The organism is Nitrospirota bacterium (assembly GCA_040757595.1).
GTDB lineage: Bacteria > Nitrospirota > Nitrospiria > Nitrospirales > Nitrospiraceae > JBFLWP01.
The window spans coordinates 146,351-200,876 of sequence record JBFLWP010000004.1; the positions used below are offsets into that span (position 1 = coordinate 146,351).

General features: G+C 65.6%; 63 protein-coding genes (1 of these 63 only partly in view). 45 read left to right on the plus strand and 18 right to left on the minus strand.

What is annotated here, in order from left to right:
• From AB1411_05645 to meaB, 5 genes are all read left to right on the plus strand, one after another.
• The coding region (locus AB1411_05645) for an MBL fold metallo-hydrolase (GenBank protein MEW6543076.1) at window positions 1-852 on the plus strand (852 nt) is incomplete at its 5' end.
• Window positions 853-941: 89 nt separating this feature from the next.
• Window positions 942-1,343: a cobalamin B12-binding domain-containing protein gene (locus AB1411_05650; GenBank protein ID MEW6543077.1), complete on the plus strand. Its 402-nt coding sequence runs from the start codon at window positions 942-944 to the stop codon at window positions 1,341-1,343.
• Window positions 1,340-2,623: a thiolase domain-containing protein gene (locus AB1411_05655; protein MEW6543078.1), complete on the plus strand. Its 1,284-nt coding sequence runs from the start codon at window positions 1,340-1,342 to the stop codon at window positions 2,621-2,623. Before AB1411_05650 ends, AB1411_05655 begins: the two co-directional genes overlap by 4 nt.
• 1 nt (window position 2,624) lies before the next feature.
• Window positions 2,625-3,098, plus strand: coding sequence for a Zn-ribbon domain-containing OB-fold protein (locus AB1411_05660; protein ID MEW6543079.1), 474 nt, complete (start codon window positions 2,625-2,627; stop codon window positions 3,096-3,098).
• Window positions 3,088-3,819, plus strand: a complete 732-nt coding sequence (meaB, locus tag AB1411_05665) for a methylmalonyl Co-A mutase-associated GTPase MeaB (protein ID MEW6543080.1) — start codon at window positions 3,088-3,090, stop codon at window positions 3,817-3,819. Before AB1411_05660 ends, meaB begins: the two co-directional genes overlap by 11 nt.
• On the opposite strand, the gene AB1411_05670 is transcribed toward meaB, so the two are convergent.
• Window positions 3,816-5,006: a class I SAM-dependent rRNA methyltransferase gene (locus AB1411_05670; GenBank protein ID MEW6543081.1), complete on the minus strand. Its 1,191-nt coding sequence runs from the start codon at window positions 5,004-5,006 to the stop codon at window positions 3,816-3,818. The genes meaB and AB1411_05670 overlap by 4 nt on opposite strands.
• A gap of 23 nt (window positions 5,007-5,029) precedes the next feature.
• Window positions 5,030-5,809 (minus strand): enoyl-CoA hydratase, encoded by a 780-nt coding sequence (locus AB1411_05675; protein ID MEW6543082.1) that lies wholly within the window; start codon window positions 5,807-5,809, stop codon window positions 5,030-5,032.
• 86 nt (window positions 5,810-5,895) lie between these two features.
• Here AB1411_05675 and AB1411_05680 point away from each other — a divergent pair, with 86 nt between their 5' ends.
• The 5 genes from AB1411_05680 (at window position 5,896) to AB1411_05700 (ending at window position 11,526) form a co-directional block, all read left to right on the plus strand.
• Entirely contained in the window at window positions 5,896-7,299 is a 1,404-nt protein-coding gene (locus AB1411_05680) for an MmgE/PrpD family protein (GenBank protein ID MEW6543083.1), read from the plus strand.
• 62 nt (window positions 7,300-7,361) lie between these two features.
• Window positions 7,362-8,267 (plus strand): methylisocitrate lyase, encoded by a 906-nt coding sequence (gene prpB, locus AB1411_05685; protein MEW6543084.1) that lies wholly within the window; start codon window positions 7,362-7,364, stop codon window positions 8,265-8,267.
• Window positions 8,254-9,429, plus strand: coding sequence for a citrate/2-methylcitrate synthase (locus AB1411_05690; GenBank protein ID MEW6543085.1), 1,176 nt, complete (start codon window positions 8,254-8,256; stop codon window positions 9,427-9,429). Before prpB ends, AB1411_05690 begins: the two co-directional genes overlap by 14 nt.
• Window positions 9,404-11,128, plus strand: a complete 1,725-nt coding sequence (locus AB1411_05695; GenBank protein MEW6543086.1) for a class I adenylate-forming enzyme family protein — start codon at window positions 9,404-9,406, stop codon at window positions 11,126-11,128. Before AB1411_05690 ends, AB1411_05695 begins: the two co-directional genes overlap by 26 nt.
• A 113-nt stretch (window positions 11,129-11,241) precedes the next feature.
• Window positions 11,242-11,526, plus strand: a complete 285-nt coding sequence (locus tag AB1411_05700; protein MEW6543087.1) for a hypothetical protein — start codon at window positions 11,242-11,244, stop codon at window positions 11,524-11,526.
• Window positions 11,527-11,538: 12 nt separating this feature from the next.
• On the opposite strand, the gene AB1411_05705 is transcribed toward AB1411_05700, so the two are convergent.
• Complete coding sequence (locus AB1411_05705; GenBank protein ID MEW6543088.1) at window positions 11,539-12,426, minus strand: transporter; 888 nt, start codon at window positions 12,424-12,426, stop codon at window positions 11,539-11,541.
• Window positions 12,427-12,486: 60 nt separating this feature from the next.
• A complete protein-coding gene (locus AB1411_05710) occupies window positions 12,487-12,831 on the minus strand; it encodes a hypothetical protein (GenBank protein MEW6543089.1) in 345 nt (114 codons plus the stop codon).
• A gap of 130 nt (window positions 12,832-12,961) precedes the next feature.
• Between AB1411_05710 and AB1411_05715 the strand changes: the two genes are divergently transcribed.
• The 21 genes from AB1411_05715 to AB1411_05815 all read left to right on the plus strand — a co-directional run bounded on the left by AB1411_05715 (window position 12,962) and on the right by AB1411_05815 (window position 29,454).
• Window positions 12,962-15,322, plus strand: coding sequence for an energy-coupling factor transporter ATPase (locus tag AB1411_05715; protein ID MEW6543090.1), 2,361 nt, complete (start codon window positions 12,962-12,964; stop codon window positions 15,320-15,322).
• Window positions 15,323-15,329: 7 nt separating this feature from the next.
• Window positions 15,330-16,121, plus strand: a complete 792-nt coding sequence (locus AB1411_05720; GenBank protein ID MEW6543091.1) for an energy-coupling factor transporter transmembrane component T — start codon at window positions 15,330-15,332, stop codon at window positions 16,119-16,121.
• 25 nt (window positions 16,122-16,146) lie between these two features.
• Window positions 16,147-17,415, plus strand: a complete 1,269-nt coding sequence (soxC, locus tag AB1411_05725) for a sulfite dehydrogenase (GenBank protein MEW6543092.1) — start codon at window positions 16,147-16,149, stop codon at window positions 17,413-17,415.
• 67 nt (window positions 17,416-17,482) lie between these two features.
• Window positions 17,483-17,971, plus strand: a complete 489-nt coding sequence (locus AB1411_05730; GenBank protein MEW6543093.1) for a cytochrome c — start codon at window positions 17,483-17,485, stop codon at window positions 17,969-17,971.
• Window positions 17,972-18,018: 47 nt separating this feature from the next.
• On the plus strand, window positions 18,019-18,345 hold the full coding sequence (locus AB1411_05735) for a PilZ domain-containing protein (GenBank protein MEW6543094.1): 327 nt from the start codon (window positions 18,019-18,021) through the stop codon (window positions 18,343-18,345).
• Window positions 18,342-19,148 (plus strand): carbon-nitrogen hydrolase family protein, encoded by an 807-nt coding sequence (locus tag AB1411_05740; protein MEW6543095.1) that lies wholly within the window; start codon window positions 18,342-18,344, stop codon window positions 19,146-19,148. The genes AB1411_05735 and AB1411_05740 overlap by 4 nt, the downstream gene beginning before the upstream one ends.
• 15 nt (window positions 19,149-19,163) lie before the next feature.
• The gene (locus AB1411_05745) at window positions 19,164-20,108 is read left to right on the plus strand and encodes a glutathione S-transferase family protein (protein MEW6543096.1); all 945 of its coding nucleotides are present in this window, start codon (window positions 19,164-19,166) and stop codon (window positions 20,106-20,108) included.
• Window positions 20,109-20,327: 219 nt separating this feature from the next.
• Window positions 20,328-20,522, plus strand: a complete 195-nt coding sequence (locus tag AB1411_05750) for a hypothetical protein (GenBank protein ID MEW6543097.1) — start codon at window positions 20,328-20,330, stop codon at window positions 20,520-20,522.
• Between the two features lie 196 nt (window positions 20,523-20,718).
• Window positions 20,719-20,859, plus strand: a complete 141-nt coding sequence (locus AB1411_05755; GenBank protein ID MEW6543098.1) for a hypothetical protein — start codon at window positions 20,719-20,721, stop codon at window positions 20,857-20,859.
• Window positions 20,860-21,164: 305 nt separating this feature from the next.
• Window positions 21,165-21,770: a TetR/AcrR family transcriptional regulator gene (locus AB1411_05760; GenBank protein MEW6543099.1), complete on the plus strand. Its 606-nt coding sequence runs from the start codon at window positions 21,165-21,167 to the stop codon at window positions 21,768-21,770.
• A gap of 93 nt (window positions 21,771-21,863) precedes the next feature.
• Window positions 21,864-22,304 (plus strand): hypothetical protein, encoded by a 441-nt coding sequence (locus tag AB1411_05765; protein ID MEW6543100.1) that lies wholly within the window; start codon window positions 21,864-21,866, stop codon window positions 22,302-22,304.
• Window positions 22,305-22,342: 38 nt separating this feature from the next.
• Window positions 22,343-22,768, plus strand: coding sequence for a DUF1761 domain-containing protein (locus tag AB1411_05770; GenBank protein ID MEW6543101.1), 426 nt, complete (start codon window positions 22,343-22,345; stop codon window positions 22,766-22,768).
• The gene (locus AB1411_05775) at window positions 22,755-23,123 is read left to right on the plus strand and encodes a TfoX/Sxy family protein (protein ID MEW6543102.1); all 369 of its coding nucleotides are present in this window, start codon (window positions 22,755-22,757) and stop codon (window positions 23,121-23,123) included. The genes AB1411_05770 and AB1411_05775 overlap by 14 nt, the downstream gene beginning before the upstream one ends.
• Window positions 23,124-23,169: 46 nt before the next feature.
• The gene (locus AB1411_05780; protein ID MEW6543103.1) at window positions 23,170-23,799 is read left to right on the plus strand and encodes a methyltransferase domain-containing protein; all 630 of its coding nucleotides are present in this window, start codon (window positions 23,170-23,172) and stop codon (window positions 23,797-23,799) included.
• A 246-nt stretch (window positions 23,800-24,045) separates the two neighbouring features.
• A complete protein-coding gene (locus tag AB1411_05785; protein MEW6543104.1) occupies window positions 24,046-24,543 on the plus strand; it encodes a VOC family protein in 498 nt (165 codons plus the stop codon).
• Window positions 24,544-24,612: 69 nt separating this feature from the next.
• On the plus strand, window positions 24,613-25,758 hold the full coding sequence (locus AB1411_05790) for a glycosyl hydrolase (GenBank protein MEW6543105.1): 1,146 nt from the start codon (window positions 24,613-24,615) through the stop codon (window positions 25,756-25,758).
• The gene (locus tag AB1411_05795; protein ID MEW6543106.1) at window positions 25,755-26,015 is read left to right on the plus strand and encodes a MoaD/ThiS family protein; all 261 of its coding nucleotides are present in this window, start codon (window positions 25,755-25,757) and stop codon (window positions 26,013-26,015) included. Before AB1411_05790 ends, AB1411_05795 begins: the two co-directional genes overlap by 4 nt.
• 54 nt (window positions 26,016-26,069) lie before the next feature.
• Entirely contained in the window at window positions 26,070-27,428 is a 1,359-nt protein-coding gene (locus AB1411_05800; GenBank protein ID MEW6543107.1) for a cytochrome ubiquinol oxidase subunit I, read from the plus strand.
• A gap of 30 nt (window positions 27,429-27,458) precedes the next feature.
• Window positions 27,459-28,499, plus strand: coding sequence for a cytochrome d ubiquinol oxidase subunit II (cydB, locus tag AB1411_05805; GenBank protein ID MEW6543108.1), 1,041 nt, complete (start codon window positions 27,459-27,461; stop codon window positions 28,497-28,499).
• A 15-nt stretch (window positions 28,500-28,514) separates the two neighbouring features.
• Window positions 28,515-28,868 carry a TfoX/Sxy family protein gene (locus tag AB1411_05810; GenBank protein ID MEW6543109.1) on the plus strand — a complete coding sequence of 118 codons (354 nt, stop codon included), beginning with the start codon at window positions 28,515-28,517 and terminating at the stop codon, window positions 28,866-28,868.
• A 1-nt stretch (window position 28,869) separates the two neighbouring features.
• Window positions 28,870-29,454 carry a DUF488 domain-containing protein gene (locus tag AB1411_05815; GenBank protein ID MEW6543110.1) on the plus strand — a complete coding sequence of 195 codons (585 nt, stop codon included), beginning with the start codon at window positions 28,870-28,872 and terminating at the stop codon, window positions 29,452-29,454.
• Window positions 29,455-29,472: 18 nt separating this feature from the next.
• Here AB1411_05815 and AB1411_05820 read toward each other — a convergent pair whose 3' ends face one another.
• Entirely contained in the window at window positions 29,473-29,937 is a 465-nt protein-coding gene (locus tag AB1411_05820; GenBank protein ID MEW6543111.1) for a CBS domain-containing protein, read from the minus strand.
• A gap of 389 nt (window positions 29,938-30,326) precedes the next feature.
• Here AB1411_05820 and AB1411_05825 point away from each other — a divergent pair, with 389 nt between their 5' ends.
• Window positions 30,327-30,701: a DUF2784 domain-containing protein gene (locus AB1411_05825; GenBank protein MEW6543112.1), complete on the plus strand. Its 375-nt coding sequence runs from the start codon at window positions 30,327-30,329 to the stop codon at window positions 30,699-30,701.
• 356 nt (window positions 30,702-31,057) lie between these two features.
• Here AB1411_05825 and AB1411_05830 read toward each other — a convergent pair whose 3' ends face one another.
• Window positions 31,058-31,579: a heme-binding protein gene (locus AB1411_05830; GenBank protein MEW6543113.1), complete on the minus strand. Its 522-nt coding sequence runs from the start codon at window positions 31,577-31,579 to the stop codon at window positions 31,058-31,060.
• Between the two features lie 158 nt (window positions 31,580-31,737).
• On the opposite strand from AB1411_05830, the gene AB1411_05835 reads away from it, so the two are divergent.
• Window positions 31,738-32,799: an aldo/keto reductase gene (locus tag AB1411_05835; GenBank protein ID MEW6543114.1), complete on the plus strand. Its 1,062-nt coding sequence runs from the start codon at window positions 31,738-31,740 to the stop codon at window positions 32,797-32,799.
• Window positions 32,759-33,202: a CoA-binding protein gene (locus AB1411_05840; GenBank protein MEW6543115.1), complete on the plus strand. Its 444-nt coding sequence runs from the start codon at window positions 32,759-32,761 to the stop codon at window positions 33,200-33,202. The genes AB1411_05835 and AB1411_05840 overlap by 41 nt, the downstream gene beginning before the upstream one ends.
• A gap of 14 nt (window positions 33,203-33,216) precedes the next feature.
• Here AB1411_05840 and AB1411_05845 read toward each other — a convergent pair whose 3' ends face one another.
• The gene (locus AB1411_05845; protein MEW6543116.1) at window positions 33,217-33,543 is read right to left on the minus strand and encodes a multidrug efflux SMR transporter; all 327 of its coding nucleotides are present in this window, start codon (window positions 33,541-33,543) and stop codon (window positions 33,217-33,219) included.
• A gap of 50 nt (window positions 33,544-33,593) precedes the next feature.
• On the opposite strand from AB1411_05845, the gene AB1411_05850 reads away from it, so the two are divergent.
• Both AB1411_05850 and AB1411_05855 read left to right on the plus strand, forming a co-directional pair.
• On the plus strand, window positions 33,594-34,001 hold the full coding sequence (locus AB1411_05850) for a VOC family protein (protein MEW6543117.1): 408 nt from the start codon (window positions 33,594-33,596) through the stop codon (window positions 33,999-34,001).
• 53 nt (window positions 34,002-34,054) lie between these two features.
• The gene (locus AB1411_05855; protein MEW6543118.1) at window positions 34,055-34,303 is read left to right on the plus strand and encodes a hypothetical protein; all 249 of its coding nucleotides are present in this window, start codon (window positions 34,055-34,057) and stop codon (window positions 34,301-34,303) included.
• A gap of 14 nt (window positions 34,304-34,317) precedes the next feature.
• Here the strand turns inward: AB1411_05855 and AB1411_05860 are convergent, their stop codons facing one another.
• Entirely contained in the window at window positions 34,318-35,016 is a 699-nt protein-coding gene (locus AB1411_05860; protein ID MEW6543119.1) for a Crp/Fnr family transcriptional regulator, read from the minus strand.
• 359 nt (window positions 35,017-35,375) lie between these two features.
• Between AB1411_05860 and AB1411_05865 the strand changes: the two genes are divergently transcribed.
• Entirely contained in the window at window positions 35,376-36,539 is a 1,164-nt protein-coding gene (locus AB1411_05865; GenBank protein MEW6543120.1) for a hypothetical protein, read from the plus strand.
• Window positions 36,540-37,049: 510 nt separating this feature from the next.
• On the opposite strand, the gene AB1411_05870 is transcribed toward AB1411_05865, so the two are convergent.
• The 5 genes from AB1411_05870 to AB1411_05890 are packed head-to-tail and all read right to left on the minus strand — an operon-like array spanning window position 37,050 to window position 38,998.
• On the minus strand, window positions 37,050-37,592 hold the full coding sequence (locus tag AB1411_05870) for a hypothetical protein (GenBank protein MEW6543121.1): 543 nt from the start codon (window positions 37,590-37,592) through the stop codon (window positions 37,050-37,052).
• The gene (locus AB1411_05875) at window positions 37,589-37,987 is read right to left on the minus strand and encodes a carboxymuconolactone decarboxylase family protein (protein ID MEW6543122.1); all 399 of its coding nucleotides are present in this window, start codon (window positions 37,985-37,987) and stop codon (window positions 37,589-37,591) included. Before AB1411_05875 ends, AB1411_05870 begins: the two co-directional genes overlap by 4 nt.
• A 27-nt stretch (window positions 37,988-38,014) precedes the next feature.
• A complete protein-coding gene (merF, locus tag AB1411_05880; GenBank protein MEW6543123.1) occupies window positions 38,015-38,269 on the minus strand; it encodes a mercury resistance system transport protein MerF in 255 nt (84 codons plus the stop codon).
• A 32-nt stretch (window positions 38,270-38,301) separates the two neighbouring features.
• The gene (locus tag AB1411_05885; protein MEW6543124.1) at window positions 38,302-38,517 is read right to left on the minus strand and encodes a glutaredoxin; all 216 of its coding nucleotides are present in this window, start codon (window positions 38,515-38,517) and stop codon (window positions 38,302-38,304) included.
• A gap of 37 nt (window positions 38,518-38,554) precedes the next feature.
• Complete coding sequence (locus AB1411_05890; GenBank protein ID MEW6543125.1) at window positions 38,555-38,998, minus strand: heavy metal-responsive transcriptional regulator; 444 nt, start codon at window positions 38,996-38,998, stop codon at window positions 38,555-38,557.
• A gap of 267 nt (window positions 38,999-39,265) precedes the next feature.
• Between AB1411_05890 and AB1411_05895 the strand changes: the two genes are divergently transcribed.
• The 5 genes from AB1411_05895 (at window position 39,266) to AB1411_05915 (ending at window position 44,219) form a co-directional block, all read left to right on the plus strand.
• A complete protein-coding gene (locus AB1411_05895; GenBank protein ID MEW6543126.1) occupies window positions 39,266-40,471 on the plus strand; it encodes a methyltransferase domain-containing protein in 1,206 nt (401 codons plus the stop codon).
• A 7-nt stretch (window positions 40,472-40,478) separates the two neighbouring features.
• Complete coding sequence (locus AB1411_05900; GenBank protein MEW6543127.1) at window positions 40,479-40,832, plus strand: metalloregulator ArsR/SmtB family transcription factor; 354 nt, start codon at window positions 40,479-40,481, stop codon at window positions 40,830-40,832.
• A gap of 11 nt (window positions 40,833-40,843) precedes the next feature.
• Window positions 40,844-41,881 carry an arsenosugar biosynthesis radical SAM (seleno)protein ArsS gene (gene arsS / locus AB1411_05905; GenBank protein ID MEW6543128.1) on the plus strand — a complete coding sequence of 346 codons (1,038 nt, stop codon included), beginning with the start codon at window positions 40,844-40,846 and terminating at the stop codon, window positions 41,879-41,881.
• An 11-nt stretch (window positions 41,882-41,892) separates the two neighbouring features.
• Window positions 41,893-43,026: an inorganic phosphate transporter gene (locus AB1411_05910; protein ID MEW6543129.1), complete on the plus strand. Its 1,134-nt coding sequence runs from the start codon at window positions 41,893-41,895 to the stop codon at window positions 43,024-43,026.
• 98 nt (window positions 43,027-43,124) lie between these two features.
• Entirely contained in the window at window positions 43,125-44,219 is a 1,095-nt protein-coding gene (locus tag AB1411_05915; protein MEW6543130.1) for a hypothetical protein, read from the plus strand.
• A gap of 148 nt (window positions 44,220-44,367) precedes the next feature.
• Here AB1411_05915 and AB1411_05920 read toward each other — a convergent pair whose 3' ends face one another.
• From AB1411_05920 to AB1411_05930, 3 genes are all read right to left on the minus strand, one after another.
• Window positions 44,368-44,604: a DUF4926 domain-containing protein gene (locus tag AB1411_05920; GenBank protein ID MEW6543131.1), complete on the minus strand. Its 237-nt coding sequence runs from the start codon at window positions 44,602-44,604 to the stop codon at window positions 44,368-44,370.
• Entirely contained in the window at window positions 44,601-44,948 is a 348-nt protein-coding gene (locus AB1411_05925) for a DUF6883 domain-containing protein (GenBank protein MEW6543132.1), read from the minus strand. The genes AB1411_05920 and AB1411_05925 overlap by 4 nt, the downstream gene beginning before the upstream one ends.
• Before the next feature lie 207 nt (window positions 44,949-45,155).
• A complete protein-coding gene (locus AB1411_05930) occupies window positions 45,156-49,094 on the minus strand; it encodes an N-6 DNA methylase (GenBank protein MEW6543133.1) in 3,939 nt (1,312 codons plus the stop codon).
• A 127-nt stretch (window positions 49,095-49,221) separates the two neighbouring features.
• On the opposite strand from AB1411_05930, the gene AB1411_05935 reads away from it, so the two are divergent.
• From AB1411_05935 to hflC, 3 genes are all read left to right on the plus strand, one after another.
• Window positions 49,222-49,830 carry a VOC family protein gene (locus AB1411_05935; GenBank protein ID MEW6543134.1) on the plus strand — a complete coding sequence of 203 codons (609 nt, stop codon included), beginning with the start codon at window positions 49,222-49,224 and terminating at the stop codon, window positions 49,828-49,830.
• Between the two features lie 248 nt (window positions 49,831-50,078).
• Window positions 50,079-51,128, plus strand: a complete 1,050-nt coding sequence (gene hflK, locus AB1411_05940) for an FtsH protease activity modulator HflK (protein MEW6543135.1) — start codon at window positions 50,079-50,081, stop codon at window positions 51,126-51,128.
• Complete coding sequence (gene hflC, locus AB1411_05945) at window positions 51,125-51,982, plus strand: protease modulator HflC (GenBank protein MEW6543136.1); 858 nt, start codon at window positions 51,125-51,127, stop codon at window positions 51,980-51,982. Before hflK ends, hflC begins: the two co-directional genes overlap by 4 nt.
• Before the next feature lie 66 nt (window positions 51,983-52,048).
• On the opposite strand, the gene AB1411_05950 is transcribed toward hflC, so the two are convergent.
• On the minus strand, window positions 52,049-53,737 hold the full coding sequence (locus tag AB1411_05950; GenBank protein MEW6543137.1) for a formate--tetrahydrofolate ligase: 1,689 nt from the start codon (window positions 53,735-53,737) through the stop codon (window positions 52,049-52,051).
• 190 nt (window positions 53,738-53,927) lie between these two features.
• Window positions 53,928-54,526, minus strand: the 3' portion of a protein-coding gene (locus AB1411_05955) for a M23 family metallopeptidase (protein ID MEW6543138.1). The gene runs 379 nt beyond the window's last position; only the last 599 of its 978 coding nucleotides appear in the window; the start codon falls outside the window, past its right edge — the gene reads right to left on this strand; its stop codon occupies window positions 53,928-53,930.

Sequence of the window (54,526 nt, forward strand, 5' to 3'; positions counted from 1 at the left end):
ATGAAGCTCGGAGCGTTTGACATATTCCCGGTGACGGACGGGCGGTTCCGGCTGGACGGGGGCGCCATGTTCGGGGTGGTGCCGCGCGTCCTGTGGGAGCAGTGCTGCCCGGCCGACGAGCGGAACCGCGTCCAGCTCGCGCTGACCTGCCTGCTGATCCGCGCCCACGGCAAGAACGTGCTCGTGGACACGGGCATCGGGGACAAGTGGGACGGGAAGGGCCGCGACATCTACGCGATCGAGCGCACCACCCCGCTCGCCGGCTCGTTGAAGGCCCTCGGGCTCCGTCCCGGCGACATTGACCTCGTCGTCAACACGCACCTCCACTTCGACCATGCGGGCGGCAACACCGTCCGGACGGACGACGGGACGCTCACCCCGTCGTTCCCCAAGGCCGCGTACGTCGTCCAGCGCGGGGAGTACGAAGCAGCGGTGCTGGCCAACGAACGGACGAGGGCCAGCTACAAAACCGACAACATCGCCCCGATCGCGCGCCGCCACCGGTGGGAGTTCCTGGACGGGGATACAGAGCTGCTGCCCGGTCTCTCGGTCATGGTGACGCACGGGCACACGGCCCACCACCAGGCAGTGAAGGTCGAGTCGGACGGCCAGGTCGCCTTCTACCTGGGCGACCTGATCCCGACTGCGGCCCACCTCCCGCTCCCCTACATCATGGGCTACGACCTCTATCCGCTCCAGACCCTGGAGGCCAAGCGCAAGGTCCTCGAACAGGCCTCCGAGGAGCGTTGGCTGCTGGTCTTCGAGCACGATCCGCTCGTCTCGATGGGCTACGTCCGAAAGGATGGAGAAGGGAAATACTGCTTGGAAGAAGCCGTCGCTCGTCAATCGTGAAGCGTATCTCGTCCGCTAATTCAGGCGCTCCTCGACCCGAGCTTCACGAGACACGAACGACGCTTCACGAGAATCTGTGAGGATAGACGATGACCGTGGCAGCCAAGCCAATCCGAGTGTTGGTGGGCAAAGTCGGGCTGGACGGGCACGACCGGGGGATCAAGCTCGTGGCGCGATCGCTCCGCGACGCGGGCGTGGAAGTGATCTATACCGGCCTCCACCAGACCCCGGAGCAGATCGTCGCTACCGCCATCCAGGAGGACGTGGACGCGATCGGGCTGAGCCTGCTCTCCGGCGCCCACAACTACCTCTTCCCCCGCGTGCTGGAGCTGCTCAAGGAGCAGGGAGCCGGGGACATCGCGGTCTTCGGCGGCGGGATCATCCCGGACGAGGACGTGCCCAAGCTCAAGGCCGCGGGGGTGAAGGCCCTGTTCCGGCCCGGCACCCCGATGAGCGAGATCGTGGACTTCGTGAAGGGGCTGCGCCGATGAGACCGGTCTACATGGTCAGCGGGGGGATCACGAAATTCGCCAAGGCGCATCCCGACAAGGACTTCCGCCTGATGGTCAAGGAGGCCTACGATTACGCGCTCCGGGACGTGCCGCGCCTCTCGAAGGATCGGATCGACGGGGCCGTCGGCTCCTACTTCTCCGATCACTTCACCAGACAGTTGAAGGCCGCCAGCATGGTCCAGGACTATCTGGGCCTTTGCCCCAAGCCCTCCAAGCGCGTCGAGGGTGGCGGCGCGACCGGCGGCCTCTGCTTCCAGTCGGCCTGGGAAGCCGTGGCCTCGGGCCGCATGGACTGCTGCGTCGCCTTCGGCTTCGAGACCATGTCGCGGGTCAACACCTGGAAGGGCAACGAGTTCATCGCCCTCGCCTCGGACACGAACTTCGACTTTCCGGTCGGCGGCTTCTACACCGGCTACTACGCGATGATGGTCCGCCGGCACATGCACGAGTTCGGCACGACGGTCGAGCAGATGGCGATGGTCTCGGTCAAGAACCACCTGAACGCCCTCTCCAACCCCTACGCCCAGAAGGCCAAGCGCCTCACGATCAAGCAGGTGCGCGAGTCCCCGATGGTCGCGACGCCGCTCACGATGGAGGACATCTGCACCATGTCGGACGGGGCCGCCGTCTGCGTCCTGGCCTCGGAGGAGGTGGCCGGCCAAGTCTGCGACCGGCCGGTCAGGATCACCGGCCTGGGCTCCGGCTCCGACGCCATGCGCATGGCCGACCGGCCGCACGGGAAGGTCATCCTGCTGCCGCACGAACGGGAGTCGGACTACGCCCGCCTCCAATATCCCGGCGTGCACTCGTTCCGCGGCGGGCGGATGGCGGCCAAGCTGGCCTACGAGATGGCCGGCGTCCGCAACCCGCTCGAAGACCTGAGCTTCGTCGAGCTGCACGACGCCTATACCTCTTCGGAGATCCAGACCTATGAGGATCTGGGCCTCTGCCGGTACGGCGAGGGCGGACATTTCGTGGAGAGCGGCGTCCCCTTCATGCCGGGAATAGACTACGGGCTGGAGCTGCCCAAGCAGGGCCGCTTGCCGGTCAACCCCTCCGGCGGCCTGCTGGCCTGCGGCCATCCGGTCGGGGCCACTGGGCTGATGCAGGCCGTCTTCGCCTTCTGGCAATTGCAGGGCACGATCGGCAAGCACCTGGGCAACGACCGGCTCCAGGTCGGGAACGCAAAGCGCGGCCTCATCCACAGCCACGCGGGCACCGGCACGTACATTACCGTGTCAATCCTGGAAGGGACGTAGGATGGTTTCCAGAGATACGATCCTTGTCCAGAACGATCCGCTTGTCATCCGCGACCACTACGAGATTGACTACCGTCACAGCTACGCCCAGGATTCCCCGTTCTTCGCCGGGTTGAGCAAGGGCCAACTGCTCGGCTCCCGCTGCACGGCCTGCGGCTACACCTACGCCACCCCTCGATCCCACTGCATGGAATGCGGCGCGCCGACGAGCTGGCACGAGTTACCGCTGACGGGCCGAGTGCACACGTTCACGACCTGCTATTACGGAGGCGAAGCCTTCCTCAAGGAAACCCCGTTCACGCTGATTTTGGTGGAGTTCGATGGGGCCGACACTCTGTTCCTGTCCCGCCTCAAGGGCGTGGAGCCGGACGCCGTGCAGATCGGCCTGCCGGTGAAGGCCCGTTTCGCCAAGACCCCCACCTTCAAAGTCACCGACGTCTGGTTCGAGCCCCTCGGACGTGCCGATGCCCGTTGATCCCGCAACGCTGGCCGCCGGAGTCAAGGCCGGCGACGTTCGCGCCCTGTCCCGCCTGGTCACCCTGCTCGAAAACCGGGACCCGGTGGGCCTGGCGGCGCTCGAACGGCTGGACGGGTCGTTGCAACGGGCGACCGTCATCGGGGTCACCGGTTATCCGGGCGCGGGCAAGAGCACGGTGATTGACCAACTCATCACTGCCCACCGGCGTCAGGGCAAGAGGGTCGGCATCCTCGCGGTGGACGTGACCAGCCCGGTCACCGGCGGGGCGATCCTGGGCGACCGGATCAGGATGCAGGACCATGCGGAGGATCCGGACGTGTTCATCCGCAGCATGGCGACGCGCGGGCAGCACGGAGGGCTGGCGCGGGCCACGCGCGACGCCGCGCTCGCGCTGGCGGCGGCCGGCTACGACGTGATCCTCATCGAGACCGTCGGCGTCGGTCAGGAGGAAGGGGACGTCGCTTCGGTCGCGCAGACCGTGGTCGCGGTCGTCGCGCCGGGATTGGGAGACGAAGTCCAGGCCATGAAGGCGGGGCTGCTGGAGGTGGCCCACGTCGTGGTGGTCAACAAGGGGGACCGCGAAAGCGCGGAGAGCACGGTCCGCGACTTACAGGAATGGCTCCCGACGGTGATCCGCACCGTCGCGATCAAGGGAGAGGGAATCTCGGAGTTGCTCGCCGCCATCGCCGCGCACCAACTGTCCCTCAAGCCTGCCTAGAGCGCCTGCAGGATAAAGCATTTGAGATACCGCGTTTCCGGCATGGAAGCCAGCACCGGATGGTCGCGCGCCTGCGACCGGGCTTCCAACAGGCGAAGCCGGCGCCGCGCGTCCCGGGCCGCCTCCAGGATCGTCTTCCACAGGGCCGGCTCGCTCACATGGTGGGAGCAGGAGCAGGTGACGAGAAAGCCCTCGGGACGCACGAGCCGGAGGGCCAGCCGGTTGATCTCCTTGTAGCCGGCCAGCGCCTGGGCGACCGTCTGCCGGCTCCGCGCGAAGGCCGGCGGATCCAGAACGACCAGGCCGTAGCGCCGGCCGGTCCGCTCCAGCTTCCGAAGCTCCTGGAAGGCGTCCGCCTCCCGATACTGGCAGCGGCCCTCCACCTTGTTGAGGGCCGCATGCTCGCGCGCCATCGCCAGGGCCTGCGCGCTGACGTCCAGCCCGAGCACCGATTCGGCCCCGTGCAACGCCGCCTGGATGCCGAACGCGCCCGTGTGGCAGAAGGCCTCCAGCACCGAGGAACCGGGGGCCAGCGCGGCGGCGGCCAGCCGGTTCTCCCGCTGGTCGCAGAACCAGCCGGTTTTCTGCCCCTGCTCGATGTCCGCGAAAAACCGCGCCCGGCCTTCGTGGATCTCCAGCTTCGTCGGCCCCTCCCCCATCAGAAAGCCCTGGCCCAGCGGCAGGCCTTCCTGCGCGCGGGCATGGGCGTCGTTCCGGAGATAGACGGCGCTTGCCCCGGTGAGGCCCTTCAACAATTCGGCCAGCAGGTCCTTCCGACGCTCCATCCCGAACGACAGCACCTGCATGACCAGGACCTCCCCGTACCGGTCCACGATGAGCCCCGGCAGCAGGTCGGACTCGCCGTGCACCAGCCGGTAGGCGTTCGTGCCGGACACGACCAGGGCGCGGAGCGCCGCCGCGCCCTCCAGCCGCCTGGTCCAGAAGCTCTCGGTGATCGGCTCGTCCCGGAAGGTCAGAAACCGGACGCGAATCTTGGAGTGGGGATTGTAGAAGCCCCGGCCGCAGAACCGGTCGGCGCGGCTGTAGAGGTCAACGAGGTCGCCAGGCCCCGGCTCCCCCTCGACCTTCGCGACGTCGCTTTCATAGACCCAGAGGGACCCAAAAGCAATCTGCTGCGCCCGCTCGGAGGACAGCAGGACGCGGCCCGTTGCTCTCTCGCCGCCCATCTCTCAATCGGGTCCAAGATCGGTTAACGGTCCGTGAACCTCGGCTGCCGCTTCTCCAGGAACGCCGAGATCCCTTCCTTCTTGTCCGCCGTCTCGCAGAGCCTTCCGAAGAGATCGGCTTCCCGCCTCAGCCCTTCGGCCAAGGGTCCGTCCAGCCCGGCACGGACGGCCTGGAGCGCGGCCTTCACAGCCAACCGGCCCTTGACCGCGATCAAGCCGGCCACCATCCTCGCCTCCTGGATCACTTCCTTGGCCGGCGCCACCCGGTTGACCAGGCCCAAGGCCAGGGCCTCCTCCGCCGTCACGCTTTCGCCGGTCAGGATCAGCTCCGCAGCCTTGGACGGGCCGAGGATGCGCGGGAGCCGCTGGGTCCCGCCGAACCCGGGGATGAGGCCGAGCCTCGTTTCCGGCAGGCCCAGCGTCGCGCCGGCCGCGGCAACTCTGATGTGGCAGGCCATCGCCAACTCGAGCCCGCCGCCCAGGCAGGCGCCGTTGACCGCGGCGATCACGGGCTTGTGGAGCTGTTCGATCCGGTTCAGCAGGCCCTGGCCGAGCGCAGCGAATTCCGCCCCCTGCTGCGCGGACCCGATCTGCGCCAGCTCCTTGATGTCGGCCCCGGCGCAAAAGAACCGCCCCGCGCCGGTAAGGACGACCACGTGCACCGCGTCGTCAGCCTCCAGCTCGAGGAACAGGCGATCCAGCTCCTCGAGGACGGCTCGACCCAGGAGATTCGCCGGCGGATGGTCCAGCGTGACGGTGGCGATGCGGTCGGCAACGGCGGCGGTCGCAAGTCGGTTCGGCATGGGAGCACCCGTGCCGTCATGGTAGCAAAGTCGGGGGCCACGTGCCATCGCCTATGGTACAATCGTCAACGGGTGAGGCTGTTCCCATGATCGCCGATCGTCTTGCGGACTACAGCCGGTCGCTCTCCTTCACGACGCTCCCTCCCGACGCGATCCACGAGGCGAAGCGCCGCCTCCTCGACAGTCTGGGCTGCGCGTTCGGTTCCTGGTCCGCCGAGCCCTGCCGGATCGCCCGCCGCATCGCCCAGTCGGTCAAGGTCCCAGGCGGCGCGACCCTCTGGGGGACCGGCTGGAAGACCCTGCCGGACCTGGCTGCCTTCGCGAACGGCGCGCTGGTCCGCTACCTGGATTTCAACGACACCTACCTGTCCAAGGAGCCGGCCCATCCTTCGGACAACCTCTCCGCGGCCCTGGCGGTGGGCGAGACGGTCCGCGCCTCGGGCAAGCAGGTCGTCGAAGCGATCGTGTTGGCCTACGAGGTCCAGTGCCGCCTCTGCGACGCGGCGGCCCTGCGGCCCCGCGGATGGGACCACGTGACCTACGGGCCCTTCTCCTCGACCCTGGCCGCCGCCAAGCTCTTGAAGCTGTCCGAGGAGCAAACGGTCCAGGCCGTCAACCTGGCCGGCGTGGCCAACGTCGCCCTGCGGCAGACGCGGGTCGGCGCCCTCTCGATGTGGAAGGCCTGCGCCTTTTCCAACGCGGCCAGGAACGGGGTCTTCGCCGCCTTGCTCGCTCAAGCCGGCATGACCGGCCCTTCCCCGATCTTCGAGGGAGCCAAGGGCTTCACGAGCCTGGTCTCCGGCCCGCTGGATCTCCCGCCCCTGGGAGGCCAGCGGCAGACCGACGGCCAGCCGGCCCCGTTCAAGATCCTGGAGACGTACATCAAGCACTACCCGGTGGAGTACCATGCGCAGACCGCGGTGGAGGCCGCGCTCGTCGTACGCGACCAGTTGCTCAAGGCGGAGGGACCGTCGGCGCTGGCCGGGATCACGGAGGTGGAGATCGGCAGCTACGACGTGGCCATCGAGATCATCGGGCGGGACGAGGAGAAGTGGCGTCCCCGCACGAGGGAGACAGCCGACCACAGTTTCCCCTACTGCGTGGCCGTCGCCCTGCTGGACGGGACCGTGACATTGAAATCCTTCGGACCCAGGAGGCTCGCCGATCCGACCCTGCACCGGCTCATGCAGAAGGTCCGCGTGGTCCGGTTAGAGGACTTCGCCGACTGGTACCCCCAGGCCATGCCCACAAGGGTGACCGTCAGGACCGAGGCGGGCAAGGAGTACGTGAAGCAGGTGGACTTTCCGCTCGGCCATCCCCGGAATCCCATGTCGGACCGGGAGGTGGAGGAGAAGTTCCGGGCTCTGGCCGGCGGCAGGCTGGACCGGGGGCGGGCGGGCAAGGTGATCGAGGCTGTCTGGCGGCTGGACCGGCTCAAGGACACCGGCGAGCTGATGCCGCTCTTAAAAATCGTGACGCGTGACAGGTGATGGGTGACGAGCGCACAGCAAGAAGGATACGCCGGAAGACAACCGACGCGGGCGGGTGACGCGTGACCAGCGGCGAACAACCGAGCAAAGCCAAGAAGTTGCGGGAGCTCATCGCACGGGGCACGGTGATCATGCCCGGCGCCTTCAACGCGCTCACGGCGCTCCAGATCGAGCGGGCCGGGTTCGAGGCCCTCTACGTGTCGGGAGCCGGCCTCTCGGCGGCGCGAGGCCTGCCCGACATCGGGCTCCTGTCCATGACCGAAGTGGTCACGGAGGCCGCCGCCATCGCCCAGGCCGTGGCGATCCCGGCCATGGCCGACGCGGACACGGGCTACGGCCCTCCCCTGACCGTCACGCGGACGGTGCGGGAGTTCGAAGGGGCGGGGCTGGCGGGCATCCAACTGGAGGACCAGGAATCCCCCAAAAAGTGCGGCCACCTGCCGGGCAAGCGGCTGGTGTCGGCCTACGAAATGGCCGAGAAGATCGGCGCGGCCGCCCAGGCCCGGCGGGACCCGGATTTCCTCGTCGTCGCGCGGACCGACGCGCGGGCCGTCGAGGGGCTGGAGGCGGCGGTCCGCCGGGCCGCCACCTACGTGGAGGCGGGGGCGGACGTCATCTTCCCCGAGGCGCTCGAAACGGCGGAGGAGTTCCGGACCTTCGCGCAGGCCCTCTCGAAGCGGGGAATCAAGGCGCCGCTCCTCGCGAACATGACGGAGTTCGGCAAGACCCCCTATCTGAGCGTCACGGAATTCGAGGAACTGGGCTACCGGATCGTTTTGTTCCCGGTCACCGCGCTGCGCGTCGCCATGAAGGCGGTCGAGGAGCTGCTGGCGGAGCTGAAGGCCCTCGGCACCCAGAAGGGATCGCTGGGCAAGATGCTCACGCGGCAGCAACTGTACGAGCTGCTCCGGTACGACGAGTACGAGAAGCGGGACAAGGAGTTGCGGGAACGGTATGGGCGAGGCTGAGAAAACCGTCACGCGCCACGCGTCACCCATCACGGCCTATAGCCCCGGCCTGGAGGGCGTGCCGGCCGGAGAGACGGAGCTCTGCCTCGTGGACGAGGGCGAGATCGGCCTTCGCTACCGGGGCTATGCGATCGGCGATCTGGCCGAGCAGGCCTCCTTCGAAGAGGTCGCCTACCTGCTGCTGCTCGGCAAACTCCCGACCAGGAAAGAGCTGGACGACTTCTCCGCCCAGCTCCGGCAGGCCTGGCCGCTTCCCGGGCCGGTCGAGGCCTTCATCGGCGTCGTGCCCCCGGACGCGCACCCGATGGACGTTCTACGGACCGGCGTGTCGCTGCTCGGCATGACCGACCCGGACCGGGCCGACGGCTCCCACGAGGCCAACGTCCGCAAGTCCATCCGTTTGCTGGCCCAGACGCCGATGATCGTCGCCACCGCCCACCGGCTCGCGCAGGGGAAGAAGCCGGCCCAGCCTCGGAGCGACCTCGGTTTCGCGGAAAACCTCCTCTACCTGTTGACCGATCGCCGTGACGAGGACCACGACCGGGCCATGGCGCGCGTCCTGGACGTCTCGCTCATCCTCTACGCCGAGCACGAGTTCAACGCCTCGACCTTCGCCGCGCGCGTCACGGCCTCGACCCTCACCGACCTGCACGCGGCGGTCACCGCGGCCGTCGGCACGCTCAAGGGGCCGCTCCACGGGGGCGCCAACGAAGCCGTGGCGGCCATGCTGCTGGAGATCAAGTCGCGGGACCGGGTGGAGCGCTGGCTCAAGGAGACGCTGGCCGCCAAACGGCGGGTGATGGGGTTCGGGCACCGCGTGCTCAAGAAGGGCGACCCGCGCTCGCTCATCATCCGGCGCCACGCGGAGGCGCTCAGCCGGACCTGCGGCGACACCCGCTGGTACGAGATCGCCGCGATCCTGGACCGGCTCGTGCAGCAGGAGAAGGGCCTCTATCCCAACCTGGACTTCTACACGGCCGTGGCCTACCTGCTCATGGGCATCCCGCGCGACCTCTACACGCCGGTCTTCGTCTGCTCCCGCATGGCCGGCTGGTGCGCCCACGTCGTCGAGCAGCAGGACCACAACCGGCTGATCCGGCCCAGGGCCCTCTACACGGGGCCGCCGCCGCAAGCCTATGTCCCCCTCGACCGACGCGCGTGAGCCCATCCGGCTGGCCCGCTGCATGGGCGGCGCGCCGTTCAGCCTGCCCTGGCCGTCCTTCGCGGAGTTCTTCCTCTCCCGCGTCCGGGACCCGCTGCTGCGCGACCGGCCGTTCCTGACCTATTGCGACGACGACCGTTCCGTCACCCGCCGCTACGGCTACGCGGAGTTCGGAGAGCGCGTGACGAGGGCCGCCTCGTTCCTCCGCGACGAGCTGGGACTCAGGCGCGGCGACCGGCTCGCGACGGTCCTCTTCAACCACGACCAGACCGTTCTCCTCTACTTCGCCGCCTGGACGATCGGGGTCGCCGTCGTGCCGATCAACGTGGAGGAGCCCACAGAGAAGAAACGCTACATCCTGGAACATTCCGAGGCCAAGGCGGCCTTCTGCTGGCGGGACTATCGCGACGAAGTGGCCGGCCTCGCGTCGCAAATCCCGAGCCTGCGCACCGTGGTGGCCGTGGACGACGAGGGGTTGGCTCACCCCGCGTCGCCGCGTCCGCGCGTCGCCGCGTCCGACAGGGGGACAGGGGGACTGGGGGACGCGGGGGCCGGCGCCTCGCGCCTAGAGGACGAGGCGTTGATCGTCTACACCTCGGGCACGACCGGCCCGCCCAAGGGCGTGATCCTCACCGCCGAGAACCTCCTGGTCGACGCCGACGGCATCGCGGACTGGCACGGCTTCGGCCGGGAGGACCGGCTCATGTGCGTGCTGCCGATCCACCACGTGAACGGCACCGTGGTCACGCTGGTGACGCCTTTCTACTGTCGGGGCGGCGTGGTGCTCACCCGCCGGTTCAAGACCGGCCTCTTCTGGCGGAGGCTGCACGAGGAGCGGGTCACCTGCGTGAGCGTCGTGCCGACGTTGCTGGAATTCCTGCTGGAAGCCGGCGAGGATCTGGCCCCCTACCGGCTCGACCGGTTCCGGGGCTTCATCTGCGGCGCCGGCCCCCTGCTGAAGGACACGGCGACGCGCTTCGAGGACCGGTTCCCTTTCCCGATCCGGCACGGGTACGGGCTCTCGGAAACGACTTGCTACTCCTGTTTCCTGCCCAACGACCTGACGCCGGAGGAGCACCGGCGTTGGCTCGCCGATTACGAATTCCCCTCCATCGGGGTCCCGATCAAGCACAACGAGATGGCGATCCTGGACGACCAGGGCAAGGAGGCGCCGGAGGGCACGCGCGGCGAGATCTGCATCAGGGGCCGGACGGTCTGCGCCGGCTATTTCAAACGGCCGGACGCGAACGAGGCGGCCTTCCGATGGGGCTGGTTCCGCTCGGGCGACGAAGGGTTCTCCGTCCGGGACCGGTTGGGCCGGCCGTTCTTCTTCATCACCGGCCGGATCAAGGAGCTGATCATCCGCGGCGGGGTGAACATTTCCCCGCTGGAGATCGACGACGTGCTCAAGGGTCATCCGGCCGTCCAGTTCGCCATGGCCGTGCCGTTCGAGAACCGGTTCTACGGAGAGGAGGTGGCCGCCTACGTGGTTCCCCGCGAGGGCCGCACCGCCACCGAAGCGGACCTGCTCGCCTACTGCCGGGACCGTCTCCCCTTTGCCAAACGTCCCAAGGTCATCCTGTTCGGATGGGACGTACCCTACACGGCCACCGGCAAGCCCAAGCGGCTGGAGCTCAAGGCCCGTCTGGCCGAGCCGCTGGCCCGCTACCGCGACGTCCAATTCAAGGAGCAGAAATAACGCCAGTGGGCCAGCCTGACGACGATATCAGTTTCCCCAAGAAATGTCGTGACTCCGCGACCGCGCTTCTGCTACAGTGCGCGCCGTTTGTCTTCTGACCGGGAGGCGGATGGATGGTGGAATGGAACTGGGACAAGTTCTGGCGATGGAACATGGGCCTAGTCCTGCCCGTGACGATCGGCTCGGCCTGTCTGGACCGGCAAGTGATCGAGACCCTCGCGGGCCTGTGGGAGGACCCCACTCCGTGGCGCGTGCTCTTCTTCGTTTCCTCGGCCTTTTTGCTGATCGGATTCGCCCGCAACACCGCCAGACTGCGGAAGCTGACCGAAGCGCAAGCGGACGCCGCTCACCGGCGGCAAGACGCGGAGGTTTCGATCCTGGAGCCGTGCAACGACTGACCGGACAGATGCCTAAAAACCATAGCCGATGCCGAACCCCAGGGCATAGGCCGGCGACCCGTCCGAGAGGCCGATCTGCGTGGACAGGTTGACCTGCCACGACGCCGTGAGCGAATAGCTCACGGCGAACAGGAAGTCCTGCGGGTCCTGGAAGCCCTGCAGCAGCGCCCGGTACCACTCGTAGTAGGCGCTGACCATCAGCCCCTTCACCACGTAATAGCCCAGCCCCACGTCGTAGTACCACTGGTTCCGCAGCGGGATCCCCTGGGGCTTGCCGATCATCGTGTAGCCCGTGTCGCCGAACGCGACCCACTTCTCCCCCAGCGTCTTCGTCAGCTCCAGGCCGAACCCCTCGTCGAACTCGCCGGTGCCGAGCCCCTTGTCCGCATCGGCCGTCGGGAACTTGATCCGCGCGGTCACGGCGATCGTGGGAACCCAGTCCTGCCCGTCCACGAGGTAGTAGCGCCCGCGCAGCACCACGTCGCCCAAGCCGCTGTTCGTGACGACCGGGTCCGGGACGTGGGGGCTCTTGCGGTGCCGGCCCCGGACGGGATCGGGTGCGCCGCACCGCTGGTTGGTCCGGTTGGGCACGCCGCTCAGGAGGACGACGGAGCAGTCCCCTTTCACAATGATGTAGGGCACGACCACCGTGATGTCGCCGTCGCGGAAGAGCCGCTGGACGCTGAGGGGCAAGTAGTAGATCGTGGTGTTGGAGCCCTGGCCGTAGTCGCCGATCGAATAGTTGGGGCTGAAGCTGACCTGCCAGGTCTGGTCCTGTTCCTGGTTCTGCTCCTTCTCCTCGACGTGCTCCCGCGCCGGCTCCTGGGCGGACAGGGGTTCCGCCCCCAGCGGCAAGAGAGGGGAAAGAGACAGGAGGAGGAACGGAAGCCGGCGTGCCAACCGCGGGAGAGGGAAAAGGCGAAGCAGGAAGCTGGAACGCGACCGGCTGGCCAAGCGAGGCTACCGATGGGGCCGCTCAACCCGCGGCGGCCGCTCGGGCCGGTGAGGCCGGTCCGGCCGGTTGTTGCGCGCGTCGTTCCGCACGCCGTTCTGCTGGGAGTCGGCCTCCTGCCCGCTCTCCTTCGCGCCGCTCGTCTGGCTCCTGGCTCCCCCGCCCTGCTGGTTCAGCGACTGGCCGAGCTGCGCGCTCTCGCCCGAGCTGGACGAGTCCCGGTCGCCCGCCTGCTCCCGCTCGCCCCCGGCCGATTCCGGCACGCCGGCTTGGCCCTGCGCCGTCACCACCCCTTGCATCAGGACCAGGACGAAGACCGAGACGACGCCGGCCATTCCGAGCCGCTTCGACATTCCGTCTCCCCCCGTCGGAGACTGTACCCTAGCAGACGGGACGGGCGCTGACAACTGGGCGGACGGGTTTGACCGGGGCAATCGGGCCGGACGATAATGCCTCTCCTCCACGAACATCGCGAGATCCAGGATGCCTCTGACTCGACAACCGGTGCGCGATCTGCTCGACGTCTGGCGGGACACGCGGCTCATCGTCCTGGCCGGGCAGACTGCGGCCGTCTACGCCGCGATCCTGATCCCCTTCAAGATGGGCATCCCGCTCATCCCCGGCTTCACGGAGCTGCGCCCGGCCAACGCCTTTCCGGTCGCCGCCTCCCTGCTGTTCGGCCCGGCGGCCGCCTGGGGCTCCGGCCTCGGCAACCTGATCGGCGACTGCTTCGGCACCCTGGGGCCGGGCAGCTTCTTCGGCTTCCTCGGGAACTTCTGCTACGGCTACGTGCCGTATCTCCTGTGGGGCCGGCTGGGTCCCTTCTCGTCGGGCCTGGAGCCGGAGCCCCGGTCCTGGCACCAGACGCTGGAGCTCGCGATCGTCTGCACGGCGGCCGCCCTGACCTGCGCCCTGGTGGTGGCCTGGGGCGTGGACCTGCTCGGTCTGTTCCCCTTTCACCTCCTGGCCCCGGCCATTTTCCTCAACAACCTGGTGATGGGCCTGGCGCTGGCTCCGCCCCTGCTGCTCTTCCTGCACCCCCGCGTCAAACGCTGGCGCCTGCGGTACGAAGACGTCCGTGAGACGTTGGACGTGAGACGTGAGAGGTTCAACGCAGGGCGTGAGCCGCTTCGCCCCACGCCTGCGACGCCCCCCGCCGCGTTCGTCGCCCTTCAGCAGGTCCGCTTCACCTACGAGGGAAGCCCCGCGCCGGCGCTGGACGGCCTCTCGCTGGAGTTCCATCGCGGCGAGTCGGTCGCGCTGCTGGGGCGGAGCGGGGCCGGCAAGTCCACCCTCTGCCACGTCCTGGCCGGGTTGGTCCCCAACCTGATCGCCGGCCACTGGTCCGGACGGGCGAGCGTCGGCGGGCAGGACACGACCACCCTGCCGGTCTGGAAGCAGGCGGAAACGGTCGGCCTGGTCTTTCAGGACTTCGAGGCGCAACTGGTCTCGACCAACGTCGAGATGGAGCTCGCGTTTCCGCTCGAATGTCTGGACGAGCAACGCACGCTGCCGCCGGCGGCGATGCGCGAACGGGTCGCGCGGACGCTGGACCTCGTCGGCCTCGCCGGCCTGGAGCGGCGCCCGCCCTCGTCGCTCTCCGGCGGACAACGGCAGCGGCTGGCCATCGCGGCGACGCTCATCAAGGAGCCGGCGCTGATCGCCCTGGACGAGCCCCTGACCGACCTGGACCCGGCCGGGCGGCGCACCCTCCTCTCGCTCCTCGACCGGATGAAGGCGGGCGGCGCCGCCGTCGTGCTCGCCGAACAGGACCCGGAGGCCGTCGTGCGGACCGACCGTCTCTGCGTCCTCGAGCGGGGCGCCCTCGCCTGGGACGGGCCGCCGCGCCGGCTCTTCAGCCGGCCGGACCTGCTCGCACGGTACGGTCTTGCGCCGCTCCCCATCGCGCGCTGCTTCGAGGGGCTGGGCCTCGCGGAACTGCCACTGTCGGTCGAAGAAGCCTGGGAGCTGGCCGACGAGCTGGGCCTGTCGGTCGTCCCGGCCGGACCGGCGCCGCGTCCCAAGGCCGGTCCCCCGGTCGTCGAGGTTCAGAAGACTTCCTTCGCCTATCAACCGGGCGCGCAAGCCCTCTCGGACCTGAGCCTCACGATCGGGGAAGGAGAATTCGTCGCGATCATCGGCCAGAACGGGTCCGGGAAAAGCACCCTGGCGAGGTTGCTGAACGGGCTGCTCCATCCGACCGCCGGCCGCGTCCTCGTCTACGGGGAGGACACGAGGGCGCTCGGCGTCGGCCGGCTCGCCGCCACGGTCGGCTACGTGTTTCAGAATCCGGACCAGCAGATCTTCGCCGAAACGGTGGAGGCCGAGGTGGCCTTCGGCGCCCACAATCTGGGCGTGCCGGCGGCGGAGCGGGCGGCGCGCGTGGCCGACGCGCTCAAGGCGGTGGGGCTCGACGGTCCGGAGATTCTGGACCAGGACCCCTTCTCCCTCACGAAGGGGGACCGGCAGCGGGTCGCGGTGGCCTCGGTCCTGGCCGCCCGGCCCCGCATCCTGATTTTCGACGAGCCGACCACCGGGCTGGACGCGGAGGAGACCGGCCGCATGATGGAGATGATCCGGCGCCTCAACCGGGCCGGGCACACGATCGTCATGATCACCCACGCCCTCTCGCTCGTGGCGGCTTACGCGCACCGGTGTGTCGTCCTGCACCGGGGCCGGACCGTCGCGGACGGGCCCACCGGGGAGGTGTTCGGCTCGCTGCTCGCGGAGGATCGGGCCGCGCGGCTCGGCCTGGAGGTCCCGGCCCCGACCCGGTTCGCCGCCCGCTGGGGGCACCAGCTCCTGACCCCCGAGGAGGTCCGCGCCGCCCTGCGGAGAAGGTGACGCGACGATGAGCCAATTCTTCCTCTACGTGGACCGCGACTCCTGGCTGCACCGGCTGGACCCGCGGACGAAGGTCCTCTCGCTGCTCGGCCTCTTCACGGTCGCGCTGCTCTTCACGGATCCCCGGTACCTGGCCGTCGCCGCCGGCCCGGCCCTGCTGACCCTCGCCGCGGCCGGCGCCCTCGGCCCTCTCCGGAAGCTGACCCCCCTGCTCCTCCTGCTGTTCCTCTACTGCTCGCTCCTGTGGCCCTTCTTCGTCGCGGGCCGGACGCCGCTCGTCTCCCTGGCCGGCCATCCGTTCACGCGCGAAGCCCTGGCCTTCGGCGTCGGGATGGGCCTGCGGCTGGACCTGATGCTGCTCGGCGGGCTCCTGCTCCTCGCCACCACGACGATCGAGGAATTCACCCTGGCCTTGCAGCGGCTGGGCCTGCCGGGTCCGATGGGCTTCGCCCTCTCGCTGGCCTTCCGCTGGGCGCCCAGCCTGATCGGCTCGGCCAGCCAGACCGTCCAGGCCCAGCGGTCGCGCGGGCTGGACCTGTCGGCCGGGCACCTCCTGGCCCGGATCAGGCACTACGTGCCGCTGCTGATCCCGATGATCGGCCACAGTCTGCGGCAGACCGGGCTCCTGGCCATGGCGCTGGAATCCAAGGGCTACGGCCCGGCCGCCTACCAGCGGACCTATCTGGAGCTGCGTCTGCGAGCCGCCGACTACCTGGCCTTGACGGTGGTGGGGATCGTCGTCGCCGTTTGCCTCTGGCTCCGTTGGACCGGCCATGGCATGATTGAGGTCCGTTTCTAGCCGGAGGATTGCGAAGGAGGGCTCCATGTCGCCGACCGAGTCACCTGCCAACCCGGACAGACCCGAACGGAAGCCAGGCCTCAAGCGCCGGACGTTCCTGACCGGTGCCGCCTCCCTGGCCGGACTGGCCGCCGCGAAACTGTGGCTCACGCCCCAATCCGCTGAGGCGGCCAAGCCGAAATCGCCGACCGTGCCGGACGACCCCACGAAGGTGCCCGGCTCCCCTCCCACCCCCTACGGACAGAGGTCGGCCTTCGAGCGGACCGTGCGCCTGGTCGTCCCCTCCCACTCCCTCACGCCGCTCCAGGACCTGCACGGCGTCGTGACGCCCTCGTCGCTGCACTTCGAGCGTCACCACAACGGCGTCCCGCTGATCGATCCGGCCCGCCACAGGCTGCTGGTCCATGGCCTGGTCGAACGGCCCACGGTCTTCACCGTGGAGGACTTGCAACGCTTCCCCTCCGTCTCGCGCCTGGCCTTCATCGAATGTTCGGGAAACTCCGGGAGCGAATGGGAAGGTCAGGGAGGAGCCAGCGCGCAGGAGATCCACGGCCTGTTCAGCACCAGCGAATGGACCGGGGTGCCGCTGGCGCTCGTGCTGCGCGAGGTGGGCACCAGGCCGGAGGCGGCCTGGATGCTCGCGGAGGGGAGCGACGCGGGGGCCATGACCCGCAGCATTCCGCTGGCGGCGGCCCTAGACGAGGCGCTCCTCTGCTACGCGCAAAACGGCGAGCCGCTGCGGCCCGAGCAGGGGTATCCGCTGCGGCTGCTGATCCCCGGCTGGGAGGGGAACGCCTGCATCAAATGGCTCAGACGGCTCAAGCTCGGCGCCGAGCCGTTCATGACCAGGGACGAGACCGCCCGCTACACGGACCTCATGCCGGACGGGAAGGCCCGGCAGTTCACCCTGGTCATGGAGGCCAAGTCCCTGATCACCAGCCCGTCCGGCGGACAGAGGATCAGGCCCGGCTTCGTGGAGATCCGCGGGCTGGCCTGGAGCGGACGCGGCCGCGTCACGTCAGTCGAAGTCAGCACGGACGGGGGCCGGACCTGGCAGCCTGCCTCCCTCCTGGAGCCGGTCCTGCCGAAATGCACGACGGCCTTCCGACTCCCCTGGCGGTGGGACGGACGGGAAACGATTCTCCAGTCCCGGTGCACGGACGAGACCGGCTATGTACAGCCGACCAGACGGGCCCTGGTGGCCGTGCGCGGGGTCCATTCCGGCTACCACTACAACGGGATTCAGAGCTGGAAGGTAGGGGCGGACGGGAGGCTGTCCAATGTGCACCTCTAGCAGAATGTTGCAACTCGCCTCCTGGTTTCTGCTCTGGCTCGCCTGGAGCGCACCGGCTGGGGCCACCATGCCCGATCCTCGGCCGGCGCCAGAATACGGCTTCGGCCGGCCGGCGACGGAGGCGGAGATCAAGGCCTGGAACGTGGAGGTGGCACCGAACGGCGAGGGGCTCCCGCCCGGACGGGGAACGGTCAAGGCCGGCGCGACGGTCTTCGCCAAGAAATGCGCGTCCTGCCACGGAGCCACGGGCAAGGAAGGGCCGATGCCGCAACTGGTTGGCGGCCAGGGAACCCTCGCGACCGACCGGCCGGTCAGGACCGTGGGGAGCTACTGGCCCTACGCCACGACCCTCTACGACTACGTCGCCCGGGCCATGCCCTACCAGGCGCCCGGGTCCTTGCAGCCGGACGAAGTCTATGCGCTGGTCGCCTGGATTCTCTTCCAGAACGGGATCGTCACGGAAGATACGGTCATGGACGCGCGGACGCTGCCGACGGTCCGCATGCCGAACCGACACGGCTTTGTGTCGGACCCGAGGCCGGACGTGGCAAAATAGCCGCCGCGCCGGACGGGCAGGCTGAAGAGTGCCCCAAGGAGAGAGCGATGGAGCGACGCACGCGCCGACGGATTCCCGTGGACCTGACCGTCCTGTTCGTCACGCCCGACATGGAAGGCGTCGGGCTCAAGAAAGGCAGCCTCCGCAACCTCTCGTCGGCAGGCTGTGCGGTGGAAAGCGGCGTCCCGGTGGAAGTCGGAGCCGACCTCGCCCTGTTCATTCAGGTGCCCCGGCAGGTCAACACGATCAAGGTGGATCAGGCCACCGTGCGATGGGTGACGGACGGCGAGTTCGGGCTGACGTTCCGCAACCAGCGTCCTGAGGAGCAGGAGCGCCTCCGCCTCTGGCTCGCGACGGAGCAGGGAGTCGCGTGAACCGCCGTCAACTCCAGACCGGCCCCGCGTGCACGTTGCGCATCGCCCTGCTGCACCTCGCCCCTCGTCCCGGCGACCTGGCGCACAACCGCCGGCTCATCGAGACGGCGGTCACCGCCGCGGCGGGATTGGGAGCCTTCTGGATTCTCACGCCCGAGCTCTGCATCACCGGCTACACCTTCGCCGACCGGATCGGCACCGACTGGATCCTGCCGCAGCCGGACCGGTGGATGACGGGCTTCTGCCGGCTCGTCGCCCGGCTTCGGGTGACGGTGTTCCTGTCCCATCCCGAACGGGATCGGGCATCCGGCAAGCTCCACAACAGCCTGTTCGTGATCGCGGCCGACGGAACCATCCTCGGCAAGCACCGCAAAATCCACACGCTGCGGGTGGGCTCGGAGGCCTGGTCGAGCCCGGGGGACAAGGCGGCGGCCGTCCCCGTTTCTCCCTTCGGGCAAGTCGGGATGCTGATCTGCGCGGACGCCTCTTCGAAGGAGCTGGCGAGAAACCTGAAAACCCAGGGGGCGGAACTCCTGGTCTCGGCCGCCGCCTGGGCGCCGGGCCTTCACGGGCCGAACGGCGAATGGGAGCGCTGCACCGGCGACACCGGGCTCCCGCTCCTCGTGTGCAACCGCACCGGGCCGGACCGGACGTTGGACTTCACCAAGGCCGAGAGCGTGGTGGTGAAAGACGGGCGGCGGCTCCTGTCCTTGTCGTCGGCACGCTCCGTGATCTTCCTGGTCGAGTGGGATCCGGCGGCTCAGAACCTGGCGACGAGCGAGTACCGGACCGTCCCGTTGTAAGTAAGGGCGCTTCCCATGACCGTCAAGGCGCAATTCCCGGACGAGCAAACCAGCGAGGGCGAGTTCGAGCGGCAGCGGGACGCCTTCCGCGGCTGGGTCACGGCGGACGGCAGCTCCGGCCATCCCGCCGTCCGAGGGCGCTACCACCTGTACGTGTCCTGGGCCTGCCCCTGGGCGCACCGCACGATCATCGTGCGGAAGCTCAAGAAGCTGGAAGACGTGATCGGCATGACGGTCGTGGACCCGGTCCGCGACGAGCGCGGGTGGGCCTTCCGCGAGGGGCCCGGCCATTCGACCGATCCCGTCAACGGGTTCCGCTTCCTCTCCGAGGCTTACCGGGCGACCGACCCGAACTTCAGGGGTCGGGTCACGGTGCCCGTCCTGTGGGACAAGGAGACGAAGCGCATCGTCAGCAACTCCGACGACGACCTCATGCGCATGTTCAACCGCGAGTGGAACCGGTTCACCGACAGCCGGCTGGATCTGTGTCCGGAGGCGCTGCGGCAGGAGATCGACGAGCTCAACCGGTTCGTCTACGAGAACGTGAACGACGGGGTCTATCGGGCGGGCTTCGCCACGTCGCAGCAGGTCTACGAGCGGGCGGTGCGGCGGCTCTTCGACGCCCTGGACCAGCTCGACGCGCGCCTCCGGGATCGGCGCTACCTCTTCGGGTCACAGTTCGTCGAGACGGACTGGCGCCTGTTCGTGACGCTCGTCCGGTTCGACGCCGTGTACCACGGGCACTTCAAATGCAACGTCCGGCGGATCGCGGACTACCCCAACCTCTTCGGCTACCTCAAGGACCTCTACCAGCACGACGGGATCGCCGACACGGTGAATTTCGACCACATCAAGCGGCACTACTACGTCACCCACGCGGACATCAACCCCACCCGCATCGTCCCCCTGGGCCCGGACCAGGACCTGCGCGCCCCGCACGGCCGCGAGCGGCTGACGTAACCAGCAAGAACAGGCTGTAGCGTTTTGTCCTTTCAGATAACAATCGCTTGTAGCACCCTTCCCTCCTTTCAGCACGCCCGGACCAGGCTGCTCTCTCAACCCCTTGAAGATTCTAAAGGTACGGCTCTATCGGACGGCCCGTTCCGACTGGCAAAGGAGTTGCTATTTTTTCTGATGGGTGGTGAACGAACGTGGGGCAACGGTGAGAAGGAGGCGACCATGACGCCCGATCGCAACCGCACCCTCTCCTTCGACGAGAGGAAGGCCGCCGAAGCCGCTTTCCGGGCCTTGCCGGTGGACCCGACCTGGTCGGAGAGCGCCCAGGCGATCTACTTCGGCATCCTCGCACACACGCAAGGGCGGAACGTCGTGGAGGTCGTCGCAGAGGAAGCGCTGGAAGTCAGCGCCTTCTGAGCCGATCCCTGAGCCCGCCCCTCGTGACGACCGTCAATCCCCCCTGCCATCGGCCACCGCGCTGACGAGATCGCCATTGCATCTCAATCGTTCTGAGCACGGCGTCTGACGAAAGGCGGACGGAGGCGTGCGGCGCTCGCTCCCGCGCCTTGGCTTCTCTGCACGACTAAGGCACCATCGAGCTACGCCCGGCTGCATGACCACAGGCGCCACGATCGAGGAAACGGAAAAGCTGATCCGTGAAGTGCTCGAGTTTCACCTTGAAGGCCTGCGGGCCGACGGCCTGCCGGTCCCTCCCCCAAGCAGCCACGTGGAGTACATCCAGGTCTCTGCCTAGGAGTCATTTCAAAACCCGCCGTTCACCCTTCGACGGGCTCAGGGCGAACGGGGAGTCCCTTGAAAACATTGGCATTCTGCCGTTCATGCTGAGCTTGTCGAAGCCTGTGGTGGGCAAAGTCGAACCGCACGGTCATGGGTTTTGAAATGACTTCTAGAACCAGCGAGTCATCACCCGTTGCCTTGCTCAACGGAGCAACGGGGACCCGGCTGCCCGCCCCTCGTCAGCCCGGCAATTTCCCCCTTGACAGGGCGATTGCACTGGCCTATAAACATACCAACTGGTCGGTTTATGAATAGGGCAACGTGAGAACCCCGCAGAAGGACTCGCCCGCGAAAGAGAAGCTGCTCGACGCGGCCCAGCGGCTGATGCTGGCCAAGGGGTTCGTCGCCACCACCGTGGACGAGATCTGCGAGGCGGCGGGGCTGACCAAGGGCAGCTTCTTCCACTACTTCGAGAGCAAGGAAGACCTGGCCAGCGCGGCGCTGGACCGGTTCGTCGCGGCCAAAGCCGCCGGGTTCCAGCAGGCTCCGTTCGTGAAGAAGCGCGACCCCCTGGAGCGCGTCTACGGCATGGTGGACTTTGTCATGCAGATGTCGAAGTCCGCTCAGCCTGTGCAAGGCTGCTTGCTGGGAAATTTCGCCCAGGAGCTCTCGGACACGCATCCGGGCATCAGAAAACAGTGCGCCCAGCACTTCGCCCAGTGGGCCGATGCGTTCAAGCGGGACCTGGATCAAGCCAAAGCCCTGCATGCGCCGAAGGCGGCCTTTGACACTCAGAGCCTGGCTGAACACTTCATCGCGGTCCTGGAAGGGGCCCTGATCCTCGCCAAGGCCAAGCAGGACCGTGCGCAGGTCGCGGGGCACGTCCAGCACTTCAAGCGGTACGTGAAGAGCCTGTTCGAAGGGTAAGCGTCAAGCACAACGCGACACGTCGCAGGGCCGACACATGACATGATCGAAACCGAACCGCTCGTTTCGATTCCCTAACCCTGGAGGTCTCCCATGACCTTACTCCCCTCCCCGACCACGCTGCTCCGTCTCGCGCTCCGGTGCAACGCCTGGTTCTCCGGCCTGTCCGGCCTTCTGTTCCTTCTTGCAGCCAGACCGATCGCGGCATTACTCGGCATCGAGACGCCCTGGATCGTCACAACGCTCGGCCTCGGCCTGCTCCTCTATGCGCTCTGGCTCGCGCTGACCGTGCGGCGTCCGGCGCCGGATCGGCGCGAGGTCTTGGTTGCGATCGGGCTCGACGCCGCCTGGGTACTCGGCAGCGCCCTGCTGCTGATCGCCGCCCCCATCCCGCTGACCCAGGCAGGCAAATGGGCAGTGGGGATCGCGGCCGACATCGTGGCAACGTTCGCTGTGCTGCAGGCGTACGGACTGCTCAAATTCGAGGCGACACACGCGTCGTATCAAGCCAAGACCTCGCACCCTTACCATTAGTCATGGCGAATCGCTCAGGATCACCTGGAGGACACTCCATGCAGAACAAAGTCTATTGGTCGGCGGTGGGCGCCTACGTTCTCTGCACCTTCCTGATTGCCGCGCCTTGGCACCTGGTGTTCTTCAAACCGCTGTACGACGAGCTGGCCATCTTCACGCGGAAGGAGCCGCTGATCCCGCTCGGCCTCGTCTCGATGCTGATGCAGGGGCTCGTCCTGAGCTATCTGTATCCCCTCTTTGCCCAAGGCCGGCACTCGCTCAAAACTGGCGCCGCCTTCGGCCTGCTCATGGGCGTGCTGCTGGCCAGTTCCGCGGTTTTTGCCGAAGCGGGAAAACAGAACGTCACGTCGCTCTCGACCTGGCTGGCGCTCGAAAGCTCGTACTACCTCTTCCAGTTCACCGTGGTGGGCGCCGTCATCGGCAGCATTTACGCAAGAGGAGAACCGGCTCATGGCCTACGATGAACGGCTGGCGGCGCGCGTGCGGGCGACGCTCATGGGGCGGTCCGCGCTGGTCGAGAAAAAGATGTTCGGCGGCCTCGCCTTCCTGTCGCGAGGCAAGATGTTTGCCGGCATTCTCAAGCGCGATCTGGTCGTGCGTGTGGGGCCCGAAGCCAACGTTCAGGCGCTGAAGGAGCCGCACACCAGGCCGATGGATTTCACCGGACGACCCATGAAGGGCTATATCTACGTGAGCCCAGCCGGAACCAAGAGCGCCGCGCAATTGCGGAAATGGCTCGCGAAGGGGTTGGACTTCGCAGCGAGCTTGCCAACGGCCGAGCCCCGCGCTCGCCGGCGCGGGTCCCGGTCACAGCGATGAGTGCACGATCTCTTATTCAGGTTGCCCGCCTTCGGAGGGAACGCACATGAGAAGGACGCCGTTCAGGAGTGTCTGCGTCGTCTCGATTCTCATCGGTCTGTGGCTCGCCGGCTGCGCCGAACTGGCGTATCGGCACATGAACGATCCCGGTCGGGACGCCTGGCAAAAGCCCAGGGAGGTCATCGAGACGCTCCACATCCAGCCGGGCTCGCGAGTGGCGGATGTAGGGGCCGGCGGCGGGTACTTCACCTGGTATCTGGCCGACGCGACCGGGCCACGAGGGACGGTGTACGCGGTTGACATCAATGAGACCGCCTTGGACATCCTCACGAAGGAAATGAGGTCACGGGGGATCACCAACGTGACGCCGATCCGCGTTGAACCCAACGACGCGAAGCTCCCCGAGCCGGTGGATCTCGTGTTTAACTGCGACACCTACCACCACATGGATGATCGCGTGGCGTATTTCCGGTCATTGACCCGGTATCTCAAGTCCGATGGACGCGTGGCCATTCTGGACTTCCATCCCCGGGGATTCGTTTCCGGGCTGCTCGGCCACGGGACGGCAAAGGAAGAAGTCCGGCGCGAGATGGAAGCGGCGGGGTATCGGCTTGTGGGCGATTTCAACATCGTCGACAGCCAACATTTCCAGCTCTTCTCGCGGAAGGAACCCTGAGCGGATTGGTGACAGCGTTTCGTGAGGCGCCTACTCGACGCACAGAGCTCAACCGGCCGCTGCCCCGCTTATGCCTGCGGCAAAACGCGAGGTTTGTTCACTGGGAGCGTGGCTTACGGTCCAGACAGGTTTTCACCTGATTCCATTTCCGGCAACGGGGGTTATCCTAGGACTCGGTTTTGAGAAGAAGCCGGCCTCGCCTCGTGGCACGAGGCCGACACGGGAGCAACCAGAAGGGAGGACACCATGGCGACACAGGTCAAAGCGATTCCAGCAGGCTATCACACCGTCACCCCGATGCTGACGGTTCGGGAGGTAGACAAGGCCATTGATTTTTACAAGCGTGCGCTCGGCGCGGAGGAACGGATGCGTTTTCCAGGACCGGACGGCAAGAGCATCATGCACGCGGAGATCAAGATCGGGAATTCGGTCATCATGCTGGGCGAGGAACAGCCTCAGAGGGGGTGCAGTGGCCCGCAGACGCTGGGAGGCACGCCTGTCTCGCTCTATCTCTACGTCGAGGACGTGGACAGGGCCTTCAACCGGGCCACCTCAGCCGGCGTCACGGTCGCGATGCCGGTCGCCGACATGTTCTGGGGCGACCGATGCGGGACGTTCACCGATCCGTTCGGCCACAAGTGGAGCCTGGCGACCCACAAGGAGGATCTCTCGCAAGAGGAAATCCAGAAGCGGGGCGCGGCTTTCTTCGCCCAGATGGCCAAGATGGGCAAGCAATGCGGCTGAGACTTCCGGATTCGTTGAAGAGGGAGGACCGTCATGACGAAGCGACACCGGGCTCCTGCAAAGCCCGCCATGACCATACAGAAGCCTGCGACCGGTCCCGTGGCCCTGCTGATCGGGACACGGAAAGGAGCGTTCATCGTACGTGGCGACAAGGCCCGCCGGACCTGGAAGCTGTCGGCGCCGATCTTCCTCGGCCACATCGTGCACCACCTGGTGCAGGACCCGCGCGATGGGCGCACGATGCTCATGGCCGCCCGCACCGGCCACCTGGGGCCGACCATCTTTCGATCCACCGACTTCGGCCGGACTTGGAAGGAAGCCAAGAAGCCGCCCGCCTTTCCCAAAGTCCCCGAGGGGCAAAACGGCCGCGTCGTCGATCACGTCTTCTGGCTGACGCCGGGACACGTGAGCGAGCCGAACGCGTGGTATGCGGGCACCTCGCCGCAAGGGCTCTTCCGTTCCGATGACGGCGGCGTCACGTGGCAGCCGTTTTCCCCCATCAACGACGATCCGCAATACCGTGAGTGGATGGGCACCGTGCAGGACGGCACGCCGGACGGGCCGAAGCTGCACTCGATCCTCGTGGACCCGCGCGATCCCGCGCACCTCTACTTCGGCATGTCCGGGGGCGGCGTGCACGAATCCGGCGACGGAGGGAAGACATTCAGAACGCTCCTTGCAGGACTTGATGTCGTCGAGGGCTTCGACCGGTCCACTCCGACGTTCCACGACCCCCATTGCATCCGGCTCTGTCCGACGAATCCTGACCGGCTGTACCAGCAGAATCATTGCGGCATCTACCGGCTCGATCGGCCATCAAACGAATGGGTACGGATCGGCAAGAACATGCCGAAGCAGATCGGCGACGTCGGGTTTCCCATGGTGGTCCACCCGCGCGATCCCGACACCGCCTGGGTCTTTCCGATGGACGGCGGCACCGTGTGGCCGCGCGTGAGTCCCGGAGGGAAACCGGCCGCCTACGTCACGAAGAACGCCGGGAAGAGTTGGACGAGGCAGGACCAGGGCTTTCCCCGATCGAATGCCTGGTGGACCGTGAAGCGCCAGGCCATGACCGCCGACGCGCACGAACCGGTCGGGCTCTATCTCGGCACGACCAGCGGCGAGGTCTGGGCGAGCCGAACGGGCGGCGCAAGTTGGACCTGCCTGGCCCGGCACCTGCCCGAGATCTATTCGGTCGAGGCGGCCGAGCGGTGACGGTCCACATCCCGAGCGCGCTTCGTTCTTACACCGGGCAGAAGAACGAAGTGGAGGCCGAAGGCCGGACCCTGGCCGAAGTCCTGTCGGCATTGGATCGGCGCTGCCCCGGCCTGCGCTTCCGCATCGTCACGGAGCAGGACACGATTCGGCCGCACATCAGGATTTTCGTCAACGAGCAGCAGGCTTGGGACCTGACGACGCCGCTTCGTCCGGACGACCAGATCCACATCGTCTGCGCGCTGAGCGGAGGCTGACGGACAACAAACTGCTGGCTCTCTTGGATCGAGCGGAGTATCCTGTGCCCGGCTATGGCCAGCGCGCTGCTCTATGACCGGCTCCAGTTCGCGGTCACCGCCACCTTCCACTACCTTTTCCCCCAGCTCACCATGGGCCTGGCCCTGCTGCTCTTTTACCTGCGCAGCCGGGCCCTGCGGGCCGGCGATCCCCTCCATCACCAGGCCGCACGCTTCTGGACCAGGATCTTCGCCCTCAGCTTCGCCTTCGGGGTCGTCACGGGCATTCCGCTGGAGTTCCAGTTCGGCACCAACTGGGCCAAATTCTCCAACTTCGCGGGCGGGGTCATCGGCCAGACCCTGGCCATGGAGGGGCTGTTCGCCTTCTTCCTGGAATCCTCGTTCCTCGGCCTGCTCCTGTTCGGCGAGCGGTTCGGCCCGCGCGTTCAGTGGTTCGCCTCGTTGATGCTCCTGCTCGGCTCCTGGCTGTCCGGCTACTTCATCCTGGCCACGAACGCCTGGATGCAGCATCCGGTGGCCTACACGACGGCCCCGGACGGCCGCCTGTTCGTGACGAGCCTCTCCGGCCTGCTCGCCAACCCCTGGCTCCTTTGGCAGTTCACCCACAACATGACCGCCTCGGTCGTCACCGCGTCGTTCGTGATGGCGGCGCTCGGGGCGCTCTACCTGCTGGCGGGCCGGCACGGGGAGCAGGCCCGCCTGTTCCTCCGGACCGGCGTGGTCGCCGGCGCGATCGGCTCAGCCCTCCTCATCTTTCCGACCGGCCACGGCAACGCCCGGCAGGTCTTCGCGCACCAGCCGGCGAAGGGCGCGGCGTTCGAGGGACTCTTCCGGACCGAGCGGGGGGCCGCCCTGCTCCTGGTCGGCCAGCCCAACATGGAGACGCTGACGATTGACAACCCCGTCGCCGTGCCGGACGCCCTCAGCATCCTCCTCTACGACGAGCTGTACGCCCAGGTGAAGGGCCTCGATGCGTTCCCGCGGGAGGACTGGCCCGACAACGTGCCGCTGCTCTACTACTCGTACCACATCATGGCCGGGCTGGGGACGATCCTCGCCGGCGTCATGGCCCTGGCGCTGCTGCTGCTCTGGCGCGGGCGCCTGTTCGCCGCCTCCTGGATGCTCTGGGCCCTGCTGCTGGCCGCGCCGTTCCCCTACGTCGCCACCACCGCCGGCTGGATGACGGCGGAGCTGGGCCGCCAGCCCTGGCTCGTCTACGGCCTGATGCGCACCGCCGAGGGCGCCTCCCCGCTCGTGCACTCGGGCAACGCGCTGTTCACGCTGATCGGGTTTCTCGGCCTGTACCTGCTGCTCGGCCTGCTCTTTCTGTTCCTGGTTGCGGAAACCGTCCGGCAAGGGCCCGCTCCGGCCGAGCGGGAGCCGTCCCGGCCAGCGGCACCAATTGGGTATTGAACGGGCCGTTGATGATGAGGGCGACCTGACGTGGAGACCTTCTGGTACATCGTGGTGGCGGGGATGCTGGCCGTCTACGTGGCGCTCGACGGCTTCGACTTCGGAGTCGGCCTGCTCCACCCGTTCGTCGCCCGGACGGAGCCGGAGCGGCGGGCAACGCTGGCCTCGATCGGGCCGGTCTGGAACGGCAACGAGGTGTGGCTGCTCGCGAGCGGCGGGCTGCTCTTTTTCGCCTTCCCCAGGGCCTATGCGGCCGGGTTCAGCGGGTTTTACCTGGCCTTGGTGCTCGTGCTCTGGCTCCTGATTGGACGGGGGCTCGCGCTGGAGCTGCGCGCCCACTTGGACCATCCGCTGTGGCGGCAGTTCTGGGACTGGGTGTTCGCCGGTGCCAGCGGCCTGCTCGCGATCGTGTTCGGCGCGGCCCTGGGCAACCTGATTCGCGGGGTGCCGTTGAACCGCGAGGGCTATTTTTTCGTGGCGCTCTGGACGGACTTCGCGACGGGGCCGGAGCCGGGCATTCTGGACTGGTACACCCTGCTCATGGGGCTCTCAAGCGCCGCGATCCTGGCCCTGCACGGCGCGAACTACCTGGCCATGAAGACGGAGGGCGAGTTGGCCAGCCGTGCGGACGGCCTGGGACGGCTGCTGGGCTGGATCGCGCTCGCGCTCACGCTCCTTTCGCTCCTCGCGATCCCGATCGTGCAGCCCCGGCTTCGGCTGAACTACGCCGCCCATCCGGTCGGCTACCTCTTTCCCGCCGCCGGTCTCCTCGCGCTGGCCGCCACGCTGGCGCTGCGCCGGCGGCGGCGCGACGCGGCAGCCTTTGCCGCCTCCAGCCTGTTCATCCTCGCGATGCTCGCAAGCGTCGCCTGGGGGGTCTATCCGAACGTCCTCATCGCCACGACCGACCCGGCCCACAACCTCACGATCTTCAACGCAACCGCCGGCGCCTACGGTCTGGAGGTCGGCCTCTGGTGGTTCGTCGTCGGCTTCGCGCTCGTCGTCGCCTATCAGGTCTATGCCCACCGGTCCTTCTGGGGCAAGGTCCGGCCCGATCTCGACTCCCATTGACCGCGTCGAATCTCCATGAACACCGACTCGTTCAAGGACTTCGTGCTCGATCAGATGAGCGACCTGCCGGGCGTCGTCTGCCGGGCCATGTTCGGCGGGTACGGACTCTATCGGGAGGAGGTCTTCTTCGGGATCCTCCACAAGGGACGCCTGTACTTGAAAACCGATACCGCCACCGCCGGCGCCTATCGGGAACGGGGCATGAAGCCCTTCCGGCCGAACGCGACGCAGACGCTCAAGACCTACTATGAGGTGCCGGTGGAGGTCCTGGAGGACCAAGAGGCGCTCGTCGCCTGGGCCGACCGGGCCAGCCGGTGCCGGCCGGAAAAGAAGTCTGGGCGGCGAACCGTCCGCCGGGCGAAGCGGTGACATGCCTGTGCCGCCTGCCACGCCCGGTGACCGGACGGCTCGCATCTGGACCGTCGGCCATTCGACCCGTCCGATCAAGGAATTCGTCGGTCTGCTCAAGGCGCACGGGATCGCGCTCCTCGTGGACGTCCGCACCACTCCCTACTCCCGCAGGAATCCGCAGTTCAACATGGGGCTGCTCAAGCAAAGTCTGGAAGAAGCGGGCCTCGCGTACCGGCACCTCCCCTCGCTGGGCGGCCGCCGCAAGAGCCGGCCCGATTCCCCCAACCGGGGCTGGCGGAGCGCCGGCTTCCGCGGCTATGCGGACTACATGCAGGCCGTCCCCTTCCAGGATGGGTTAGCCGAGTTGATGAAGCTAGCTGAGAGCACCAGGACTGCCGTCATGTGCGCCGAGGCCGTGCCCTGGCGGTGCCACCGGCAACTCATCGCGGACGCCCTAGTCACCCGGGGCTGGACCGTCCTCCACATTCTCGGGAAGGAGGAGGCGGCTGCGCACAGCCTCACGCCCTTCGCCAAGGTGAACGGCGACACCCTGACCTATCCGGCCGGGTCTTCGTCCGAGAATGAGCCTGGGTTGTTTCCGTGACCGGCCCGCACGGCCCGCTCAGACTGCGGTTCGCAAGGCCGCCTGCTGGGCAAAGAACAGGCCGCGGTTGATGTCTCCGATGCTCACCATCCCGACGAGCCGGCCTTGCTCCACGACGGGAATCCGTCGAAAGTTCTTGAGCCCCATGTACGAAGCGGCCTGGAGGATCGGATCGCCGGGCGAGACGGTGAGCGGATTGCGCGTCATCACCTCGTCCACGTGCTTGGCGAGCACCTCCGGATAGCCGGCCTCCATCGCCACGAAATCCCGGCTGTGCACGTTGTCGTGGATGTAGTCGCCGTAATTGGGATAGAGCGGCAGCATGATGTCGCGCATGGCGACGATGCCGACCAGGCGATTTCCCTCATCCACCACCGGAATGGCTCCGCAGTGCCGACTCAGCATCTTGATGACGACCGAGCGCAGCGTGTCCGTCGCCCGGGCCGTCACGACCCCCGTTGACATGACGTCGCGTACCAGCATGGCGGCCACCTCCTGTCCGGCGCCGCCTCATCCCAAGCGGCGCCTCCCTAGACCCGAACGTGAGGCCCTGTTGTGCTCTCCATGATCCCACCTCCCGACGAGTTCATCAAGAGGAGGGGATTGACAGGTCCTCGGCTTCGGCTCACAGTCCCGAAACCGTCTAGCCTGCATTATTCATGAGGGTTCGTGACGAAACCGCTGAGACGCCAGGCGAGACGGGTGCGTGGAGTCGCGAGAGAGGGAGGCGTGCTCCCTGCAGCACGTTGACCGACCGAGCGACGAGCCCACCCGCCTGCGTGCTCGAACGCCGCACGCAGGCTTGTCGCAGCGGCGTATCGGCAGTTGCAGTAGAAGCCGTCATGAATAATGCGGGCTAGAGAGGCATGATCGTGGCGTATCGGGCGCTGGCCGACCTGGTGGTCCTGCTCCACTTGGCTTTCGTGCTCTTCGTGGTCTTCGGCGGATTCCTGGTCCTACGCTGGCAGGGGCTCGCCTGGCTGCACGTCCCGGCGGCCCTGTGGGGCGCGGCCATCGAATTCGGCGGGTGGATCTGCCCGCTCACCCCGCTGGAGAACTGGCTGCGCGTGCAGGGCGGCGAGAGCGGGTACGGCGGGGGCTTCGTGGACCACTACCTCCTGCCGACCCTCTATCCGGAGGGCCTCACGCGGGAGCTGCAGCTCGTCCTGGGCCTGATCGTGATCGTCATCAACCTTTCCGTGTACTGGCTCCTCTGGCACCGCCTCCGCCGCACCTCCCGCAACTGACGCTCGAAGACGCGAGGAGCTATGACGGGGATCGGTCTGTGAGCGACCGATCCCCGTTTCACTTGTTTTTAGCCGCGGCTGGAACGGATGGGCATGGAGGCGAGCGGCACGGCGGGAACGAGGCGTTCAGCAGCAGAGAGGGTGCCGGGCGCCGTTCTGCTATTCCGATGAGGCGGCCGGCCAACAGTACGGCTACAGAAGCACTCCGACATCAACGCATCGTGCCGGCGCCGGAGCTGCCCGCCGTTCGTCAGTCGCGGTCTTCTGTCGGACGGGCGGGTACCCACGCGAGTGGGTGGTGAGCCGGGAGCCCGCTTCGGGCGGCGAGCTGGCGACAGGCCCCGCTCGGCGTCCCCCTATTTCGGCGCCGGAATCTTCTTCGCCGCGCCGATGCTGTCCAGCCCCGCCTGCGAGCAGGCATCGTCCAGATGGGCCCCCGGCGCGCCGCCCACCCCGATCCCCCCGACGACCTCCCCGCCGACCTCGATCGGGAGGCCACCGCCCAAAATCAGCACGTTCCGGTTCATCTCCCGCAGGGCTTGGAGGGTGGGCACCTTGGCGATCAGCTCGGCCAGCTCGCTCGTGGGCCGGCGGAGGCTGGCGGCCGTATAGGCCTTCTTCCTGCTGCTGTCCGTCGTGTGGGGGCCGGCCCCATCGCCCCGCAGGAGCACGCGCAGCACGCCGGCCCGGTCCACCACCGCCACGCTGACCCTGTAGCCGTCCTTCGTGCACTTGTCCAGCGCGGCAGACGCCGCCTTCTGAGCCAGGGCCAGGGGCAGCACGGATTCTTTGGGCAGGTCCTCGGCTCGGGCCCCGGTGCCGAGCAGGCTCAACGTCAGGACCGTGCAGGCCGAGACCAGGGTGAGTCGCAGGCTCATCTGTATCCTCCTTCTTCTCATACCGGGCCTCGGCCCGGCCGGTCACGAAAAGAAGTAGCAGGGGGACCCAGTGAAGTCAATTACCGGCTGGCGGAGCCTGCCGCGTCTCTGCTAAGCTCTCTAGCGATCAGGCTGCCTCTCCGAAACGGAGCATTGCGATGGACCGGAACGATCAGTCTCCATTCTTCTGGAAATCCGTCAACCGCAGGCAGGTGCTCAAGGGCCTGGGACTGGCCGGCGCCGCCGCGGCCCTCACCGGCCCCTGGACCCTGGCCCGCGCGCTGGCCGAGGCGCCTACCGCCCCCAAGCCGGCCACCGGCGACCTGCCCTACCGCCCGCTGGGCAGAACCGGGGTGGACGTGTCCGTCCTCTGCCTGGGCGGCGCGCACCTGGGCCGGGCCGACAGCGAGGCGGAGGCGGTCCGGATCGTCCACGAAGCGATGGACCAGGGGCTCACCTTCATGGACAACGCCTGGGAGTACCACGGAGGCCGGGCCGAGGAATGGATGGGCAGAGCCCTGGAGGGACGGCGCCACAAGGCGTTCCTCATGACCAAGGTCTGCTCGCACGGTCGGGACAAGAAAGTGGCCATGGAGCAACTGGAGCAGTCGCTGCGGCGGCTGCGGACCGACTACCTGGATCTGTGGCAGATTCACGAAGTGATCTACGAGGACGACCCGGACCGGCACTTCATGCCGGGCGGCGCGGTGGAGGCCCTGCTCGACGCCAGGAAGCAGGGGAAGGTCCGGTTCATCGGCTTCACGGGCCACAAGGACCCGAAAGTCCACCTCAAGATGCTGGCCCGCGACTTTCCGTTCGACACCTGCCAGCTCCCGCTGAACGTCTTCGACGGAACCTACCGGAGCTTCGAGCAGGAGGTGCTGCCCATCCTCAACCAGCGCAGGATCGCGCCGCTCGCCATGAAGACCCTGAGCGGGAACGGCGAGCCGATCAAGCAGCGGATCGTCACGGTGGAGGAGGCCCTGCGCTACGTCCTGAGCCTGCCGGTCGCTTCGATCGTGAGCGGAATTGATTCGCGCGAGGTGCTCCGCCAGAACCTGGCCATCGCCCGCCGCTTCACGCCCATGAGCGCCCAGGAGATGGCCGCGCTCCGCACCAGGGTGGCCCGCTACGCGGCGGACGGACGCTTCGAACTGTTCAAGTCCTCACGGAACTACGATGGCCGGATCGGGCGCGAGCAGCACAACCTCCAGTCCTGAGACGATCCGGCGCATCCTGGCCGACTGCCGCACCATCGTCGTCGTGGGCCTTTCGGCCAATCCCACCCGCCCTTCCTACGAGGTGGCCGCCTACATGCAGCAGCAGGGGCGCCGGGTGATCCCCGTCAACCCGCTCGAGGTCCCCGTGCTCGGTGAGACCGCCTACCCGTCGCTCGACGCGGTGCCAGGCCCGGTCGATTTGGTCTCCGTGTTCCGGAAATCGGAGGAGGCGGGGGCCGTGGTGGACCAGGCGATCGGGATCGGCGCCAAGGCCGTCTGGCTCCAGGAGGGGATCGTGGACGAGGCGGCGGCGCAGCGGGCCGAGCGGGCCGGGCTCCTCGTCGTCATGGACCGCTGCTGGAAGAAGGAGCACCGGAAGCGGGCAAAGTCTCTGCCCTCGTGACTGACGCACTCAACTCAGTGCTTCGCACCGCCCAGGTTCAGACCCACGACGCCGACGATGATGAAGAGGAGGCTCACAAGTTTGAGCAGGGTGACCGGCTCCCGGAAGTACCAGACCCCGATCCCCGCGATCAGCGCCGTGCCCAGTCCGGACCAGACCGCGTAGGCGACGCTCACGTCAATCGTCTTGAGCGAAACCGTCAGCGCCACGAAGGACAGGCCGTAAAAGACAAAGATGAGTATCGAGGGGACGAGCCGCGTGAAGCCCTCGGCCAGCTTCATCGAGACGGTCCCCGCCACCTCCAATACGATCGCCGCGATCAGGATCAGCCAACTCTGCATGGATTCCTCACCCTCCGGCTAAAGGTTCGTTCACGCTCAAGGGGACGCGCATGATCACCTCTATGGCATTTACCGTCTATCCGGTCAAGGAGATGGCGCGGGCGCGAGCCTTCTATGAAGGCGTCCTGGGCCTGCGGCTCAGCCATCACTTCCAGTACGATCGGTATGAGTGGGTCGAGTACGACCTGGGCGACTCGACCTTCGCCGTCACGACGATGGACATGGGGCACCCGCCGGGAGCCAAGGAAGCCGTCGTCGGCTTCGAGACCACGGACCTCGACGCCTTCGTCGCGACGCTCAAGGAGCGATCCATGCCCTTCGTCCTCGACGTGTTCGCCACCCCCGTCTGCCGCATGGCCGTCATCGAGGACCCGGACGGGAATCACCTGGTGATCCACAAACGGCACAGCCACCTCCAGTCCTCCCCTAAGGTGCGCCAAGGCCAGCGCACCATTTGAACAATGTAAGCTGGTTCACAGATTCCGCAAAGCTCTCCCCGTACTCTGTCCGCATGGTCGTTCTTGAAGTATTCCTTCATCCCGGCTGCCCGTCCGAACAGCCGGCCCGCCGCCTTGCCCAGGAGATTCAGCAAGAATATTCCAACTGGCAGGTTCGGGTGATTGGCAGCAAGGACCGGGCACGCAAGTTGGGGATCTCAGTATTGCCGGCATTCGTGCTGAACGGGCGTGCGATTGCGGTCGGCGTGCCGCGGAAAGAATGGCTGATCGGCCTCCTCCGCGAGCTAAATCCAGACGGGTGAAAGGAATGCTTAGCTTAGGAGACCAGACGAGAGAGCCGTTGGGCCTGGAGGATCGTAAGGGATCGGCCGTCGATCCGGATAAGACCCTGCTCACGAAATTGCCCGATGGTGGTGCTGACCGTCTCCCGGCTGCAGCCGATCAGATTGGCCATCTCCTGGTGGGTTAGCTTAGCGCGGAGGCGGACGCCGGTTCCGTCGGGTACCCCCTCGGTCTTGCTCAACTCCAGCAGCAGATGGGCCAGACGCGCAGGCACGTCGCGAAAAACCAAATCTTCAACGCGGCTTTGGATCTTCCGGAGTCTCAACCCGATCAGCTTCGTGAGTTTGCCGCTTACAGTGGGATGAGTCGCCAGATAACGCTCGAAGTCCTCACGCTGGATGACGCAAATAAGGGTGTCGTCCAGGGCTTCGGCCGCGGTTTCCCGTGGCGAGTGTTCCAACACCTCCAACTCTCCAAACACGTCCCCCGGCTCGAGTATTTCAAACGTCACTTCCTTGCCGCTGGGCGCAGTGCTCGCAATTTTGACACGTCCCTGCTTGAGGAGGTACACGTTGCTGCTGGGATCACCGGGCAGATAGAGGGGCTGGCGCTTTTTGACTTCCTGCATCCGGGTCATGCGCTCCATTTCCTGGAGCTCAATCGGGCTGAGGCCGGAAAAAAGACGAATGTGCTTGAGATACCAAAGCTTCTTCGAGACCGGAGTCTCGCTCATAGGGCATCCCATGGAGAGTGAACGGACGTAGTATACTCGGGGCCGAGGCACGGCGCAAACCAACGAGCACGCACTCGCGACCCTAGCCGGATTATTCATGAGCGCTGTTGAACTGCCATGATAGGCTGCCGAAGCAGGAGATGGTGAGGACCGTTCAGGGGATGGTGCCACACAGACGGTATCTGGCCAAAGCCACTGTGGGGCTGGCCGCTCTCATGACTGTGAGCGGCTCTTTTTGGTTTCAGGCGCGCTATGACGCGGCCCCAGACCAGACCGTCGAACTCAGGACCTTCAGCAACGCCGAATATCCCGAGGACCCTGAAGAGCGGAGTTTGGCCTTTGGGAATTATCCGCACCGAATGCTCCGTATACAGCAGATCGAGGGCACCCGCTTCCGGTTTGTCATCGAAGCGGGGTCGGACCAGGCCACGGTGATTGAATTGCCGGAGGCGGATCTGGCCCACATGGTGGCAGCCGTGCCCCAGTGGGTGAAATCCGATCCGGACTTGATCAGGGTGGGGCTCATTGATCGGGAGTGGAACCGGCAGCAGGTGAGCTTCCAACGCGACTCGGACCATGTTCGCGTCCGCGAGGGCGGTGACGGGTTCGAGCAGCGGGGGCTGAGCCGCGTGGACCTCGCCCGGAACTGCCTGAACGCGGGGCTCTGGGAATTGCTGCTGTTCACCACTGAGGATGGACAGGAACGGGTGTATGAGCACCTGTGGTTCACTTTTCCGCTTGGCCTTTACAAGCAGCTCTTCGAGCGGGTGAATGGCCTGTCCTATTGGGACTATTGGTGGTCGCTCGAACATTGGGTGGCCCCAGCCGGGACACCGATCCGGCTGGATCGGCTCAGAGCCGTTGATCGCGAGTGGCCCCTTACAGTCAGCGTCAAGTGGGACGAGGCTCCAGTGTGGCAGGGCGAGCAGCGGTTGAAGCGCAAGAACGTGCTGACTCACCCCGTCTACACGTACCGCGACTGGTACCGCCAGCCGGTCAGGTTCGCGAGCTTTATCCCGCCGGGCCGCTATTCCGTCGCCCACCCGCGCGACACCAGGCTGCACTATCTATCTGAACTCACCGGAGCCCTGCTCCGCAAGGTTCGCACACCGGCCGGCCCGGAGCCGTTGTTCGAGCTGGAACTGGCTTTCCGGAGCAATGAAACCGGACAATCAACCAAGCTGGTCTTTGGCGGCCTGGACTTCCGTACGCTCCCCACCCTGCCCGTTGGCCGTTACGAGCGTGGTTGGCAGGTTCCCATGGGGATCGGGAATCCCGGCTTCTTCGAATCTTACGAAGGGGTGCAAACCCATCCCCCGACCAAACGTCCCTTTTACGGGTTCCACCTGGACGCGCAGGGCCGCTGGCTTGACCACCATGCGGTGGGCGTGGACGGTCCTCTGTTGCACTGGGATACGGCCGATCCAGCTACGCTGCACCTCTATCTTCTCAGCTATGAGCGTCACGCGTTGTTAAATCACTTTGTGCTCACCTGCCCGCTGGACGTCTGCTCCGCTCACTGAACAGCCCTCGGTAGCGCGAACGCGAAGCATTCCATAGCCACCGCCCTGACTCCACTCACACGTCATGGCGCGGCGTCTGGCGAAGCTGCGTCCCGGAGAGACATTCGGACAGGCACTTCTGCAGCTTTCCACTCAAAAGGAGGACAGAACATGGCAAAAGTGGCGATCATCGTTTTAGCGGACACGGAATCTCACGGAGATCTGGGGCGTGTGGTCAATACGCTTGAAGCGGTGAAAGAGTTCAAAGAAGCCAAGGACGATATCCAGCTCATCTTTGACGGAGCGGGTGTCAAGTGGATTGCGGAGCTTTCCCAACTTGACCATAAGCTGAACGACCTCTTTGACGCAGTGAAGGATCGTGGGGCCGGAGCCTGTGGCTTCTGTGCCCAAGCCTTCGGCGCTCAGGAGAAAATCCCGCTCTGCGGCGTTCCTCTGCTCGAAGAATTCGACCGCATCCGAGCTTCAGGAAGTTGGTCTCCGAGGGTTGTCAGGTCATCACTTTTTAGCTGTTTAATACACGACGATGCGGTCCGCCTCGCTGAACAGTTGCACCATGCGATCCAGCGGGATTGGTGTCACAGCCGAGGCGACGCGCGACGGGTCAATCTTGTAGAGGAGCATCATCGTCTGGTTGCCGTAGATCTCGACGCCGAGCTTTTCTTTGAGAAACTCGAAATATTCGCCGTAATCGTGCGGGATCTGCTCCACCGGCACGCCCATTTGCTCGGAGAGAGACTTGCGTTCCCGCTCGGGCAGGCGAGCATGGTCCAGCGCGGTGCTGTCCGGCCGGAACATCCGATTGAAGAACCCGAAGCCTTTAGTCACCGAGGTGACCGCGCTGGCATCCACTAGGATCGTGACCTTGTGGCCGGCCTTGACCGCGGCCCAGGCGACGTTCGGCACCGCGCAGATCTGGGCATCATCCTCTGCGAGCGAGGTTTTCATGTGAATGAGAATGCGGGTGGCTGGTGTGGTCTCCGCCGCTGACGATGGTGCCCATAAAAGCAAGGTGAAGCCACAGAGCAGAGCCAGCGTGATCGCTATCCGCTTCATGCCTCGTGTCCTCCCTGGGACGCATCCGGATCACTGTTGCTTGTGCAGCAGGCAACCTCGACCGGAGGCGGTTGACTGTCGGCCCGTTCTTTATAGGCCGCGTAGGCTTTCAGCGCCCATTCCTCGCCGGGGCAGCCCTGCATCGTCATGGCCACTTCCAGGAATTCGATGAATTCCTCTTGCGAGACCCCCTTGTCGTAGGCCATGCGAACATAGGCCCGGATGCAGGGCTCGCAGCGAATCGCGATCGAGACAGCCAACGCAGCCAGCAGCTTATACCTGGCGGGAACCGCGCCGTCTCGATAGGCTTCCTGCCGCATCCGCAACAGGCCTCCGGTCACCTTCGGACTCAGACGTCGCAGCTCTTCGAACAACCGTTCTCCATCGGATTTCATCTCTTTCTTTTCGCCCGTTGCCATTGTTCAAGTCCTTCCAATCCGGTCCTGTTCCCTGCCTGCACAGCAGTTGAATACATCCTTTCCCTTTCGCGATAGCAGGCCATAGAGGGCCAAGCCAAGAAATCCGGCCAGGGTGGGGAGCAGCACATAGTCGAGATAGCCGGTGACCACTCCCAACCCGACGAGCCCCAACAGCCCTGCCAGGACCGGTGTAAAACAGCACAGAGCGGTCAACGCTGCTCCAACTAAACCGAACGTCACAAGACGTTTCCGGTTCAAAGACCTCTCCCTTCCGATGTTCGCCGGCGCCGTTACGGCTGTCCAATCCCTGCAGCCCTCAACCGATCGGCCGTGATCGGCTCCCGCCGGCAGCAATCGAGCAAGACGCCGTTCACCGCGACGGCCGGGACTGCAGTAACTCCATAGCGCCTCGCCCTGTCCCGGCACTCGTTCGTCGCACAGCCTTCTCGCAGGTCATAGATCTGCACGTCGCAGCTCGGGCAGGCCAGCGACTTCACGAGTCCCACGGTTTCCCCACAAATCGGACACCCAGCCGTGAACACCTCAACGAGTCGTTTTGTCGTGTCCATAACTCCGCTTCCTTTCTTTCCGTTCCAAGGTTTGGAGAATCGGGCATTGATCCGTCGGCTGCCCCGCATGGCAGGCCGTGACCAAGCTTTGAAGCGCTCGCGCGAGGGCGCGCAGATCGCGCATCTTGGCCTCCACCTGCTTCAATTTCGCCTGCGCTTTCCTTTGGACATCCCCACAACGAGCCGTCGAGCTGACCCTCAGGTCCAACAATTCCGCGATCTCCTGTAACGTGAAACCCAGCGCCTGGGCGTTCTTGATGAACCGCAGGCGGAGGACCTCAGCGGACCCGTACAGCCGATAGCCTGATGACTTCCGAGCCGACGGAGTGAGCAGCTTCAGCCGCTCGTAGTACCTCAAGGTCTGGACGTTGACCCCGATCATATCTGCCAACTGACCGATCGTACGCTCCGTCGCCATCGCAGCACCTCATCGTTGACGACTCTACACCCTGTACTAGGGTACCGAGTCAAGAGGGGCGCAAGAAAATGTCTGGCGCCCCAACTGTAAGGATTGCCGGCCTCGAACGACTGAACGTACGGACGTGCGGAAGAATCGCCATCCAACGGGCAAACTCAGGCGATGTAAGCCAGCTTACAGAAAAGCTCCCCCCCGGCTGGTATTCTCTGCCAGGACAGTTGACGGGGGGACGTGCGGCCTGCTACATGGACCTATCTCGATAGGTTGATGACCAGAGAGGCACTTATGGGAAACGACACGATCACGCAACAGGTGAGCGAACGGTACGCCCGGGCCGTCACGACGGGCGAGCAGATGTGCTGTCCCACCGGCTACGACTTCGACGACCTGCGCCGGTTCGTCCCCGAGGAGGTGCTCAAGGTTTCCTACGGCTGCGGCACGCCGGCCGGCCTCCGGACCGTGAGGCCCGGCGAGACCGTGCTCGACATCGGCTCCGGCGGCGGGATCGACTGTTTCGAGGCCCTGCGGCGCGTGGGCCCGACCGGCCTGGTGATCGGCCTCGACATGACCGACGAGATGCTGGCGCTGGCCCGGCGCCACGCGCCGGTGGTCGCCGCGAACCTGGGCCACCCGACCCCCAACGTGGAGTTCCGCAAGGGATTGGCGGACGCCATGCCGGTCGAAGACGGGACCATTGACCTCATCATCTCGAACTGCGTCATCAACCTGGCCCCGGACAAGCCCAGGGTCTTCCGCGAGATGTACCGGAGCCTCAAGCCTGGCGGCCGGTTCACGATCTCCGACATCGTCTCGGATCAGCCGCTCCCTCAGTACCTGGTGCACGACACGGAGAAGTGGGGCAATTGCCTGTCCGGCGCCCTGCAGGTGGCCGACTACCTGGACGGGTTGCGCCAGGCCGGCTTCCTGGGCATCCACCAGGTCACGTTCACCCCCTGGCAGGTCATTGACGGCATCCGCTTCCTGTCCCTCACGCTGACCGGCTACAAGCTGCCGGAGCAGCCGGAGCCCAACGGCGCCCGGTTCGCCACGCTGCGCGGCCCCTTCAGCCGCGCGGTGGACGAGCTGGGGCAGGTCTATCTCCGCGGCGTGCCGCAGGCCGTCAATGCCCGGACGGCGCACCTGCTGCACACGCCGCCGTTCGATGGTCTGTTCCTGTTGACCGATACCCCGGTGGCCCTGGATGCCTCCGACCCGCACTGGACGGCCATCCTGCCGGAGCAGGCCTCCTGCATCTGGGAGGGCCACTTCGCCCTGTTCACCGGCCCGCTCCTGGAGGTCTGCGACGACGACCAGCACTGTTACGTTCGTGGCCAGCCGCTGGAGATCTGCTCGAAGACGTTGAAGGTCCTGCGGCACGAGGCCTACGCGGGCCATTTCGCCGTCATCAACCGGGCTCAGTCGGCCGTCACCGGCGCGGCGGTCTCCTGCAACCCCAGCGGGAGTTGCTGCTGACCCGACCATGACCACCCGAAGCCAGACCAGTCGGACCCTGTCCACCGGCGAGTGCGCCGGCGTCATGCGGGCGATGGGCGACGCAACCAGGCTGCACATCCTGGAATCGCTGCTCGCCCGAGAGAAGTGCGTCAGCGACCTGGTAGCCGAGACCCGGCACACGCAGCCGCATGTCTCCCACCACCTGCGCATCCTGCGGGAAGCCGGACTGATCGAGGGCATTCGGGAGGGGAAACGCATCTGCTACCGCATCTCACCGAAGATTCGGATGCTCTTGGAAGAGCGGCGGGGGAAGGCCCTCGACTTCGGCTGCTGCCGGATCAGCTTTCCAGGGACCGTCCTCGAATCCTCCGGCCGATGAAGGAGCAGCCCATGGGGCTCAGCCTGCTCGCCCGCAACAGCCCGCTCGTGTCCACCGAAGAGCAGTTACGCATCCTGGCCCGGACGGAAGGCTGTCCATCCTTCGAGGCACGGATGCAGGCGGCGGGGCTCCATCCCCTGCACGCGACCGGCATCACGGTGTTCCAGATCAACGTCGGCAAGCTCTGCAACCAGACCTGCCGGCACTGTCATGTGGACGCCGGCCCGGACCGGCGGGAGGTCATGACGCGCGAGACGGCCGAGCTCTGTATCAAGGCCCTGGCGCAGACCGACATCCCCACCGTGGACATTACCGGCGGGGCGCCCGAGTTGAACCCCCATTTCCGCTGGCTGGTCGAGCAGGCCCGGAGCCTCGGCCGCCACGTAATGGACAGGTGCAACCTCAGCGTGCTTCTTTTACCTGCCCAGGCCGACCTCGGGGAGTTTTTGGCCCGGCATCGGGTCGAGATCATCGCCTCCCTCCCCTATTACCGTCCGTCCCAGACGGACGCGCAGCGCGGCGAGGGGGTCTTCGACAAATCCATCCAGGCCCTGCGGCGGCTCAACGCCCTGGGGTACGGAATGGAAGGGAGCGGCCTGGCCCTCACCCTCGTCCACAACCCGGTGGGCGCGTTCCTCCCGCCCAGGCAGGAGGCGATCGAAGCTCAGTTCCGGCGGGAGCTCAAGCGGACGCATGGGGTGACGTTCACCCGGCTCTACACGATCACGAACATGCCGATCAGCCGGTTCCTGGAGTTTCTGGTGGAGACAGGGAACTACGAGGGCTACATGGAGCGACTTGCGAATGCTTTCAACCCGTCCGCCGCCGCCGGCGTCATGTGCCGCTATACGGTCTCGGTGGGCTGGGACGGCACCCTGTTCGACTGCGACTTCAACCAGATGCTGGATCTATCGGTGAACCATGGGGCTCCACGGCACATCCGCGACTTCGACCCGGCCCTCCTCCACACCCGTCGGATCGTGACGGGCAACCACTGTTACGGCTGCACGGCCGGCTCCGGCTCCTCCTGCGGCGGTTCCGTCGTTTAGCGACTCGTTCCATGGACGGCTCCCTCCTCGCGTTCCCCCTCGTCCTGGCCCTGGCCTTCGCCAACGGTACGAACGACGTGTCCAAGGCCATCGCGACCCTGGTCGGCAGCGGGGTCACGAACTACCGGACCGCCATCCTCTGGGGCGCGGTCTGGACCTTGATCGGAGCGGGGCTCTCCGGACTGATCGCCACGGCGATGGTGAAGACCTTCAGCAGCGGGCTGCTGATGTCCGGCGTGAGCCCCCGGCCAGCCTTGGCCCTGGCGGTGCTGGCCGGAGCCATGGCCTGGGTCCTCTTCGCTTCCCGGACCGGGCTCCCCGTCTCCACCACCCACGCGCTGACCGGCGCGATCGTGGGAGCCGGGTTGACCGCATTCGGAAGCGCCGGATTGATCTGGTCGTCAATCGCCAGCAAGCTTGCGCTCCCATTGCTCCTGAGCCCGGTGCTGGCCTTCTCCCTGTCGTTCCTGTTGCACCCGGCGATCCGAGCACTGGCCAGTCGCTGGGAGGGAACCTGCCTCTGTCTGATGCCGAGCGCACGCGCGTTGGTCACCGTGGACGCCCGGGGCTCGACCCGCACGATTCTTCAGATGACGGCCTTTGGACAGCCCGTCGCCTCCGTGCCGGTCCAATGTGAACGGGCCGGCCTCAGGGGCCTGACCATTGGGCTCGATAGCATCCACTGGGTTTCCAGCGGGCTCGCGTCTCTGGCCAGGGGAGCCAACGACGCCCCCAAGATCGCGGCGATGCTCCTCCTGGGCAACACGGCCGTCTCCTGGCCCAGCTCCCGGGTCCAAATCCTGACCTTTATCGGGGTCGCCTTGGCCATGGGGATCGGCAGTTACCTCGGAGGACTCCGCGTGACCGCAGTCTTGGCCGAACGGGTCACGAGGATGAACCATACGGAGGGCCTGTCGGCCAACCTGACCACCTCCTCGCTCGTCCTCGTCTCCGCCACAATGGGCCTGCCGGTCTCCACGACTCACGTCAGCGGTTCAGCCATCATCGGCATCGGCCTGCTCAAGGGTCGCAGCGCCATCCGCTGGGGCACCGTTCGCGACATGATCCTGGCCTGGGCTGTTACGCTTCCCGCCGCCGCGCTGCTCGCCTGCCTGGCCTACCCGTTCCTCGCCAGGCTGTTGTAAGCCAACTCACAGTTTCTCGGCAGCTCATAGGGTATTCAAATGCCCACGACAATACATGTAATTATCTCGATATGCTTATACGGCAAGGAGGGTGTCTGATGCACAAACGGTTGGTGGAGCGGTCCAGGAATCAGCGAGTTGAGCGATCACCGTCTCAACCCAGGCTGAGTTTGGTACTGGCCTGTCTTTTGGGTTTGGGATCGATCTTTATAAGCGACGTCCAAGCCTTTGACTGGGTGCCATCCCAGGAAGAAATCCGAAAGTACCGGAATACCTGGAACCCGCTTGCCAACGGCCCCATCTTTATTACCAGCGTGGACGTGCACCCCAAGGGACAACTGACGATCCATCCCTTTCTTTTTTCCCAGATCAGCGAGAAACGCTTCGGCAACGACCTCAGTGTGAATCGGAGTCCGGCTCCCACTCATTCGTATCAGATCAATCCGCTGACTACGATCGCTTATGGAATTACCGATCACTTGGAATTGAACGTTGGTCTGTCGGAATCCACCTTCTGGGCTCGAGACTCAAGTCGGTTCAACCAAGGCAAGGGCGGACCTGTCACGACCAACTCGGGCATGGGAGATACCCAGGTCTACCTGAAGTACCGGCCCGTCGTTCAAGACCCGGATACCTGGCGCCCTTCGATCACGACGTTCAACATGATTGTCCTGCCCACAAGTCGCTGGTTCACCGGGACACAGAGCCCGCCAGGGGGCTTCGCTCCCTTAGGCCGTCTCCCCGCAACGCGCTTCGGCTCCCTGACCTGGACGGAGGGACTGATGGCCAGAAAGATTCTCCAGCCGTTCCGAATCAGCGGCGGTATCTTCTATTCCTACCATTTACCTGGCAGCGATGCCGGGCAGACCACGTACCCAGCCGACATCATCAACACCCGGTTGATCATCGAGCATATTCTGGACGACAAACGAGGCTTGGGATACAGCCTCGAATTCGTCGGATTCCACGGGCTGACCTGGCGGGCAGATGGACACCGGATCAATGCCGGTGGCCAAAACGGGTTCAGCACGCTGGGGGTCCAGCCAAGCCTCCAGTTCCGGATCGGCGACAATTGGGTCGGCGCAACCGGCGTCCTCTTCTCCGTCGCTGGCCAGAATACTCTGGCCGCGATTTACCCCAATTTCTCCATCTATTACTACTGGAACCCGAAGGGGAAGGTGGTCATGCGGTAGCGGCGTGCACGAACCGGGCACCCGTTGCGCTCACTTGCAACGGGTGAATCGTTATTCCTCGCATCGTGCGCCCTGCGGCGGGGCGGTCACCTAGAAACGGTGAATAGGGAGGTTGAGTAGGGTGGAGATGGCGAGGAACAACCGTGTGCTACGGCGCTGAGCCCGCCAGTTCTCGTGCATGAGCAATCTCATGCTTGTGGACGGGACGAACCTGAAAGTCCTCAAGCGTCACAACCGCTACCGTCTCGCCATCCAAGGTTGTAAACTCTACCTCGTAACCCTTGCCCTCCTGGTGAACCAACACCACGGTTCCAATGTCCCCTCGTCGAAGACCGTGCTGGGGAAGGTCACACTCCAGAACGACATCGTCCAGATCCTGAATCATGGCGTCCTCCGTTTCAGGGGATAAGCGGTCACGAACCGCGGCGTCTGGCCACCTTCATCTATAAACCAGACCGTTCGAACTTGCAATTGCCGTCCACTCGGTGCGACAAGCGGGCCTTCAATCACGTAACGTCTACCGAACCGCGTGTTCTCGTAGGACGTGACGAGGTTGTCTCTGGCATGCTGTTGCAACGCCCTTGCCAAAACTTCCCAGGCAGATGCCTGGAACCCGAGTCCAGAAAAGAAAGCCGCCTTCCCCTTGCCCGCCCGATGAGTCGAGGAAAGCAGATACTGAACGACCTTGGCCTGACGAATTTCAAGGCGGTCCACATGGGGGAGTTTCATGCTTGCGCCATGCCTCCCACAATCCCGATTTCCTTCCACACCAGGCCATAAAGATCGGAGACGCGGCCTATCTCGCGATCGGGGGCGTGGAGAGCCCTGTTGCTCGGATTGTACCTGCGCCCAAGCTGGCGGAGTCGTGCGCGCAATGGGCGGAAATCGCGGGCAATGGCTTGACGTTCGTCGGTCTCGTTAGCGTGCGCCCTCGTCTCAAAGCGCCGTCAGAAGCCTCTGCGCCCATAACTCGGTCAACGGCTCCAGGTCGCCGTGATCAGCGGCCTGCAAGGCGTCGAGGTACTGCCGGCGTCCATCCGGGTTCAGCGGCGCGGTTCCGACGTGGGGCAGGGAAAGCTTGTACAGCAAGGCGGCAAGGAGGACGCGCCCGATTCGGCCGTTGAAGTCCTTGAACGGATGAATGGCCTGGAACCGACCATCGGTCCACGCAAGCAGTTCAGCCAGGGTCTGAAGATCGGTGTGCCGAGGACGGATATGGCGTTGGCGTTCGGCTAGGTCGTCACAATAGAGCCGGATCTGGACCGGCACTTCATAGAACGGTGGCGGGGTATGCGCCCCGACTTGCACATTCACGTCACGGAATCGTCCAGCCCAATCAGGAAAGAGCTCGCCGGCCAAGTCTTTGTGACGCAGGCACAGCCACTCGGGGGTGATGGCAATCTGTTCGGGCGGCGTGCCGGGGATATTGTCCAGGATGCCCGCCAACGCGACGGCCAGCCGTTCCGAGACTTGCTGGTGGGACAGAGTCCCCTCCGCTGTCTCGAAATAGCGTGTCGTGCCTAGCTGACCTGAGCTTTTTTCCGATTCTTCAGGAGAGTCTTCAGGCGGGCCATACTCAACGGTTCGTTCTCGAACGCCATGGACTCCACGACTCGCTCCAGAACAACCTTCCGGTGCGCGGCCGCCACTTTTTCCGGCGTGTCGTGCCGCTGTTGCCATTGACGGAGCTTGGCATCCGCCTTCTTGAGATCGAGAGGAGCTTGGGTTTTCATGGCTGGTATTTTCGCATGCCGTGGGCTCGGAGGCAACCGCCGTCCCCTCTACGATCCCGATCTCCTCCTGCGTCAGGCCGTAGAGGTCGTAGACGAGCCGGTCAATCTCGCGGTCGGTGGCGCCAATCTGCGCCTGCAGGCGGGTCTTGTCGTTCGGGTTCTTCGTGGCCGCAAGCCGCTTGTGCAGGTCCAGCATGCGCTCGACCAGCGAGACCATCTTGTCGTGTCTGGCTTTGCCAGTTGGGTCAGAGAAGTCGACTGAGTAGATAGGCGCGGAACGGATAAAGCGGGCTTCAAAGGAATAGTACCCACTCTCCATCTGTTGGCCAGACGAGGTGATGAAGAAATTGAGTGCGCGGCTGTTCAAGAGGCCCAACAAGTAGAGAGGATTGACGCCTTCTTTTGGCAACAGCCCGTATCCGCCAGCAGCGCCACCCAGGAAGAACAGGTCTCCCGATGAGTCAAAGAGGAAGGACGAGCGGGGGGCTAAATCAGGGGTGATGAGTTTAGAAAGAGGCATGACATCAAGAGCCTGTGTCCTTCCGTATCCATACCAGCCAGCATGGTTCATGCTTCCGTCTTCGCGATCGCGAAGATATCTCTCGTTTGCCTTCAGGTATCGGTATGTCTTGGGAAACCGGCGTCTCAACTCGCCTTCTTCTATTAATCGCACTGATTCACCAGATTGAACGTACGGGAAAATGACGACCCGCTCGGGAGGCAATGAAACATACGGTCGCATTTCAGTGCCCTTAATCAGTTTGTGGCACAGGCCGCGTTCTAGCTCTACGTCCTTGCCGAGATGAATGGAATGGCCTTTGACGGATCGTGCGGTTTCACGCTTGAGCTCCAGCGCATAAATCTTGTCTGCGCTCGTCTTCAATCCCTGGAAAATCCGCGTTGTGCACTCCTCAAGCGGCAAGCCACGTTTGGCAAGCTTCTCGATCAATGCCATCGCCTTTGCTGGCTTGAAGACCCACGGTGCTTCAGAAAGGAACCTTGCGGACAGAGCAGACGCCGGTGCGTCGGCCAGAGCCTGGGACAGTGGGATATCCTCTGTTAGCTTGGGCACTTCGATGTATTGGAACGAATCCTTGGGGGCCTTGGACAGGATTAGGATGCACGTGTTCACGAAGGCTGCACCAAAGACCTGATTGTTTGTAAAGCTCACAACCGTATCAACGTTCTTCCCGGCCGCAAGGAACGCGCGCAAGGCTGCGCCATACTGAACCTGCCAAAATTTCTGCGGCATGATGAACCCAAGCCGCCCGTTTACGTTCAATAGGGATAGTCCGTGCTCGACAAAGACCACGTAAATGTCATAGTTGCCTTCCCTCGCCGATTCGTAGCTTCGTTTGAATATCTCAGCGACCGCCGGCATCCATTCTTGCATAGTCTGAATCCGCACGTACGGCGGATTGCCGATCACGGCATCGAAGCCGCTCGCATCCACACCCTCACCCTTACCCTCTCCCTTCGAGGGAGAGGGAGTTCGTGAAAGGATCTCCGGGAACTCGGCCTGCCAGTCGAACGGATTGACGCGCCTCATTTCGTCTTCGTCCGGCAGGAGTTGCCCGCTGAAGTAGTCCGGGCCGATCAGACTGTTTCCGCATTTGATGTTCTTGCCGAGGTCCGGCAGCGCCCGTTCCTTGACGAACGACAACTGCCGCCTGAGCGTTTCGTCGTTTTCGCCTTCGAGCACCTTGAGCAACAGGCTGAGCTTCGTGACCTCCACGGCCTGGGGGTCAATGTCCACGCCGTAGATGTTGTTCAGGAGAATGCGCTTCTTCTCCTGGGTCGTCAGACGCCAGTCGCCTGCAGCGGTCTTGTAGAGTTCCTTTTTGTGTCGCTCCGGTCCGTCCTTCACGTACCAGTCGCGGTGGTAGGTCACGAGATAGTCATAGGCGCCGATCAGGAAGGAGCCGGAACCGCAGGCTGGGTCGAGGATGCGGAGTTTGGCGATCTGCTTGGGTGTCTTCTCTTCACAGAGTTTCCCCACGGTCTGCTTGACGATGTAGTCCACGATGTAGGCCGGCGTGTAATAGACGCCGCCGGCTTTCTTGACCTCCGGCTTCTCTTCGACCCTGGCCTGGTGCCCGGCCGTGAGGCGGATGACCTTGCCGAGGAACTGCTCATACACCTGCCCGAGAATCTCCGCCGGAAAGACGGAGAACTCGTAGGGGCTTTTCGGCGCATAGAGGCGGTCAATGATGTCTTTGAGGACCTTGTCGTCAACGATGAGGTCGAGCGTCAGCTCATCCGGCGCCTCGGCGCGGTCCGCTTCGCGCTGAAAGTGGAAGAGGCCGGAGTTGTACCGGTCGTCGGCTTGGCGGAACAGGTGCTTCAGCCGGGCGTAGGTGTGCTCGCCGTTCAGCAGCGCCTGGAGCTGTCCATAGTGCTCGGCGCCCCGGTCTTCGCAGATGCGCAGGAAGATGATCCGGTCAATGGTACGCTGGACGGCGAAGTTGAGGTCATGCACGGACAGCGCGCGATTCCGCAGGGCCAGGTTCTTGGCGAGCACGTCCCGCCACTGTTCGATCTCCGCCAGGAACTCGGCATCCACCGTGGCCGTGCCGCGTTTGCGGTCCGCCGCCGCGTATTTGTCGAAGGAGCCCTTGAGCACGGCGTCCTTGGAAAAAACGGACGCGATCTCCTCCCACCGGGTCTCATAGTCCCGATAGGTCAAATAGAGGCTGCGGTGCGCGCTGGGCTTGTCGGTCGAAGCCGGACGGGTCCGGCAGTCATAGACGACGAACTCTTCGAAATCGGTCAGGATGGACAGGGGGAGCTTGGCGGACCAGGCATAGCGCCGCAGTTGATAGGCCGGCGCCGGATCGTCTTTCAGATTGACGGCGGGATTTTTCGCTTCGACGAAGAACTTGCGCGTCCCGCCGATGCGAAAGCAGTAATCGGGCGCCTTCTCCACACCACCGATCTTGACCGCATCCTCGTGGGTCACCTCACGGTAGGCCGGCGCGTACCCTTGCCGGTTGGTGACATCCCATCCCAAGGCTTCAAAGAAGGGGTCCAGGTATTCCCGGCGCAGTTGCGTTTCATTCAGCCCATGCTCCCGGTACTCGTCCCGGTTGTGTCCGAACCGGGCGATGAGATCCAGGACTTGTTGCGGCGGACCTTGGGGCATGGACGGCCTCGCGGTGACCAGGGAACAGCGGCCTGCGGGAGTCTACGGAGCAGGGTCCGCCCTGTCAAGGTTGAGCGGGAACCCAGGGCAGGGTACAATGCACTTGCAGGCCGGAGGAGACAACCTGATGACGTCCCCGCGGGAGCTGGACGAGGTGCTGGCCCGGTACGTGGCCGATTTCGTGGCGCGGAACGCCGCGGCGCGAATCCTGAAGAAGGGCCTGGATGAGGTCGGGGTCGGCTTCTTTCCCCTCGCCGACCACATCACGTTCCGGACGGACGACATTGACCGCCGCGCGGAGGAGTTTCTCACGCTGGGCTACGCCTTCTCCGAGACGCTCCACTACGAGGACTGGTTCGCCAAGGTCTACCGCAAACCGGGCTACCCCGCCCTGTTCATTGACCAGGCCTACCCGGACGAGCGGGGCAAGACCAGCATCATTCCCGCCTGGGTCCGGCAGTTCGGCGACCGGACCCTGCATCACGTCGCCGTCCGGGTCGAAGACATCGAGCAGGCGATGGCCCGGCTGCAGCGGGCCGGCGTGCGGTTCGCCGGCTCGATCGTGGGCGCGCGCGGCGGCCCGCTGCGGCAGATCTTCACGGTGCCCGAGGAGGTCAACGGCGCCCCCTTCTCCGTCGTGGAGTTGGCCGAGCGGCGCGAAGGGTTTCTCGGCTTCTCCCCGCCCCAGGCCGACGGCCTCATGAAATCCACCGTCCGAAAAACCAGTGACAAGTGACGGGTGACGGGTGAGGGGGACGCGGGGACAGCGAGGCCCGCTGGATCCCTAGAGCAACGGGCGATCCGCGTCGCCCCTTCGCCGCGTCTCCGCGTCGGTCACTTTACGTTTCACGTCTCACGTTTCACGTCTCACGATTATTACCTCTCCATCGTTTCTGCTGTTGCCCCCATCGGTAAAGTTTGCTATGGTGAGGGCCGCGTTTCCGCCGGCCCGCTGAGCTGGCCCCCGCGCACCGAGGAGCCTGCATGGTCTGGAACCCGAAAGATCCCTGGAGCAAGCGGACCGACCCGCTCGAGGACGTGCTCCGCCAGGCCCAGGAACGGTGGGGCCCGCGGCTCCCCTCCGGCGGCGGGCTTCGCGGGGCGATCCTGGTCCTCGTCGCGATCTTGTTCATCTGGCAGGGCACCTTCATCGTGGCACCGGACGAGGAAGGCGTCGTCAAGCGGTTCGGCGACGTGGTCCGCACCGCCGGCCCCGGCCCTCACCTCAAGATCCCCTTCGTCGAGACCGTCGAACGGCCCAAGGTGGAAAAGCTGCACCGGCTGGAGATCGGGTTCCGCACCGACCGGCAGGGCCGCCAGCAGATGCTCCCCAAGGAGGCCCTCATGCTGACGGGGGACGAGAACATCCTGGCCGTGGAGTTCATCGTCCAGTACAAGATCAAGAGCGCGAGAGACTACCTGTTCAACGTGGACGAGATCGAGGAGACCATCCAGAAATCGGCCGAGGCCGCGATGCGCGAGGTCATCGGGAAGAGCAAGATCGACGAGGCTCTGACCACCGGGAAGGCGCAAATCCAGCAGGATACCCAGACCTTGCTCCAGGGCATTCTGGATTCGTACCAGGCCGGCGTGCAGATCGCCGCGGTCCAGTTGCAGGACGTGGACCCGCCGGAGGCGGTCGTGGCGGCCTTCAAGGACGTGGCCAGCGCGAAGGAAGACCGGGAGAAGCTGATCAACCAGTCCCAGGGCTACCGGAACGACATCATTCCCAAGGCCAAGGGGGAAGCCGCGCAAGTCGTGAACCAGGCCAAGGGCTACGCCCAGGCCCGCCTCACGAGAGCGCAGGGCGAGGCCAACCGGTTTCTCCGGACCCTGAAGGAGTACAACCAGGCCAAGGACATCATCAGCAAGCGCATCTACATCGAGACGATGGAAGAGGTCCTGCCGGGCATCGAGAAGGTCATCGTGGACGGCAAGGCCGGGGACCGGCTGCTTCCCTTCCTGCCTCTGGAGCGGCAGCGCCAGGGGGCCAAGGCGCCGGCTGCCTCCGCGGAGAAGAAGGACTCGCCGTGAAGCAGAACCTCCTGATCGGAATCGGCGTCGTCCTGATCCTCCTGGTCGTGCTGGGGGCGTCGCCCTTCTTCATCGTGGACGTCACCCAGACGGCCATCGTGGTCCAGCTCGGGAAACCGGTCCGCACGATCACGCAGCCGGGGCTCCAGTTCAAGGCCCCCTTCATCCAGGAGGTGACCTATTTCGACAAGCGGCTGCTGGACTACGACTCCTCGGCGCAGGACGTGATCACTCAGGACAAGAAGACGCTCCTCATCGACAACTTCGCCAAATGGCGGATCATCAATCCGCTGAAGGTCTACCAGGCCTTCCAGACCCAGCGCGGCGCCCTTCGGCGGCTGGACGACATCATCTACTCCGAGCTGCGCGTCGAGCTCGGCCGGCACGACCTCTCGGAGATCGTCTCCAAGACCCGCGCGCAGATCATGGCGGTGGTGACCGAGCGGGCCAACGAGAAGGCCAAGGCCTACGGGATCGAGATCCAGGACGTGCGGATCAAGCGGGCGGACCTGCCCGAGCAGAACGAGAAGGCGGTCTTCGCGCGGATGCAGGCGGAGCGGGAGCGGCAGGCCAAGCAGTACCGGGCCGAGGGAGCCGAGGAGGCCCAGAAGATCCGGTCCGACGCGGAGAAGGACCGGGAGATCATCCTGGCGGAAGCCTATAAGACGGCGGAGGAGCTGCGGGGGGACGGGGACGCCAAGGCCTTCAAGATCTACGCGGAGGCCTACCGGCAGGACCCGAAGTTCTTCGAATTCACGCGCTCGATGGAAGCCTACAAGAAGACCTTCAGCACCAACTCGACGATCGTGATCAGCCCCGATTCCGAGTTCTTCAAGTACCTCAAGCAGCGCTGATTCCAAAACGATGAATGCGGAACGCAGAATGCTGCACTGACAGCACTCCCCCGTTCAGCGTTCATCTCACGAGAGTCCCACGATCTCTCCCGTCTCCGGGTCCAGGTCAATCCGTTCCCCGGACGGCACCCTGGGCAGCCCCGGCATGAGTTGAATCCCGGAGCAGACCGCGGTCAGGAAGCCGGCCCCGGCCAGGATGCGCAGCTCCCGGATCGGCAAGGTGAAGCCGGAGGGCCGGCCCTTGAGCGCCGGATCGTGAGACAGCGACAGGGGGGTCTTGGCCATGCAGACGGGAAAGCGGCCGAATCCCAGCTTCTCGGCCGTTTCGATCTGAGCCCGGGCCGACCCCTCGTACGCCACGCCGGCGGCCCCGTAGATCCGCCTGGCCACCGTCTCGATCTTCTGCGTGATCGGTGCCTCGTCGGGATAGAGCGGGGCATAGGTCGAAGGCTGCCGGCAGGCTTCGACCACCGCCCTGGCCAGTTCTTCCGCCCCCTTGCCCCCGTCCGCCCAGTGGGTGGACACGGCCGCGCGGGCGGCGCCAGCCGACAAGGCCCAGGTCCGCACGTATTCCAGCTCCTCCGCCGGGTCGCCCTTGAAGACGTTGATCGCCACCACCGCGGGAATTCCGAAAGCCTTCACGTTGGCGATGTGCTGCTCGAGGTTGGCGAGCCCCCTGGTCAGCGCCCCCCGGTTCGGGCCGGTCAAGCCGGGCGGGAGCGGCGACCCGGCCTTCACGACGCCGCCTCCCCCGTGGAGCTTCAAGGCCCGCAGCGTGGCCACGACCACCGCGGCGTCGGGGCGGAAGCCCGACGCGCGACACTTGATGTGGAAGAACTTTTCCGCGCCGAGGTCGCTGCCGAACCCGGCCTCGGTCACGGCATAGTCCGCGGTGCGAAGGGCGATCGCGTCGGCCAGGATCGAGCAGTTCCCGTGGGCGATGTTGCCGAAGGGGCCGGTGTGGACCAGGGCCGGCGTGCCCTCGAGAGTCTGGACTAGGTTGGGACAGAGGGCGTCCTTGAGCAGGGCCGCCATGGCGCCGGCGCATCTCAATTCTTCCGCATGTACGGCTTTTCCGTCCCTGGCCAGCCCGACTAGGATCCGGCCCAGCCGCTTCCGCAAGTCGGAGAGACCGGAGGCGAGGGCCAGGATCGCCATCACTTCCGAGGCCTCGGTGAGAACGAACTCCCCCGGCCGGTCCGCCTTGCCCTCCGAGCCGCGCAGGAGCACCCGGCGGAGCGCCCGGTCGCTCACCCCCATGACCCGCGGCCAGGCGATCCGAGCCGGATCCAGATTCAGGCTGTTCCCGTGGAACAGATGATTGTCCAGAAAGGCCGAGAGGAGGTTGTGGGCGGCCCCTGTCGCGTGGGCGTCGCCGGTCAGGTGGAGGTTGATGTCCTCCATCGGCACGACCTGTGCCCGTCCTCCTCCCGCGCCTCCCCCCTTCACCCCGAACACCGGCCCCAACGAGGGCTGGCGCAGCGTGACGACGGCCTTATGCCCCAACCGGCAGAGCGCCATCGCCAGACCGATGGAGGTCGTGGTCTTCCCCTCCCCGAGCGGCGTCGGATTGATGGCGGTGACGAGGACGTACCGGCCCAGCGGACGGCCGGCGAGGCGCCCGAGGACCGACAGGGACACCTTGGCCTTCCAGCGACCGTAGGGGATGATCTCGTCTTCACGGAGCCCGATGTCCTGGGCAACCTGTTGGATGGCGCGCGGCTTCACTGACCGGACAATGGCGAGATCGCTCACCTTGCTCTTCTCCCTCCCCCGTTCACGCTCTCCCCGGTCGAGGCGAAGCGGAGTATAGCACACCGGCTTGCAGGCGCCAGCGGACCGGAAGCAGAGCGGCCCGACGAGGGGAAATCGGCGAGCTGGGACAAGCCCGAGCGGGGAGCTTTCTCGAAAAGAGCGGGAACGGATTCGGAGCGGAGGGGACCGGTCAGTTGAGGATGTACCGGTGGGGATTCACGGGGCGGCTGTTGAACTTCACCATGTAGTGGAGGTGCGGGCCTGTGGACATGCCAGTGCTTCCCACCAACCCGATGAGGTCTCCGCGCTTCACCCGATGGCCGGTCTTGACCAGGACCTTGGCCAGGTGTCCGTATTGAGTTTCGACCCCGTACTGATGGTCAATGGCCACCATGTTGCCCATTTTGTTGTCAAAGCCGGTGGCCACCACCAGTCCACCAGCCGGGGCATACACCGGAGCGTTGGGCGGCGCGCCGATGTCCAACCCGTCGTGCATGGCCGGCTGGCCCGTGAACGGCGAGATTCTGACGCCGAACCCCGAGGTCACCCAGCCTTTCACCGGCCAGACGGAAGGGGTCGAGGCCCACCGGACGGTCCGCTCCCTGGCGACTTCAGACAGCTCTTCCAGGGACCGTTCCTGGGTCAAGGCCTCCCGTTCCAACCAGGCGATTCTCCGCCGCACCTGGGTGGCAAGGTCTATGTCCGGGGTCTGGTTTTCACCCGACAGTTGAAGCTCCGTCCGTCGGTTGGGCTCGGCCGGAGGCCCCCCGTCCGTTCCACCCACCCCCT

What these genes read in the sequence shown, in the direction of transcription:
- AB1411_05650 (MEW6543077.1), top strand. Translation starts at nt 942, where the DNA reads ATGACCGTGGCAGCCAAGCCAATCCGAGTGTTGGTGGGCAAAGTCGGG.
- AB1411_05655 (MEW6543078.1), top strand. Translation starts at nt 1,340, where the DNA reads ATGAGACCGGTCTACATGGTCAGCGGGGGGATCACGAAATTCGCCAAG.
- AB1411_05660 (MEW6543079.1), top strand. Translation starts at nt 2,625, where the DNA reads ATGGTTTCCAGAGATACGATCCTTGTCCAGAACGATCCGCTTGTCATC.
- meaB (MEW6543080.1), top strand. Translation starts at nt 3,088, where the DNA reads ATGCCCGTTGATCCCGCAACGCTGGCCGCCGGAGTCAAGGCCGGCGAC.
- AB1411_05670 (MEW6543081.1), bottom strand. Translation starts at nt 5,006, where the DNA reads ATGGGCGGCGAGAGAGCAACGGGCCGCGTCCTGCTGTCCTCCGAGCGG.
- AB1411_05675 (MEW6543082.1), bottom strand. Translation starts at nt 5,809, where the DNA reads ATGCCGAACCGACTTGCGACCGCCGCCGTTGCCGACCGCATCGCCACC.
- AB1411_05680 (MEW6543083.1), top strand. Translation starts at nt 5,896, where the DNA reads ATGATCGCCGATCGTCTTGCGGACTACAGCCGGTCGCTCTCCTTCACG.
- AB1411_05690 (MEW6543085.1), top strand. Translation starts at nt 8,254, where the DNA reads ATGGGCGAGGCTGAGAAAACCGTCACGCGCCACGCGTCACCCATCACG.
- AB1411_05695 (MEW6543086.1), top strand. Translation starts at nt 9,404, where the DNA reads ATGTCCCCCTCGACCGACGCGCGTGAGCCCATCCGGCTGGCCCGCTGC.
- AB1411_05700 (MEW6543087.1), top strand. Translation starts at nt 11,242, where the DNA reads ATGGTGGAATGGAACTGGGACAAGTTCTGGCGATGGAACATGGGCCTA.
- AB1411_05710 (MEW6543089.1), bottom strand. Translation starts at nt 12,831, where the DNA reads ATGTCGAAGCGGCTCGGAATGGCCGGCGTCGTCTCGGTCTTCGTCCTG.
- AB1411_05715 (MEW6543090.1), top strand. Translation starts at nt 12,962, where the DNA reads ATGCCTCTGACTCGACAACCGGTGCGCGATCTGCTCGACGTCTGGCGG.
- AB1411_05720 (MEW6543091.1), top strand. Translation starts at nt 15,330, where the DNA reads ATGAGCCAATTCTTCCTCTACGTGGACCGCGACTCCTGGCTGCACCGG.
- soxC (MEW6543092.1), top strand. Translation starts at nt 16,147, where the DNA reads ATGTCGCCGACCGAGTCACCTGCCAACCCGGACAGACCCGAACGGAAG.
- AB1411_05730 (MEW6543093.1), top strand. Translation starts at nt 17,483, where the DNA reads ATGCCCGATCCTCGGCCGGCGCCAGAATACGGCTTCGGCCGGCCGGCG.
- AB1411_05735 (MEW6543094.1), top strand. Translation starts at nt 18,019, where the DNA reads ATGGAGCGACGCACGCGCCGACGGATTCCCGTGGACCTGACCGTCCTG.
- AB1411_05745 (MEW6543096.1), top strand. Translation starts at nt 19,164, where the DNA reads ATGACCGTCAAGGCGCAATTCCCGGACGAGCAAACCAGCGAGGGCGAG.
- AB1411_05750 (MEW6543097.1), top strand. Translation starts at nt 20,328, where the DNA reads ATGACGCCCGATCGCAACCGCACCCTCTCCTTCGACGAGAGGAAGGCC.
- AB1411_05755 (MEW6543098.1), top strand. Translation starts at nt 20,719, where the DNA reads ATGACCACAGGCGCCACGATCGAGGAAACGGAAAAGCTGATCCGTGAA.
- AB1411_05765 (MEW6543100.1), top strand. Translation starts at nt 21,864, where the DNA reads ATGACCTTACTCCCCTCCCCGACCACGCTGCTCCGTCTCGCGCTCCGG.
- AB1411_05770 (MEW6543101.1), top strand. Translation starts at nt 22,343, where the DNA reads ATGCAGAACAAAGTCTATTGGTCGGCGGTGGGCGCCTACGTTCTCTGC.
- AB1411_05775 (MEW6543102.1), top strand. Translation starts at nt 22,755, where the DNA reads ATGGCCTACGATGAACGGCTGGCGGCGCGCGTGCGGGCGACGCTCATG.
- AB1411_05780 (MEW6543103.1), top strand. Translation starts at nt 23,170, where the DNA reads ATGAGAAGGACGCCGTTCAGGAGTGTCTGCGTCGTCTCGATTCTCATC.
- AB1411_05785 (MEW6543104.1), top strand. Translation starts at nt 24,046, where the DNA reads ATGGCGACACAGGTCAAAGCGATTCCAGCAGGCTATCACACCGTCACC.
- AB1411_05790 (MEW6543105.1), top strand. Translation starts at nt 24,613, where the DNA reads ATGACCATACAGAAGCCTGCGACCGGTCCCGTGGCCCTGCTGATCGGG.
- AB1411_05800 (MEW6543107.1), top strand. Translation starts at nt 26,070, where the DNA reads ATGGCCAGCGCGCTGCTCTATGACCGGCTCCAGTTCGCGGTCACCGCC.
- AB1411_05810 (MEW6543109.1), top strand. Translation starts at nt 28,515, where the DNA reads ATGAACACCGACTCGTTCAAGGACTTCGTGCTCGATCAGATGAGCGAC.
- AB1411_05815 (MEW6543110.1), top strand. Translation starts at nt 28,870, where the DNA reads ATGCCTGTGCCGCCTGCCACGCCCGGTGACCGGACGGCTCGCATCTGG.
- AB1411_05820 (MEW6543111.1), bottom strand. Translation starts at nt 29,937, where the DNA reads ATGCTGGTACGCGACGTCATGTCAACGGGGGTCGTGACGGCCCGGGCG.
- AB1411_05830 (MEW6543113.1), bottom strand. Translation starts at nt 31,579, where the DNA reads ATGAGCCTGCGACTCACCCTGGTCTCGGCCTGCACGGTCCTGACGTTG.
- AB1411_05835 (MEW6543114.1), top strand. Translation starts at nt 31,738, where the DNA reads ATGGACCGGAACGATCAGTCTCCATTCTTCTGGAAATCCGTCAACCGC.
- AB1411_05840 (MEW6543115.1), top strand. Translation starts at nt 32,759, where the DNA reads ATGGCCGGATCGGGCGCGAGCAGCACAACCTCCAGTCCTGAGACGATC.
- AB1411_05845 (MEW6543116.1), bottom strand. Translation starts at nt 33,543, where the DNA reads ATGCAGAGTTGGCTGATCCTGATCGCGGCGATCGTATTGGAGGTGGCG.
- AB1411_05850 (MEW6543117.1), top strand. Translation starts at nt 33,594, where the DNA reads ATGATCACCTCTATGGCATTTACCGTCTATCCGGTCAAGGAGATGGCG.
- AB1411_05855 (MEW6543118.1), top strand. Translation starts at nt 34,055, where the DNA reads ATGGTCGTTCTTGAAGTATTCCTTCATCCCGGCTGCCCGTCCGAACAG.
- AB1411_05860 (MEW6543119.1), bottom strand. Translation starts at nt 35,016, where the DNA reads ATGAGCGAGACTCCGGTCTCGAAGAAGCTTTGGTATCTCAAGCACATT.
- AB1411_05865 (MEW6543120.1), top strand. Translation starts at nt 35,376, where the DNA reads ATGCTCCGTATACAGCAGATCGAGGGCACCCGCTTCCGGTTTGTCATC.
- AB1411_05870 (MEW6543121.1), bottom strand. Translation starts at nt 37,592, where the DNA reads ATGAAGCGGATAGCGATCACGCTGGCTCTGCTCTGTGGCTTCACCTTG.
- AB1411_05875 (MEW6543122.1), bottom strand. Translation starts at nt 37,987, where the DNA reads ATGAAATCCGATGGAGAACGGTTGTTCGAAGAGCTGCGACGTCTGAGT.
- AB1411_05890 (MEW6543125.1), bottom strand. Translation starts at nt 38,998, where the DNA reads ATGGCGACGGAGCGTACGATCGGTCAGTTGGCAGATATGATCGGGGTC.
- AB1411_05895 (MEW6543126.1), top strand. Translation starts at nt 39,266, where the DNA reads ATGACCAGAGAGGCACTTATGGGAAACGACACGATCACGCAACAGGTG.
- AB1411_05900 (MEW6543127.1), top strand. Translation starts at nt 40,479, where the DNA reads ATGACCACCCGAAGCCAGACCAGTCGGACCCTGTCCACCGGCGAGTGC.
- arsS (MEW6543128.1), top strand. Translation starts at nt 40,844, where the DNA reads ATGGGGCTCAGCCTGCTCGCCCGCAACAGCCCGCTCGTGTCCACCGAA.
- AB1411_05910 (MEW6543129.1), top strand. Translation starts at nt 41,893, where the DNA reads ATGGACGGCTCCCTCCTCGCGTTCCCCCTCGTCCTGGCCCTGGCCTTC.
- AB1411_05915 (MEW6543130.1), top strand. Translation starts at nt 43,125, where the DNA reads ATGCACAAACGGTTGGTGGAGCGGTCCAGGAATCAGCGAGTTGAGCGA.
- AB1411_05920 (MEW6543131.1), bottom strand. Translation starts at nt 44,604, where the DNA reads ATGATTCAGGATCTGGACGATGTCGTTCTGGAGTGTGACCTTCCCCAG.
- AB1411_05925 (MEW6543132.1), bottom strand. Translation starts at nt 44,948, where the DNA reads ATGAAACTCCCCCATGTGGACCGCCTTGAAATTCGTCAGGCCAAGGTC.
- AB1411_05930 (MEW6543133.1), bottom strand. Translation starts at nt 49,094, where the DNA reads ATGCCCCAAGGTCCGCCGCAACAAGTCCTGGATCTCATCGCCCGGTTC.
- AB1411_05935 (MEW6543134.1), top strand. Translation starts at nt 49,222, where the DNA reads ATGACGTCCCCGCGGGAGCTGGACGAGGTGCTGGCCCGGTACGTGGCC.
- hflK (MEW6543135.1), top strand. Translation starts at nt 50,079, where the DNA reads ATGGTCTGGAACCCGAAAGATCCCTGGAGCAAGCGGACCGACCCGCTC.